Consider the following 54551-nt stretch of genomic DNA (forward strand, 5'->3'; position numbering starts at 1 on the left):
GGTGCGTTTCAGGCCGCTTCAGCGGTGCAAGTGATACACCCTCTCCAACAAGCTGCTCACGCCGGCCTGACTGTATTTAGGGCTTTCGGCAATGATCTGCTGAGTCTCCAGCGCCTCGACCTGCCAACCTGCATAGCCTTCCTGCACTTCATGCTCAGCCACTGAAAACGGCGGACCGTCGATGCGCGCCTGATCGTATTCAAGGGTCACCAGCAGGCCTTGGGCGCCAGCTGGCAAGCCTTTGCCAAGCAACTGCAGATAGCTGCTGCGCATTTCCTGTGGCAAGGCAATCAGTGCCGCACGGTCATACAGCCCAGCGCACTCAGCTAGGTCAGCCGCCTGCAAGTCGAAGATATCGCCACACCAAAGCTCGATTTCGCCGCTGCGCCAGACCTCGAACTGGCCCTGGCGGGACACCTCTGGCTGCAGCCCGTTGCCGGCAAAAAACGCCTCGATGGCCTGAGCGGACAACTCCACCCCACGCACCTGATGGCCCTGCCCGGCGAGCCAGAGCAAATCCAGGCTCTTGCCACACAGCGGCACCAGTACCCGGCTACCAGGCGCCAGTTGCAGGGCCGACCAGTGCGCCTGCAAATAGGGATTTACCTGCCTCTGGTGAAAACCGATCTGGTTGTCTGCCCACTTCTTGTGCCAAAACGCAGCCTGCATGCTTCCTCCTGGTTTTTCGATCAGTCACTGCAACAACTTATATTGGAAGTCGATCTGAATCTGCTTGAAGATGGCCTCATCTTAGTCTTCAGGAGCGCCATCATGTTGCCCAGCCTGTTTATCTCCCACGGTTCGCCGATGCTGGCCCTGCAACCTGGCGCCAGCGGGCCGGCCCTGGCCGGGCTGGCCCGCGAGCTGCCTCGACCCAAAGCCATCGTCCTGGTCTCAGCCCATTGGGAAAGCCGCGAGCTGCTGGTCATGAGCAACCCGCAACCCGCGACCTGGCACGACTTCGGCGGCTTCCCGCCTGCGCTATATGCCGTTGAATACCCAGCACCGGGTGCGCCCGAGCTGGCCAGTCAGATCAGCCAGCAACTGAGCGCTGCCGGCCTGCCCGCGCGGCTTGATGACCAGCGGCCGTTCGACCATGGCGCCTGGGTACCACTGTCGCTGATGTACCGCGAGGCCGATATTCCCGTAGTCCAGGTGTCGCTGCCCAGCCAAGCCGGGCCTGAGCTGCAACTGCGCGTCGGCCAGGCACTTGCCGCGTTGCGCGCAGATGACATCCTGCTGATCGGCTCAGGCAGCATTACCCATAACCTCGGCGAGCTGGACTGGCACGCTGGGCCAGATGCTGTAGAGCCCTGGGCGCTGGCGTTTCGCGACTGGGTCGTGGCCAGGCTGGAGGCGGATGACCGCCCTGCCCTGCTCGACTACCGGCGCCAGGCACCGCATGCGGTGCGTAACCACCCGAGCGACGAGCATCTGCTGCCGTTGTTTTTCGCGATGGGTGCAGGGGCGCGCTTTGGCGTGGTCCATCAAGGCTTCACCCTCGGCGCGCTGGGCATGGACATCTACCGCTTCGATTGAGTCTGGGCGTTTTTCAGGCAAAAAAAATCCCCGAATCAATCGGGGATTTTTTTAGTGCGCCAGGATCAATCCTCGCGATAGCGGCGCAGCTTGAGCTGCTTACCGGCTACGCGGGTGTCCTTGAGCTTGGTCAGCAGACGCTCCAGACCATCTTCCGGCAGCTCGACCAGGCTGAAGCTGTCGCGTACCTGGATACGGCCGATAGCATCGCGGGCCAGGCCGCCTTCGTTGAGGATCGCGCCGAGCAGGTTCTTGGCGGCAATGCCGTCACGAGCGCCCAGAGCGGTACGGCAACGCACACGGCCTTCGGCCAGTGGCATTGGCGCACGGCGCTCACGGTCACCACGATCGCTGCTGCTGCGCTCGCCACGATCAGGGCGGTCGCTACGCTCGGTACGCTCGCCACGCGGGGCACCGGTTGGTACCAACGGCTGCTCGCGCTCAACCGAAGCCAGGTCCAGCGGCTGACCGTTGGTGGCTTTGCTCAGCAGGGCCGAAGCCAGAGCGCGCGGGGTGCATTCCAGCGAAGCGGTCAGGCGGTCGAACAGGTCGCCGTGGGTGGCTTCTGCTTCGGCTACCAGTGGCGCCAGGCTTGCGGTCAGCTTCTTGATGCGCGCATCGAGCACAGCTTGTGGGCCAGGCAGACGGGCTTCAGCAACCTTCTGACCGGTCACACGCTCGATAACCTGCAGCATGCGGCGCTCACGTGGAGTCACCAGCAGCAGTGCACGGCCTTCGCGACCGGCACGGCCAGTACGGCCGATACGGTGCACATAGGACTCTGGGTCGTACGGCATGTCCACGTTGAATACGTGGGTGATGCGCGGTACGTCCAGACCACGGGCAGCGACGTCGGTAGCGACAACGATGTCCAGACGGCCATCCTTGAGCGACTCGATAACGCGCTCACGCTGGTTCTGGGCGATGTCGCCGTTCAGCGCAGCAGCCTTGTAGCCTTTGGCTTCAAGGGCAGCGGCCAGATCCAGAGTGGCTTGCTTGGTGCGCACGAAGGCGATCAGGGCATCGAACTCTTCGACTTCCAGCAGACGCAGGACAGCCGCGATCTTCTGGTCAGCGTGAACCATCAGGTGAGCCTGATCGATCGCGGTTACAGTCTGGGTCTTGCTCTGGATCTTGACGTGCTTGGGGTCACGCAGGTGACGTTCGGCAATGCTGCGGATCGACGACGGCAGGGTCGCGGAGAACAGCACGGTCTGGCGGGTCGCAGGGATGGCGTCGAAGATGACTTCGAGGTCGTCCATGAAGCCCAGTTTGAGCATCTCGTCGGCTTCGTCGAGTACCAGGTACTGAACAGTCGACAGGACTTTCTCGTCGCGGCGCAGGTGGTCGCACAGGCGGCCAGGGGTGGCTACAACGATCTGAGCGCCGTTACGAATGGCACGCAGCTGTGGGCCCATCGGGGCGCCACCGTACACAGCCACTACATTGATACCCGGCGTTTGTTTGGCGTAGGTTTCGAATGCGGTAGCAACTTGCAGCGCCAACTCACGGGTTGGCGCCAGGATCAGGGCTTGCGGTTCGCGCTTGCTCACATCGATGCGATTCAGGATCGGCAGAGCGAAGGCAGCGGTTTTACCGGTGCCGGTCTGCGCCTGGCCGATCATGTCATGACCGTCGAGGATGATCGGGATCGACTGATGCTGAATAGCGGACGGCTCTTCATAGCCGGTGGCCATTACAGCAGCAACAATGTTCGGGTTAAGTCCGAGAGCGGCGAATCCGCCGGTTTCCTGGGTCATGGGTCTGCCTCTATGTGCATCCGCAAAGACCCATGCTCCAAAACTGCACATGCCTTGAAAGACCCAAAGGTCACCCAGGCAGTTTTGGCGGCGGGGATTTGCGAAAACGATTGAAAAAGAAATACTTGAGAAGGTCCGACTAGCGGACGTGCAGCCGAAGCTGGACTCGGAGGATTTGCACCACCTGATTTTGCGGCCCGCTAAAAGACCGGCGCGTACTATACCCGAAATCCTTTATTGCGGTGAGATTTTTTTCTGGGCCGTGGTGGAGTGGGTGTTCAGGGCTGAATCGGTTCGGCTTTTGCGAGTGGCAAGGATGGAAAAGTGTAGTGGGACGTCAATTTTGGGGGCGCTTTGCGCCCCTTTCGCGACACAAGGCCGCTCCTACCCAGTCCGCATCACCCCTGACACGGCGCGGTCCCTGTAGGAGCGGCCTTGTGTCGCGAAAGGGCCGCAAAGCGGCCCCCTCCCACAAAATGCCGCGTAGGCCCTGACACGGCGCGGACCGTGAGCGGCCTTGCCGGGGCGCCGGGCCGGTCGAAAAGGGCCGCAAAGCGGCCCCAGAGGGCTCAAGTAGCCGGCCGAATCGCCTTGATCAGGTGCTCAAGGCTGTACCCCAACTGCGGCGCCAGCGCCTCGGCCCGCGCGCGCAACTCATCGATCTGCAATTCCTGATCATATTCGGCCGGCACCAGCACCACGACATTGCCTTCCTTCACCGGCAACTCCCAATAATGCCGGTGGTACAACCCACGCAGCAGCGCCGCGCCCAGCGGCTTGCCGTCATCGCCGGCCCACTGGTTGATCACCAGCCAACCGCCTGGGTTAAGCTGCTGCTGACACTGCTCGAGGAAATTCCAGGCCAGATGCGCGACCCCCGGCCCATGGTCGGTGTACAGGTCGACAAAGATCAGGTCAGCCTTCTCGGCTGTCGGCAGCAACTCGACCGCATCACCGATGCGCACATACAACCGCGGGTCATCGTCCAGGCCGAGGTATTCCATGGCAAGCCGCGGTACATCCGGGCGCAGCTCGATGGCTTCGACGTCATCCAACGGCAGGAACTTCAGGCACGCCTGGGTCAGCGTACCGGCCCCCAGGCCAAGAAACAGCGCGCTCTCGGGCAGCTCGTGGCACAGCGCGCCGATCAACATCGCCCGGGTGTAGTCGTACTCAAGCCAGCTCGGGTCAGCGGTGAACACGCAGCTCTGCTCGATGGCCTCACCGAACTCGAGAAAACGATAATCCTCGACCTCGTAAACGCTGACGATGCCATAGGCATCCTCGACCCGAGCCAGCAGCCGCTCTTCCCGCTCGTTAGTCATTACCACTCCCGCCTGCACCGCGCACAAAAGCGCCATTGTCCGTCAATGCCTGCGGTGCAACAAGCACGCCGCCACCTGATACCATGAGCCATCGCCCATAACAGCCCATAACGAGCCCGCAATGAATCAACCCTGGGGCCCCGAAAGCTGGCGTGCCCTGCCCATCCAGCAGCAGCCGAGCTACCCCGATGCCGCGCACCTGGCCAAGGTCGAGCAGACCCTGGCCAGCTATCCGCCGCTGGTGTTTGCCGGTGAAGCGCGCGAGCTGCGCCGGCAATTTGCCGAGGTCACCCAGGGCCGGGCGTTTCTGCTGCAAGGCGGTGATTGCGCCGAGAGCTTTGCCGAGTTTTCCGCCGCGAAGATTCGCGACACCTTCAAGGTGCTGCTGCAGATGGCCATCGTCATGACCTTTGCGGCCGGTTGCCCGGTGGTCAAGGTCGGACGCATGGCCGGGCAGTTCGCCAAACCGCGTTCGGCCGGTGACGAGACCATCGGCCAGGTGACCTTGCCGGCTTATCGCGGCGACATCGTCAACGGCATCGGCTTCGACGCGCCCAGCCGCATCCCCGACCCCGAGCGCTTGCTGCAGGCGTATCACCAGTCCACCGCCAGCCTCAACCTGCTGCGCGCGTTTGCCCAGGGCGGCTTTGCCGACCTGCATCAGGTGCACAAGTGGAACCTCGACTTCATCGCCAACTCGGCGCTGGCCGACAAGTATCACCAGCTCGCCGACCGCATCGATGAAACCCTGGCGTTCATGCGCGCCTGTGGCCTGGACAGCGCGCCGCAGCTGCGCGAGACCAGTTTCTTCACTGCCCACGAAGCGCTGCTGCTGAACTACGAACAGGCGTTTGTGCGCAGCGACAGCCTGACCGGCGATTTTTATGACTGCTCAGCGCACATGTTGTGGATCGGCGACCGCACCCGTCAGCTCGATGGCGCGCATGTCGAGTTTCTGCGCGGTGTGCACAACCCGATCGGGGTCAAGGTCGGCCCGAGCATGGATCCTGAGGAGTTGATTCGGCTGATCGACGTGCTCAACCCGAGCAACGATCCAGGCCGCCTGAACCTGATCGTGCGCATGGGCGCGGGCAAGGTAGGCGCGCATCTGCCGGGGCTGATCCGCACGGTTGAGCGCGAAGGCCGCCAGGTGCTGTGGAGCTGCGATCCGATGCACGCCAACACGATCAAGGCCAGCAGTGGCTACAAGACCCGCGACTTTGCGCAGATCCTCGATGAGGTGAAGCATTTCTTCCAGGTTCATCAGGCCGAAGGTTCGTATGCTGGCGGCATTCACATCGAGATGACCGGGCAGAACGTCACCGAGTGCATCGGCGGCGCCCGTCCGATCACCGAAGACGGCTTGTCCGACCGCTACCACACCCACTGCGACCCACGGCTGAATGCCGACCAGTCGCTGGAGTTGGCATTCCTCATCGCCGAAACCCTCAAGCAGGTCCGTCGCTGACCTGCTGCCGTGCAGTCACTGCCAGCCAGTGACTGCGCGACCGGCTTACAGCTCGTAGGCCAGCAACACGGCGCACACCACCAAAAAGCCACAGAACATCATGCGCAGCACGCGCTCGGGCAAGGCGTGCGCGAGCTTCACGCCCCAGCTGATGCTAAGCAGCCCGCCAACAGCCAGGGCAGCGCCCATCTGCCAGTCAACACTGTGGTGCAGGCCGTAGGTGAGCAAAGTCACCGAGGTGCTCGGCGCTGCCAATGCCAGCGACAGGCCCTGGGCGACCACCTGAGTGGTGCCGAACACACTGGTCAGGACCGGTGTAGCGACCACCGCGCCGCCAACCCCGAACAGCCCGCCCATGGTCCCGGCAAAACAGCCGAGCACACCCAGCCACGGCCACGGATAACGCAACTGGCTGCTGGCCGGCGCGGTGCGCATGAACATCCGCGCGAGATTCCACACCACCAACGCCAGCAAAAAGCCGACAAAGCCCAGTCGCATCGAATGGGCATCGATGCCGACCGCCCAGATCGAGCCCAACCAGGCAAACAGCAGACTGCACAGCGACAGCGGCAAGGCATAACGCAGTTCGATGCGGTTGCGCTGGTTGTAGCGCCACAGCGCCAGCAACACGTTAGGCACCACCATCACCAGCGCAGTGCCTTGCGCGAGCTGTTGGTCCAGGCCAAACAACACGCCCAGCGCCGGGATTGCGATCAAACCGCCACCGATGCCGAACAACCCGCCCACTGTGCCCAATGCAGCGCCCAATACGATATACAGCAACCACTCGATCATCAGGGCCTCATCTGCCTGTTACACAATGTGTACATGCTAACCATTGCGGGCTGGTAGGGAAACGCACAGCAGCGCACAATGGCTTTGCGTATCTCGCACAAGCAGAGCCTGAATGAACCCTGACACCCTTACCGAACAGCTCAGCCTGTTCCTTGACGTGCTCGACACCGGCAGTTTTTCCGCCGCGTCCAGGCGCCATCCTCTGACTCCTTCGGCCGTGGCCCGACGTATCGACAGTCTTGAAGCGGCAATCGGCAGCCGGCTGTTCGTGCGCAGCACCCACGCCGTACGCGTGACGCCCGCCGGCAAGGCCTTTGCCGAACGCGCACGGCGCATCATCGAAGAGCTGCGCCTGGCTCGCGCCGAAGCGGTCTCGCTGAGTAACGCCCCTGAAGGGCTGATCCGCATCGACGCCCCGGCCGCCTTCGGTCGCCTGCACCTGGCCCCGGCGATAGCCGATTTTCTCGCGGCGTACCCCGGCCTGGACGTGCGCCTGCGCCTGATCGACAGTTTCGTCGACCTGCACGGCAGCCATCTGGGCGAGGTCGATCTGGTGTTGCGCGCCGGCCCCTTGGCCGACACCCGCCTGGTTGCTACACCACTGGCCTATATGGTCCGCGTGGCCTGCGCCAGCCCGGCGTATCTGACCAACCGTGGCCTGCCCAACTGCCCCAGCGAACTGCCAGAGCACGACGGCCTGGACTGGGACGGTCTGGCCCCACCATTTGCCTGGCGCTTCAACGTCGACGGCCAACTGCGCCTGTATCGGCCCAGCCGCATGCGCATGTCCGCCAACAACGCCGAGACACTGCTGTGCGGCGCCCTGGCCGGTCTGGGCGTGGCGCACCTGCCGACCTGGCTGATCAGCGAGCACCTGCTGCGCGGCGAGCTGGTGCCGTTATTCTGTCAAAACGGCCTGCCTGCAGCCGAGACCAGCGGTATCTATGCATTACGCCTGGAACATGAAACGAACTCTCGCAGCCGCTTGCTGCTCGAATTCCTCAAGAGCCGGTTCAGTCCGTTGCCGCCGTGGGATCTTGCCCTGCGCAGCGAATTACGCTGGTAGTGAGCGCGCCAGTTATCAGCGTGCTAGATTTTAAATCTGAAGAATTCAAGGACCTGCATGAACGCCGACACTAAAGCCCCTTGCGACGAGCTGCTGCTGAACAACCAGGTCTGTTTTGCCCTGCACTCGACCTCGTTGCTGATGACCAAGGTTTACAAACCGTTGCTGCAGGCGCTGGGCCTGACCTATCCGCAATACCTGGCGATGCTGGTGTTGTGGGAGCAGGACGGCCTGACCGTAGGTGAAATCAGCAACCGCTTGCTGACAGACCCTGGCTCGCTGACCCCACTGCTCAAGCGCCTGGAAAGCGAAGGCCTGCTCAAGCGCACCCGCAGTCGCGAGGACGAGCGGGTGGTACTGGTCCAACTGACCGACAAGGGCCATGCCCTGCACGATGATGCCAAGCGCGTGCCGCAGTGCATTCTGCAAGCCAGCGGGCGTAGCCTGGAGCGGCTCCAGCAGTTGCAGGCGGAGCTGTTGGACCTGCGCGCCAGCCTGCAAAAAGCCGTATAGCAACTACGCTGGGACAACCGCCCCGACAAACGGTCAGTGATTTATCTTGCGCGCAAGCTAATTGCGCGCTAATTTAAATCCCACACCAACCAGCGCCACGGCGCGCAGCACATTACGCGAGGCTAGTCATGCAAAAGGTCACTCCGCTGTACATTGCCCAAGCCACTTCTACCGGTGGTCGTGATGGCAAATCCCGCTCGGACGACGGCAAGCTCGAAGTCAAACTGAGCACGCCGAAAGAACTCGGCGGCGCCGGCGGCGAAGGCAGCAACCCCGAGCAGCTGTTTGCAGCCGGCTACTCGGCCTGCTTCATCGGTGCCCTGAAGTTCGTCGCGGGCCAGGCTAAGCAGCCGCTGCCAGCAGATACCTCGATCACCGCCAAGGTCGGCATCGGCCAGATCCCCGGCGGCTTTGGCCTGGACATCGACCTTGAGATCAACCTGCCCGGCCTGGATCAAGCTGCAGCGCAGGAGTTGGTCGACAAGGCACACCAGGTCTGCCCGTACTCCAATGCCACCCGCGGCAACGTCGATGTACGCTTGCATGTGAACGTCTGAATAATCTTCAGGCATAAAAAAACCCGGCCAGCGCCGGGTTTTTTTTGCGTTCGGCTGAAGTAATTACTTCTTCGAACGGCCTTTGAAGCTACCGTCACGGGTGTCGATATCGATCATTTCGTCGATTTCGATAAAGTCAGCAACCTGAACTTCAGTACCGTTGGACAGCTTGGCAGGCTTCATGACCTTGCCCGAAGTGTCGCCACGTGCCGAGTTCTCGGTGTAGACAACTTTACGGCTGATGGTGGTCGGCAGTTCAACCGATACCAGACGGTCTTCGAAGAACACTGCTTCGCAGACGTCTTCCATGCCTTCTTCGATGTACGGCAGAACGGCCTCGATGTCTTCGGCGTTCAGCTCGTACATGGTGTAGTCGCTGGTGTCCATGAAGGTGTACGAGTCACCGCTGATGAACGACAGGGTCGCTTCTTTGCGATCGAGGATCACGTCGTCCAGCTTGTCGTCTGCACCGTATACGGTTTCAGTCTTGTAGCCGGTCAGCAGGTTTTTCAGCTTGGTCTTCATGATCGCGCTGTTACGGCCCGACTTGGTGAACTCAGCTTTCTGAACCAGCCACGGATCGTTATCGATGCGCAGAACGGTACCGGGTTTGATTTCTTTACCAGTTTTCATTGCGAAATATCCGAATCTGGATGGATTTATAAAAATCGAGGCCGCGTATCATAGCGAATTTCGGCAAAAGTGTACTAGCGCTGTGGCAAGGTCCGGCTGAGCGGCCTGCGTGGCGCCCCATTGGCGGGCGTGCGTTTGCAGTTCATCCCAGTGCGGCTGCAGCGCTTGCCAGGCCTGGCCCATGTCGCCATCGATGTTCCACGCCCGCCATAAAGCGGTGAGCGCGTGACTGGCCGGGTCTGACAAGCCCTGGCGATAGAGCGCCAGGAACGCTTCGAGTTTTTCCCAGTGGGCATTCTCGTCCTGCACGTAGATATGCCACAGCATCGGCACCCCGGCCCACTGTGCACGCACGAACGAATCTTCGCCGCGCACGGCGTTGAAGTCGCACGCCCACAGCAGCTTGTCGTAATCACCCTGACTGACAAATGGCACCACCTGCACAGTCAATGCGCCGCGCTGATGCAGCGCACCCGGCGCCAGCGTGGCAACTTCGAGCCAAGCCGCCAGGTCCGCCAGAATTCGTCCCTGTGGCACCAGCAGATGAGTCGCTTGCGCCGCGCTCGCCAGCGCCTGCAGCCAACTGCCAAGCTGGCCGTTCTCATAAGCGAACAGCGACAACAGACGGCTGCCAGGGACGACCTGCACGCCCAGTTCTGCCAGAAACTCTGCCCGTTCCTGCGGCGCTGACTGCAGGCTGTCGCGGCTCGCCAGCAGACTTGCCTCGCGCAACAGGCCGCCAGTCCTGACGGTGAAGCCCGGGAAGAAAAACACCTTGCGCAGGCCGTTGGGCTGCGGCGACGTTAAACCGTGGCAGCCCTCGACCCAGTCTTCGGCGCTCAGGTACTCAAGGTTCAGCCACAATGGCGGCGTCGCTTGCGCGCTCATCGCTTCGATGTAGGCCGGCGGCAACTGGCAGGCAAAAGCACCGATCACTACCTCGGCCGGTGTAGTAGCCGGCCACGCTGCCGGCCAATGGCGTACGTCAACACCCTCGTGCCACTGCTGCTCGGCGTTGGCGTCCGCGGCTGGGCACAGCGGCACGAAAGCGTTCAGGTCGTCGACCCACAAGCGCACAGCCAGGCCGTGTTCGGCCACCAACTGGCGGGCCAGACGCCAGGTCACGCCGATATCACCGTAGTTATCCACAACGGTGCAGAAGATATCCCAGCTGGCTTTCATCGCCGTCCCCCATGCTGCGCGGTAAAACCCGCGATTTTGCGGATAAACGCCTGCCGACAAAAGCGCTGCGCTGATTATTTGTCGGCGGCCATGCGACAATGCTCGCCACCCCGCCCTGCCAGGAGGCCGCCATGTACCGCCGCCGTGAACTGAAGATTACCCTCAAGCCCGTGCAACTGGTGCTGTGTATTGCCTTCGGCCTGTGGCTTGGCGCCGTCGCCATTGCCGTGAGCCTGTGGCTGGCGACGCGGTTGTGGCCCGAACAGGTGCAGCCGGTCGCTCAGGTGCTGGCACCGGCAACCGTAGCACCGGCGCCGGCCGCACCCAGCGATGCCCAGGCGCAGATGTTCGAGCGTTACAAGGACATCCTGCACAACCAGGAAGCTGAGCAGGCCGCAGCGGCCGCCGAAGGCAACCCGCGTAATCTGAACAAGCCCAAGTGCCAGTTCTGGCTGCAGCAGAACCGCACCGCGCCGACCGACAAGAGCCAGGCCAACGTGCTCGAGTTCTGTTACTGATGCTGAACAAGAACGAAGTCCTCAGCGCCATCGTCGCCGCCCTCGAAGCCGACGTCGAGGCACTGCGGCGGGCCGCGCAGGTCGCCTATGAAGCCGCCACCGCCGAAGAAAACAAGGCCGAAAACAAGTACGACACCCTTGGCCTGGAGGCCTCCTACCTGGCCACCGGCCAGGCCCGTCGCGCTGCCGAGATCCGCCAGGCGCTGCTGACCTACCAACAGTTGGTGCTGCGTGACTACGACCCGGCACGCGGCATTCAGATCAGCAGCCTGGTCACCCTCGAAGACGAACAAGGCGATCAGCGTCGGGTGTTCATTGGCCCGGAGGGCGCCGGCCTGAAGATTGGCCACGGCCCGCAGCAGGTGACCGTGATCACCCCGCGCTCACCACTGGGGCAAGTGTTGGTCGGCAAGCGACTGGACGACGAAGTGAGTCTGGTGGTGGCAGGCGCGGCCCAGGTATCCGCCGTGATCGCCGTCGCCTAAAGCCCCTCCAGCGCATCAAAGGCACTGGCTAGGCCCTGCTCGGCAAACTGCTCGACGACAAAGTCGATGAATGCACGGGTCTTGCCCGGCAGCAGCTTGTGCCCGGCGTAGTAGACGCTGATGTTGCCATCATCCACGTACCAGTCCGGCAGCACCCGTTGCAGCAGGCCTGCGCGCAGATACGGCACGGCAAAGGGCAAGCTGACCAGGGCAATCCCCAGGCCTTGCTGGGCCACCGCGCAGGCGGCATCGGAGTCGCTCATGGTCATGGCCTGACGCAACGGCAGCGGTCGCTGCTCACGCCAGCGACTGGTCAATGGCCAGGCGCGCACGCGGCCGGTCTGCGGCGAGCGGATAAGAATGCCGGGCAACTCGAGCAGATCTTCCGGCTGATTGATCGCGGCGCGCCCTTGAATAAACCCAGGCGCCGCGACCAGCACCCGATGCGCTGGGGTCAGCCGCCGCGCCACAACGCCCGGCGGCAGCTCGAAGCCGCCGCCGATGGCCGCATCGAAGCCCTGGCCGATCAGGTCGACCTGGCGGTTATCGAAGTGCCAATCCGGCGTGATCGCCGGGTAACGCTGCAAAAACTCACCCAGCAGCGGCAGCACGTACAGGCGCCCGAACACCGTGCCCATGCTGACCCGCAACAGTCCGGCTGGCTGCCCTTGAGCGCTGGCGAGGTTGGCCATGGCCGACTGGATAGTGCCGAAGCTGTCCTTGACCTCGCTCAGGAAGCGCTGCCCGGCTTCGGTCAGGGTCAGCTTGCGGGTGCTGCGCTGAAACAGGCGCACACCCAGGCGCGCCTCCAACTGAGCAACGTTCTTGCCCACCGCGGCCGGCGTCAGGCGCAGCCGCCGGGCCGCTTCGGCGAAGCTGCCAACCTCGGCGCTGCGGATAAAGCATTCCAGCGTACTGAATGACTCGATGGCCATGATTAGCAACCCAGGGTTTACTCTGCTGATAGTGATTAGCAGCTTATCAGTAGCTAATCAGCAGCGGATACTGCGCCCATGCCAAGGCCTTTCGCCTTGCCCACCAGCAGGAGTTCGCCCATGTCCAGTTCCCTCACCCTCACCGGCAAAGTCGCCTTGGTCCAAGGCGGTTCGCGTGGCATCGGCGCTGCCATCGTGCGCTGCCTGGCGCTGCAAGGCGCACAGGTTGCCTTCACCTACGTCAGCTCCGCCGGGCCTGCCCAGGCCCTGGCGGATGAGATCAGCGCCGCCGGCGGTAAAGCCTTGGCGCTGCGCGCAGACAGCGCCGATGCCAGCGCCGTCCAGCAAGCGGTACAGAACACCGTAGAGGCATTCGGCCGGCTGGATATTCTGGTCAACAACGCCGGCGTGCTGGCCGTTGCACCCGTCGCCGAGTTCGATCTGGCCGAGTTCGACCGCATGCTCGCGGTCAACGTGCGCAGCGTGTTCGTCGCCAGTCAGGCTGCAGCGCCGCACCTGGGCCAGGGCGGTCGGATCATCAATATCGGCAGCACCAATGCCGAGCGCATGCCGTTTGCCGGCGGCGCCCCGTATGCCATGAGCAAGTCAGCGCTGGTTGGCCTGACCAAAGGCCTGGCACGCGACCTCGGCCCGCAAGGCGTGACCGTCAACAACGTGCAGCCAGGGCCAGTAGATACCGACATGAACCCGGCCGATGGCGACTTTGCCGACAGCCTGATCCCGCTGATGGCCGTCGGCCGTTATGGCCACGCCGAGGAAATCGCCAGCTTTGTCGCCTATCTCGCCGGTCCCGAAGCGGGCTACATCACCGGCGCCAGCTTAACCGTGGACGGCGGCTTCTCGGCCTGAGTTTCGGGGCCGCTTTGCGGCCCTTTCCGACCGGTCCGGCGTCCCGGCAAGGCCGCTCCTACAGGGACCGCCTCCGCTTGGATGAACGCGGTCCCCGTAGGAGCGGCCTTGTGTCGCGAAAGGGGTGCGCAGCGCCCCCAGCATTGCTGGATGGTGTCGAGCTGCAGCGCAAAGCGCGACGGGCGCCGCCGGTAATCGCTACCATGCACGAATTGAATTGGTGTCTGCCCCCACCCCACACCAATACTCAATGTACTTTTAACTGCCAGCAAAGGACCTGCCATGCCCTCCCCGACCTTGAGTCGCGCCCTGATCCTGCTGATGGCGACCGCCACCGGCCTGGCCGTTGCCAGCAACTATTACGCGCAACCTTTGCTGCACAGCATCGCCGAGCAGTTTGGCCTGAGCACGGCCAGCGCCGGCACCATCGTCATCGCTGCGCAGCTCAGCTACGGCGCCGGCCTGCTCCTGCTGGCGCCGCTGGGCGACATGTTCGAGCAACGGCGGCTGATCGTGTGCATGATCGCCATCGCCACGGTCGGCCTGGTCATCAGCGCCTGCGCCCCGAACCTGGCCTGGTTGCTGGTCGGCACCACGTTGACCGGGCTGTTTTCGGTGGTAGCGCAGATTCTGGTGCCGATGGCCGCCAGCCTGACCGCCCCCGAACAACGCGGCCGCGCGGTCGGCACCTTGATGAGCGGGCTGTTGCTGGGGATCCTGCTGGCGCGCACCGCCGCGGGTTTCATGGCTGAGCTGGGCGGCTGGCGCAGCATCTATGTGCTGGCGGCAGTGTTGATGGCGATCAGCGCCATTGCGCTGTACCGCAGCCTGCCGCAGCACAAGAGCCATGCTGGCCTGAAATACCCGGCGCTGATCGGCTCGGTGTTCCGCCTGTTCGCCGAAGAGCCGGTGCTGCGCCTGCGCTCGTTACTGGGGCTGTTGGCGTTCAGCCTGTTTGCGTTGTTCTGGACCCCACTGGCGTTTTTGCTGGTGCGCGAGCCCTACCACTATGGCGAGGCGGCCATCGGCCTGTTTGGCCTGGCCGGGGCGGCCGGTGCCCTGGCAGCGAACTGGGCCGGGCGCCTGGCCGACCGCGGCAAGGGTGCCCTGGGCACTACCGTGGGCCTGAGTGCGCTGGTGCTGTCGTGGCTGCCACTGGGTTTTGCCGAACAGTCGCTGGTGGCCCTGCTGATCGGTGTGTTGCTGCTTGATCTGGCGGGGCAGCTGGTACATGTCAGCAACCAGAACGCCGTGATCAGCCTGCGCCCCGAGGCGCGCACCCGGCTCAACGCGGGGTACATTACCTGCTACTTCATTGGCGGCGCACTGGGCTCATTGCTCGGTACGCAGTTGTTCGAATACAGCGGCTGGAAAGCCATCGTCGTCGCCGGACTCCTGATCGGCACGCTGGCCTTGCTGGTGTGGGTTCTGGCCGAGCGCAAGCTGCAGCCGCCGCGCCCCTCGGTTGCCGCGAGCTGAATTATCTGTCAGCTCAATCGTTTCTCTGAACGGGCGCCTCTGAAATAGCGGCGCCCGGCGCTGCTGCGCCTGCTACCATGGCGCCCCTTTTTCGCCTGCCTGGCGCAACACCAGCAGGCTGCCAACTGCCTTTGCCACGCCCCTGCTGCCCTCGGCGCAGCGGTGCCACGCGCGCGTTTTTCAAGGAGCCCTGCATGACCTCGCTTCGCCCTCGCCTGCCCCTGAGCCTGCTCAGCCTTGGCCTTGCTCTGCACGGTGGCCAGGCCTTGGCTGACGGTGTGATTCTGGCGCCGTTGCAGGTGACCGATGTCTCCGCCAGCGACGGTTATCAGGTGCGCCAGGCGCAGGTCGGCGGCTGGCAGCCAGCGGCACTGCTCGACACCCCGGCCTCGATCAGCGTGTTCAGCCAGCAACTGCTGGAAGACCGTCAGGTGCGCAAGCTCAGCGAAGTACTGCAAAGCGATGCCTCGGTGGGCGAGAGCTACGCGCCGATCGGCTACTACGAAAACTTCAACGTGCGCGGCTTCGAGCTCAATGCTGCCAGCAGCTACAAGATCAATGGCCAGACCATCGCCGGCGAGCAGAACGTCGCTCTGGAGAACAAGCAGCAGGTGGAGCTGCTCAAGGGCTTGTCCGGCTTGCAGAGCGGCGTCTCCGAGCCAGGCGGCCTGGTCAACTACGTGACCAAGAGGGCCGCCGATGTGCGCAGTGTCAGCGTCTCGACCAACGAACACGGCGAGCGCTATCTGGCCACTGACGTTGGCGGCTGGTTCGGCAACGAGCGCCAGTTCGGCCTGCGCGCCAACCTCGCCCATGAGGACATTCGCTCGTATGTCGACCACGCCGACGGCAAGCGTGACTTCGCCTCGTTGGCGTTTGATTGGCAGATCAGCAGCAACGCGACCTTGCAGCTGGATGCCGAGTATCAGCACCGCGAGCAGCGCTCCGTGCCGGGTTATCAGCTGCTTGGCGGTAGCGCCGTGCCGCATGGGGTGGACCCGAGTGATCGCCTGGCTTATCAGCAGTGGGCAAAGCCTGTGCAGAACGATTCACTGAACCTTGGCGGGCGCTTCGAGTACCGCTTCAATGACGACTGGAGCGGCACGCTGAGTGCTTCGCGCAGCAAGGTGGTGATCGACGATTACAGTGCGTTTGCCTGGGGCTCGAGCGAAGGCGCGTTCTTTGCCGGCAATGGCGACTACGACATTTACGACTACCGCAGCCCGGACGACACCCGACGCACTGATGAGACGCAGGCAACGCTCAATGGGCGCTTCAATGCCCTTGGCCTGGGGCATGAATTGACCGTGGGCGCCAGTGCGCAACGGCGTACTCTAGACCAACGCCCGTACTACAACGAATGGCTCGGCAGCGGCAATATCTACACCGGTGCGCCGCCGCTGGATCCGTCGAGCAAGGCCGTTGGCGACAGCGAGCGCCGGCTCGACAGCCGCCAATACGGGGTATTTTTCAGTGACCGCATCAGCTTCAACGGGCAATGGCAAACCGTGCTCGGCGCCCGCGAAGTGCGTCTGGATGAGAAAACCTGGGACGAGACCGGCATTGCTGGCCGCCACACGCAGCAGTATCAGCTGCTGCCAAATGCTGCGCTGATCTACAAGCCGCAGCCTGACACCACCGTTTACGCCAGCTACTCCAAAGGTCTGTCGGCCGGAGGTACGGCGCCGTGGTTCACCAGCAATCTCGGTGAAATCCTCGCCCCGACGCTGTCACGGCAACTGGAACTGGGCATCAAGCATGACTGGCAAGGCGTGAGCTTCAGCGCTGCGCTGTTCCAGATCCGCCAAGCGTATCAGTACGCTCGCCCCGATGACGGTGGCTTCACCTACGTCCAGCAAGGTCAGCAGAAGAACACCGGTCTGGAGCTCGGCGCCAGCGGTTGGGCCACATCGAAGTTGCAGCTTCAGGCCAGCGTCGCCGCGATTCGCGCGCGAGTCGAAGACAGCGGCACCGAGGCCTACGAGGGCCACCAGGCGATCAACGTGCCGAAGGTGCGCGCCGCGCTGCACGCCGAATACACCCTGCCGGTGCCTGGCCTGGCCCTGCTCGGCGGCGCTCGTTACAGCGCCAGCAAGTACGCCAGCCAGGCCGGTAACGTCGAAGTCGGCGGCTACACCGTGTTCGATCTCGGCAGCCGCTACCGTATGGCCATTGGCGGCTATGACACAGTGCTGCGCCTGACCGTCGACAACCTGTTCGACAAACGCTACTGGCGCGACACTGGTGATTACCTGGGCGACAACTACCTGTTCCAGGGCGCCCCGCGTACGGCTCGGTTGTCGGTTTCGGTGAGCTTTTAGGCGAGGCGGCTGAGATTTCGAGGGCGTGATATTTATCAGCGGCCACGGAATGTCAGCTTCGCCGTCGACATCGCCGGGCCCGCTGCGCGGGCCTTTCGCGACACAAGGCCGCTCCTACGGGGGACCACGCATGGCGAAGTTGCGTGGTGTCTGCACACCACATATCTGCCGCTCGTGCATGGCTTTTGGTAGGAGCGGCCTTGCGTCGCGAAAGGGCTGCGCAGCAGCCCCGGCAATCTAATGGTGAGGCATAAATCTCGAACCCGCTGTGCAAGCCCTTCTAACCGTCCGCCCCCCAGAGGAATCAGATGGTGCAGAAACAAAAAACCCCCGAACTTTTCAGTTCGAGGGCTTCTCGTAGAATGTGGCGGTGAAGAAGGGATTTGAACCCTTGATACGATTTCTCGTATACACACTTTCCAGGCGTGCTCCTTCGACCACTCGGACACTTCACCGTTTCTCTTCAAGCTATTCAGCCTGTCGAGGCGCGCTAATTTAGTCGAAGAGTCGCTTATTGGCAAGCGCTTTTTTCAGAATTTTCATGCGCTTAAGCAAACCTGAGGATCGCTGCAGGGGCCGATGGCAAAGCTGCCATTGTACCCGGTGCTTTTCCCAGGCAACCCCGACCGTGCCCGCAACCCGTGGCCGCCGTGGCTGCAGCTGACTGGCCAGTCAGCCTTGCTACTTTACCTGCGCAGCCGCGCTGGGTAACGTCATCGCCACGCCACCTAAAGGACTCTGCCATGAGCGAGCTGATCACTTACCACGCCGAAGACGGCATCGCCACCTTGACCCTGAACAACGGCAAGGTCAACGCCATCTCGCCAGACCTGATCACCGAGTTCAACGCCGCGCTTGATCGTGCTGCAGTGGAGCGCGCCGTGGTGATCATCACCGGCCAGCCCGGCATTCTCTCCGGCGGCTACGACCTGAAGGTAATGACCTCTGGCCCACAGCAGGCGGTCTCGCTGGTGACCGCAGGTTCGACCTTGGCCCGCCGCCTGCTCGCGCACCCATTCCCGGTGATCGTCGCCTGCCCCGGCCATGCCGTGGCCAAGGGTGCGTTCCTGCTGCTGTCGGCCGATTACCGTATCGGCGTCGAAGGCCCGTACAAGATCGGTCTCAATGAAGTCGCCATCGGCATGACCATGCACCACGCCGGCATCGAACTGGCCCGCGACCGCCTGCGCCGCTCCGCCTTCCACCGCTCGGTGATCAACGCCGAGATGTTCGACCCTCAGGCCGCCCGTGAAGCAGGCTTCCTCGATGCGGTAGTGCCTGCCGAGCAATTGCTTGAAGCAGCCACGAGTGCAGCCCAGGCGTTGAAAAAACTGAACATGAATGCGCACAAGAAAACCAAGCTGAAAGTGCGCAAGGCGCTGCTCGAAGCGCTCGACGAAGCGATCATCCTCGACCAGGACTTTGCCCTCTGAGCCGGCGCCGAGGTTGCCTGCGCGGCGCAGACCGACCAAGCTGTCCGACATAGTCAACCGAACAAGCGGACAGCCATGGGTCGAGTCGTCGCAGCGGCGGTATACAGCGCCGGGAGAAAGGTCACCAACATCAGCATCGACGAGGGCAGCGAGTGGGCGAAAAAGCCCGGCCACTTCGTCTGGATCGGCCTGGAAGCGCCCAGCGCCGAGGAGCTCGCCAGCCTGCAGTGCCAGTTCAACCTGCATGAACTGGCCATCGAGGACGCGCTGGAGAAACACAGCCGGCCCAAGCTGGAAACCTTCGGCGATGCGCTGTTCATCGTCACCTACTCGCCGGTGCGGCAGAACGGCAAGCTGGAGTTCATCGAAACGCACATCTTTGCCGGCAACGGCTACATCATCACCTGCCGCAACGGCCACTCCAAATCCTACGCACTGGTGCGCCAGCGCTGCGAAGCCCGGCCGTTGCTGCTGGAGCACGGTGAGGACTTCGTGCTGTATGCCCTGCTCGATTTCGTCACCGAGAACTACCAGCCGGTCAGCGAAGCGATCCACGGCGAGATCGAAGAGCTGGAACAAAGCGTGCTCAGCAGTTCGCTGATGGAAGACGACATCCGCCGCCTGCACAGCCTGCGCCGCGACATCCTGCGCCTGCGCCGCTACGTGGCGCCGATGGTGGAAATCAGCGAGGAGCTGCAGCGGCTGAGCTTCCCCTTCATCGACAAGAACATGCGCCCGTATTTTCGCGACGTGCAGATCCACGTCACCCGGCAGATGGAAGACCTGGTGAGCATTCGCGATATCGCCAGCCAGACCATCGAGATCGGCATGCTGCTGGAGTCGTCACGCCAGAGCATCACTCAGCGCAAGTTCGCCGCCTGGGCAGCGATCCTGGCATTCCCGACGGCGATTGCCGGTATCTATGGGATGAACTTTCAGAACATGCCAGAGCTTAGCTGGCACTACGGCTACTTTGCCGTACTCGGCGTGATTGGTCTGGGCTGCACCGGGCTGTTCGCCAGCTTCAAGCGGTCGGGTTGGTTGTAGCGGGAAACTCAGGAGCCGCCCTGGCGACTCCTGACAGCTGCCTCAGGCGGCGCTTTCCTTGGCGCTCGGCGCGTGTGCGACAAAGCGCAGCATCCACTCACCAACCAGATCGCCTTGATGCTCAAGCTTGAGGCTGGCAATGGCACGCTGGTAAACCTCATCACCCAAGTGCTCCTGACGGGCATCGAGCAGCGCCCGCGAGTAGTCATGGACAAACTCAGGGTGGCCCTGGAAGCACAGCACCTGATCGCCCACATGGTAGGCAGCGTTCGGGCAGAAATCGCTCGACGCGATCACCGTGGCACCTTTGGGCAGTTGCGTAACCTGATCCTGGTGGCTGATCAGCAGGGTCAACTCGGTCACCTGCGGGTCCATCCATGGCGCATGCGCAGCCAGGGTGTAGCGGTGCACGCCCACGCCCCAGCCACGGTCGGCGCGCTCGGCCTTGCCGCCGAGCACCAACGCCAGCAGTTGGTGACCGAAACACACACCGAGCAGCTTGTCGCCACGCTCATACAGCTTGAGCAGGTACGCCTTGAGGGTCTGAATCCACGGATCATCGCCGAATGAGTCGGCCTTGCTGCCGGTCACCAGATACGCATCGAAGCGCTCGCCCTCGGGGGGATAGTCGCCGTTCATCACGTTGTACACACGAAACTCGGCCTGGTTGACCGACTGACGCAAGAACAGCTGCTCGAACATCCTGCCGTAACCCTGGTACTGCGCCGTCAGCTCAGGCCGCAGGACGTCGGTTTCAAGGATGCAGATGCGTAACGACATAGCGATAGTCCTGAACGACACATGGAGGGTTTGGCTGTAGAGACTGCCGCGAAAGACACGTACAAGCAAGTAGGCTGTACTGACGAACGGTAAGGGGTGTCACCCTTGGTAACCCCCGGCGCGCAGCGGTCTAGCCCAGAGGTATCGGGCTGCTGGCAAGTGGCCTTAAATTAAACTTGAATGACAAAGCCCGCATTTAGAACAAAGGGTTCTCAAACATGCATAACCTACACCCTACTGTTGGATGTATACCCAAAAGCAAGAGGCCAGCAGAACCGGCGTGTGGCCACGCCGCTGTGATCGACCCGACCCGGCAAAGGGAAGCCAACGGCTATTCAGGAATAACAACAAGAAGGCGGTCCGCCATGTTCAGACAATCAAAAGTACGCCAAGCCGGACTCATACTGTTCGCTACCACCTTGCTGCTGATCTTGCCGAACCTTTCTCGGCTGTTTGGCTGACAGCTTGTGTGGCTATTTCAGACACTGCATAGGTAATCTGCCGATCTCACCGGTTGGAGATTACCTATGCGCATCACCTTCGCCCTGCTGGCGCTGCTGCTCAGCCTGCCCGTGGCTGCGGGGCAGCTGAACCTTGAGCTGGGTGAGCGCACGCGCCATTGGCAAACTGCCGAGCTGCTTGCCCATCCGCAGGCACGCGATATCGACATCCCGGCAGACGTCGCCTACAAGCGGCCCATGCACTACCGCGCCGTGCCCTTGGCTGTGTTGCTCGAGGGCGTGCAGCCAGGCGAACACCTGCAGGCCATTGCGCTGGATGGCTTTGCTGCCGAGATGCCGGCTGCGCCGCTGTTAGCCAATGGCCCCGCACAGGCGTGGCTGGCGGTAGAGGACAGCGCCAGGCCATGGCCGGCACTGGGCAAAGACAAACCGAGCGCCGGGCCGTTCTATCTGGTCTGGACCAACCCTGAGGCCAGTGCCATCCGCCCTGAGCAATGGCCCTTTCAGATCGCCACCATTCGCCGCCTGGCAGCGGTCGAGCAACGCTTCCCGGCACTGCTGCCCGAAGCTAGCCTTGCCGGTGACGACCCGGTACGCCAAGGTTTTGTCCTGTACCAACAGAACTGCATGGCCTGCCACCGCCTCAATGGTGCCGGTGACGCGCAGTTCGGCCCGGATCTGAATCGCCCGTACAACCCTACCGAGTACTTTCAGCCGGCGTTTTTGCGCAAGTACATCCGCGACCCACAAAGCTTGCGCCAGTGGTCGCAGGCAAAAATGCCTGGCTTTGCCGAAAGTGTATTGAGTGAACAGGAACTGGACGCGCTGCTGGCGTATCTGGCGCATATGAGCAAGCGCAAAGGGTGAGCCGCAGGTAGAGCCATTCGCGAGCGCACTCGCGAATGACGATGGCACTTAAGCGGTTTGCCGCTCGTGCTTGACGCCCCAGCCTTCGACTTCGCCACCGAGGGGCGAAACCACCCCCTCGAAGGCCTCTTCGAAGGCACCGATGCCGCGGTAGGTTGCATACATGATCTTGCTCAACTCAAGGTTCCAGCCGCCATCATCACGTTCTCGTACCTGAGCATTCAACGACTCGCCACGAAACCGCCCGGCCGCCTGGCGGGCACCGCTTTCATCTGGAAATACCGCATAGAACTCGATGGGATGGACCTGGGTGAAGTCAAAACCGCCAGCTTTCATCTGGCGCAGGACATTGCTGCTGATGTCGTCGTTCTGGCTGCTCATGAATCGTCCTCCTGAATAATGCAATGGATAGACTTTCCGTGCACTACGCACTTGCCGGCGCCTGTAAAGGCCGCAAACAAGCCGAGCTGATCGAGCTGATGCAAGACGCGAAGAAAAACCGCGTCGGCCCGCAGAAGAGGCCGATGCGTGAGACTAGCGTAGTGCTTATCGCAGCACTACGCCAGAGGGGCTGCTCGAGGCCGTTCGCGGATGTCGCTGATGATTACGCCGTTCTGCTCCTTGAGCCAGCGCGCCGTCGGCGAGTCGCTACGGTCCTGGAAGTCATTCAAATCCAGTTCATTTAAAAGCGGAAATAACTTGGTGCGTATTGCGCGTGCCGCCTCTTCATCACTGGGACGCTGATCGCCGGTAAGCAGCAGCATCGTCGGTTCACCTTTCTGGTCGGCAAAGATGACTTCCCACTCTTTCATCGAATAACCCTCGGTGGATACGGAATTGACTGACATCCGTTCTAGCTTGACCACTGGCCGCAGGAGTTGTTCAGCGCGCTCGCCAGGCGCCCATGAAAAAGGGCCCGCCGGTTACCCGACGAGCCCTTCACAGTGCCTCAGCGCGCCCTATTTGGGCGTGCCGTGGACCACGCCTGCAGTGTTGTCGAGCAGGCTCTTGGTAGCCGTCTGGATGTAGGCTTCAAGGTTTTTCAGCAGTTCGGGCTGATCCGGGCTTTCGATCAGTTCGGCCTTGAACTCGCTGCCCAGCTGGTAGCGGTACATGCGCGGGGTCATGTCCTTGGACTCGATCAAAATCCGGTCACCCTTCACCAGGCCAACGATCTGCTCGCTGCCCGACGGTTTGATCATGCCCACGCCCTGGTCGCCTTCCGGCAGGTTGAGCAGGTCACGGCCCCAGCACTGATGACGGGTCTGACCACCCAGCCGGCCCATGATGGTCGGCACGATGTCGACCTGGGTACCGACGGTGTGATCGACCGCACCGAACTTCTCCTGAATGCCCGGGCCGATCAGCAACAGCGGCACGTTGAAGCGGCCCAGATCGAGCTCGGTGACCTGCTGATGGTTACCAAAGCCGTGGTCGCCGACGATGACGAACAGGGTTTCCTTGAAGTACGGCTCTTTACGCGCCTTCTCGAAGAACTGGCCCAGCGCCCAGTCGGAATAACGCATGGCGGTCAAGTGCTCGTCGAGACGGCCCTGGCCGGTCACTGGCTCCACCGGCAGGTCTTTGGGCAGCGCATACGGGGTGTGGTTGGAAAGCGTCTGCAGCAAGGCGTAGAACGGTTTCTTGCCGTAGTTTTTCGCCAACTCCTCCGCGCCACGGTCGAACATGTCCTGGTCGGACACACCCCAGGTCGGGTCGGAGAACACTGGATTGACGAAGTCGTTACGGCCGATGAAGGTGGTCATGCCCTGGTTGCCGAAGAAACCGGACTGGTTGTCCCAGGCAAAGTCGCCGTTGTAGACGTACACATCGTCATAGTCGCGGGCACTGAGCAGCGCTGGCAGGCCGGACAGTTTGTGGCCGCCTTCAGGGGTCTGCATCAGGTATTCGAAGCCCGGCAGGTTGGGGAAGCACGCCATGGTGGCAAACATGCCCTGGTGGGTATGGGTGCCATTGGAGAAGAAGCGGTCGAACAGCAGACCCTCCTTGGCCAGCTTGTCGAAGTACGGCGTGATGTTGTTGGGGCTGCCCAGCGCGCCCACCGAGTGACCGGCGAAGCTCTCCATCAGGATCACCACCACGTTCTTGATCGGCAGGGTGCGCTCGGCTGGCGGTACGAAATCACGGCGGATCGCGGCTTCGTCGGCATCGACCAGGGTGTCGTGCGGCGTCAGCAGCAGCTCACGCACCGCTTGCTGTGCCACTTGCTGATCGAGCACTGGCTTCCAGACATTGGCGCGGTCTTCACCGAAGCGGCTCTTGGCTGCGTCGATCAGGGTCAGGGTGCCATTGAGGCCCAGCTGGTTGACGAAGTTGGAGTCGGTGGTGAAGGCGTCGCCCCAGCGCATTGGCGGGCCTTGGCGCAGGGTGCCACGGGCGGCAATCACGGCAATCAGCAGGATCACCATGAATACGGCCAGGCGGTAATACCAGGCCACAGGCGGGCGTGGGCTACCGTGCAGCGTGCCGCTGGCAGGCCGGGTCAGCCGGTCGATGCCCTTGAACAACAGGCTCAGCAGCCAGGTGCCGATCACCCAGGCGAGCAGATAGCGCACCACCGGGAAGCCGTACCAGAGCATGCTCAGGACGGTTTTCGGGTCTTCCTTGACGTACTGGAACACCAGGCCGTTGAGGCGCTGGTGGAACTCGCGATAGAAGTCCAGCTCCATCAGACCAAGGAACATGACCACGCTCGAGGCGATCGTCAGCCACACGCGGAATACACCACGCGCTGCCATCGCGGCCGGGCTGAGGATCGCCAGCAGCAGCGGTATGCTCAGGTACACCACCACCCGCAGGTCGAAGCGCAGGCCATTGAGGAAGCCCTCGGCGACCGTGGAATACGGCGTATCGCCGATCATGTCGCTGTTGTAGACCAGCAGGCCAAGGCGTACCAGACTGAGCATCAGCATGATGACCAGGCCGCAGAGCAAGGTGTAGGCCAGGTGCGATTGCAGGGTCGGCGCGGAACGAACCGGCACAGCCCGTTGTTTCAAGGCATCCGTGTTAGCCATGAATGGGGAGATCCTAGGAGTTTGCGGGAAGGCGACAGCGCCCATAAGCCCTGCCAGCGGTGGTGGCAATAGGGCAAACGCGGCATTGTGCGGCGCGGATTCTGGTTAATCCAGTGTGAAAATTGTGTCACGAAGCAGTGACTGCGCAGTCAGCCCCGCGCTGGCACGGGGCTGGTCCTGGTCGATCAGGTCAGACGCGCACGTTACCGCGCGGCCCGGCGATGGCCCAGATGATCAGGCCCACTACCGGCAGTACCAGAATCAGCAGAATCCAGAGCAGTTTACTGCCAGTGGACCCGCCGCTTTTGACCACGTTGATGATCGCCCAGATATCCAGGGCAAGAATGATCAGGCCGATCAGGCCGTTGAATGTCGATCCCATGCAGGTGCTCCCCATAAAGTCATGTCAGGTGAGCATAGTCGCCTATCACGTCGATAGAAGGGAATCCTTGGCGAGCAGGCGCGGTCACTGCTTAGACTGCTTCATCCATTGCCCAGAGGTTCGCATGCCCCCCGCTCACACCGACAGCGCCGTCGACAGTCCGTCCGTTTCCCGCCTGTTCAGTAGCCTGCGCCAGCATGCGCAGGCGTCGCCGTGGCTGAGCGCAGGCCTGGGGCTGGCCTTGCTGGCCATCCTCGGCTTGCTCGGCGCCAGCATGTGGAATGCGGTCAATGGCGATCACTCGGAGAACCTGCACCTGGCCGTGCTCGGCGGCCTCGCCGGCTTTGGCGCGACGGCGCTGGGCGCGGTGTTGGCGGTGGTGCTGCGCGATGTCAGCTCGCGTAGCCAGGATGTAATGCTCGGCTTTGCCGCCGGCATGATGCTCGCGGCCAGTTCGTTTTCGCTGATTCTGCCGGGGCTGGAAGCAGCCCGGGAGATTACCGGCAACGGCGCAGCAGCAGCGTTGACCGTGGTGGTCGGCATGGGCCTGGGCGTATTGTTGATGCTCGGTCTGGACCGCTTCACCCCGCATGAGCACGAGACGGTCGGCCGGCAAGGGCCTGAGGCCGAGCGGATCAATCGGGTGTGGCTGTTTGTGCTGGCGATCACCCTGCACAACCTGCCCGAGGGCATGGCCATCGGCGTCAGCTTTACCAATGGCGACATGGCTGTCGGCCTGCCGCTGACCAGCGCCATTGCCATTCAGGACATCCCCGAAGGCCTGGCAGTCGCCCTCGCCCTGCGCGCGACCGGGCTGTCGAACTTCAAGGCGGCGCTGGTTGCCGTGGGCTCCGGCTTGATGGAACCGCTAGGCGCGGTGATCGGCCTGGGTATCTCCACCGGCTTTGCCCTGGCCTACCCGATCAGCATGGGCCTGGCGGCGGGCGCAATGATCTTTGTGGTGTCACACGAAGTGATCCCCGAGACCCACCGCAACGGCCACCAGACTTCGGCAACGCTGGGTCTGATGGGCGGCTTTGCGGTGATGATGTTCCTCGATACTGCGCTGGGATAACCCCAGCGCGCGCTCCCCGGCTCAAACGTGGACGGCGACCTTCAAGGCTTCCAGTGCAGGCTCGACTTTGATGTTGAGCTGCTGACCCAATTCCAGCACCCGCGCCAGGTCATGCTGGCCCACCATGACCATCTGCAGCTCCTCGTCCAGCAACTGGCTGAAGTTGAGCAGTACATAGCCACCGGCTTCCTTGTTCAACGCAGCCATCTGCACCTGAATGCGGTTGAGCGCAGTCAGCGCCTCGGTCTTGGCCAGTTGCTTGGGCTTGAGGTTGAGGGCGACGCTGCTGTCGAACGACTCGCTGATCGCCTGGAACAGCTCTTGGTAGCTGTCACCGATGAATACCACCGTCTCCGGCAAGCTGCCGAGCACGATCCATTCGCCCAGCGGCATCGGGTAGCTATCGTCGTAGTTGATGTCTGGATTGGCAGCGAGGAATGCGGCGGGGTCGGCGTAGGCCTGGGCGGCCTCGTCGGCAATGCGCTCGATCTCGTCATCGGGCATGCAGCCGGCACCGATGAGGCTGATGAATTCGCGCAGTTGGTCTTTCATGTGGGGGCTCTGCAAGGTGAAAAAATGACGCCAAGGATAGCGGGAAATTGGGGGCGCGGGTTTATGGCTTTTGCAGGGTTCGGAATTTTGGGGCTGCTTTGCAGCCCTTTCGCGACACAAGGCCGCTCCTACAGGGGACCGCACCAGTCTGGCGGACGCGGTCCCCTGTAGGAGCGGCCTCGCCGGGGCGCCGGACCGGTCGGAAAAGGGCGCGCAGCGCCCCCAGCATTCGCCCAACCCCCAAAGATTAACCGGCGAGCGCCTGCAAGCGCGCTGCAGTATCAACCGCACCCATGGTCTGCGCTGCCGCCAGGGCGTTGGCACCGCGCACATCCTGGCGTACCGGGTCTGCGCCCTTGGCCAGCAGGAACTCAAGAATTTCGCTGCGGTTGAACATTGCCGCCAGCATCAACGCCGTACGCCCGTCGGCAGCGGCGGCATCCACCGGTACCCCATGCTCGATCAGCAGCTCGATCATCGGCAGGTCACCCTTGAACGCCGCGCCAGCAATCGGCAACTGGCCGTTGTCGTTGGCAAGCAGCGGATCGGCGCCGTGTTCCAGCAGCACGCGCACGGCCTGATGATGGCCGTGGTAACTGGCAAGCATCAGCAGGGTATCGCCCTTGTGATTACGCAGGTTGACCGGCAGGCCGCTGTCGAGCAGGCGCCCCAACATGTCGGCGTCGCCACGGCGGGCGCGGTCGAACACCTCTTCGGCAAATGCGGCTGCTTCATCGTCGTTCATGGTGGCGGGCTGTTGGTCGGACATCTGTAACCTCCTGGCAAAATGGATGGCCCAAGTGTTGGTCAGGCACTGCCAGTGGGTCAAAGGTTCAGATTCTATGGGGGCAAGAGGCTGCGGCTATGACCTTGCAAAATGCACTGTGCAAATTGCATGACCTTGCACACTGCACGAGGCGTAAAATCAATAATAGATTCAAGCTACTGATTTTAAAGGGGTTTTTTTCAAAGCAAAAGCTGGCACGGTCACTGCAACCATCAACTCAACGTCTGCACACACATTCAGCCAGGAGTTGATATGGACCTTATTCAGCAAAAATTCGCCTCGGTCTTTTCCGCCTACTCGGTCAACACTCAGCCACGCCCTGACGGCGGCATCCTGCTGACCCTGCGTGCTGCCGATGGCAAGGTTACCCGCCGTGTACTGACCTATGGCCAAATGCACAGCGCCGAGCAGTTGTCGTGGGCCATCAGCGCTATCCGCCGTGACCTGGCTGAACAAGCCAGTGAGCTGCCAGTGATCAACATGTTGCAAAGCCAGCAGCGCTTCGCACTGCCGACTTATCGTTAAGCAAAAAGCACTTGCGCGAAGCTGATCCTGCACAGCCTGTTCAGGCTTTACAGGAGCAGCCTTGCAGCGCTGGCGAGGGCGCAATCCTCGCCAGCACTACCCTTCAGAGTTCGTCCATCCGCAAAAATTCCCTTGCTGCCGGATCTCCGGTGAATTGCGCCTTTACGCCTTGCTCGTCGCGGAACAATCGTGCTGCCAGGCAAAACGGCGAGTCACCCAGGTCAATCCAGCGCCGCGTCTGCGCCGGAACGTGCAACACATCGCCCTTCTCGCATACCACCGCATACACGAACTCGCCCAAACGCAGGGCCACCTGAGCACGTCCGCTGATCACGGCGAACAGCTCGTCGCTGCTATGCACATGCTCGTCGCGCAGATCGATCTGCGACTCGACGGCACCTTCCTGATTGAGCAGGCTGACCGCGCTGAAACCGTTGGTGGTCAGCAACTGATCGAGCGGCTCACGCCAGGCATCGAGCACCTGATCATCAGGCGTACCCGGACGAATACGCACATCCGCAGGTTGCCGGGCAAAATGCACGCCGTGCTCGGCGAGGGTCGCGGCGATATCGTCGTGGTGGGTCAGAACCTTGTTCGGCTGGCCGGGGCTGGAGGGGTGGAAAACACTGAGGATGCTCATCAGGGGCTGTTCCTGCTATCGGTCATTCGAGTGGCAATGATACCGGCTGCGGCAAAGGCTGCGACGCTGGCCATACCAAAGGTGAAGTTGGGGCCCAGCAGGTTCCAGCTGTAGCCCGCATACAACGCGCCAAGCGCGCCGCCAGTGCCGGACAGCGCCGCATACAGCGCCTGACCCTGGCCTTGCTGGCGGGCGCCGAAGCTGGCCTGGACGAAGGCAATCGAGGCGGCATGGAAGCAGCCGAAGGTGGCCGCGTGGAGCAACTGCGAGACGATCAACACGCCAGCGTGGTCGGCCAGGCTGCCCAACAGCAGCCAGCGCAGGCCGGCCAGGACAAAGCTGACCAGCAGCACCTGGCGCACCGAGAAGCGCGCAAATAACCGGCTCATGGCCATGAACATCAACACTTCCGCGACAACCCCCAGCGCCCACAGCAAACCGATGCTGCCGCGGCTGTAACCCAGATGCTCCAGGTGCAGGGTGAGGAAGGTGTAGTACGGCCCATGGCTGAACTGCATCAACGCCACGCACAGGTAAAACGCAATCACCCCCGGCGCCAGCAACTGGCGACCAAAGCCCCCTGCCTTGCTGCGTTCGGCGTTCTCCACCGGCTGGGCGTTGGGCACCCACAGGCTGGCGCCGAAAATCCCGGCCATGATCGCCACCAGCGCCAGCGGGTAGATATCCAGGCTCAACCATTCAAACAACTGGCCCAGGCCCACCACCGCCAGGATGAAGCCGATCGAACCCCACAGCCGCACCTGGCTGTAGCGCGAGGTCTGGCCGTGCAGGTGGGCCAGCGTAATCACCTCGAACTGCGGCAGTACCGCATGCCAGAAGAACGCATGCAGGGCCATCACCAGCGCCAGCCAGGCGTAACTCTTGCCGAAGAAGATCAACGAGAAACTGGCCAGTGTTGCCAGCGCGCCAAGGCGCACAATCAACAGCCGCTGACCGCTGCGATCACCCAGCCAACCCCACAGGTTGGGCGCCACGCAGCGCATCAGCATGGGGATCGCGACCAGCTCGCCGATCCGCGCCGGGGAAAATCCCAGATGATCGAAATACAGCGCCAGAAACGGCGCAGTAGAGCCGAGCAACGCGAAGTAACAGAGGTAGAAACTGGACAGGCGCCAGTATGGGATGGGCGGCATGGGCGGGGTCGTCATGTACTGCCGTGGGCGGCCCGCAAGCAGGCCGCCCGTGGCGTGCGAAATTTACAGCTGGCGCAGGACCGGGGTAGTGACCCGCACATCGGCGTTTTGCGCGCGGTGGCGCAGCAGATGGTCCATCAGCACCAGGGCCATCATCGCCTCGGCGATCGGCGTGGCGCGGATGCCAACGCACGGGTCATGGCGACCTTTGGTGATGACCTCCACCGGATTGCCATGGATGTCGATCGACTGGCCGGGGGTGGTAATGCTCGAGGTCGGCTTCAAGGCCAGGTGGGCGACAATTGGCTGGCCCGAGGAGATCCCGCCGAGAATGCCACCGGCATTGTTGCTGAGGAAGCCTTGCGGGGTCAGCTCGTCACGGTGCTCGGTGCCGCGCTGGGCGACGCTGGCAAAGCCGGCGCCGATTTCCACGCCTTTGACCGCGTTGATGCTCATCAGCGCATGGGCAAGTTCGGCATCGAGGCGATCGAAGATCGGCTCGCCCAGGCCAGGCATGACGCCTTCGGCGACCACGGTGATCTTCGCCCCGACCGAGTCCTGGTCGCGGCGCAGTTGGTCCATGTAGGCCTCGAGCTCCGGTACTTTGTCCGGGTCGGGGCTAAAGAAGGCATTGTCTTCGACGCTGTCCCAGGTCTTGAACGGAATCTCGATCGGGCCGAGCTGGCTCATGTAGCCGCGCACGGTGATACCCAGGCCAGCCAGGTATTTCTTGGCGATGGCACCTGCCGCTACGCGCATGGCCGTTTCGCGGGCCGAGCTGCGCCCGCCGCCACGGTAGTCACGCTCACCGTATTTGTGGTGATAGGTGTAGTCGGCGTGGGCCGGGCGGAACAGGTCCTTGATCGCCGAGTAGTCTTTGGACTTCTGGTCAGTGTTGCGGATCAGCAGGCCGATCGAGCAGCCGGTGGTGCGCCCTTCGAACACGCCGGAGAGGATTTCGACTTCGTCCGGTTCCTGGCGCTGGGTGGTGTGACGGCTGGTGCCAGGCTTGCGCCGGTCGAGGTCGCGCTGCAGGTCGGCCTGGGAGATTTCCAGACCTGGCGGACACCCATCGACAATGGCGACCAACGCCGGGCCATGGCTTTCGCCAGCGGTGGTAACAGTGAACAGCTTGCCGTAGGTATTGCCGGACATGGACGCTCCGCGAAATCAGCCTGAATGGGGTGCAGCCGGCAGTATACGGAAAGCAGCCACCTTGCGACGAGTCTGCGGGCTGATTTGTTGCCTGCAGCGGCCAGAACCTTCGTCAGAGCGCTGGGTCAAACCCTCAACTCACTACGAAGCCCTGCCCATGCTGCGCCTCACCGCCCTGCTCGTGCTGCTGTGCAGCACCCTCGCCAATGCCGCCGCCCCAACTGTTCTGCAACGCCCGATCGAACTCGATACCGGCAACGGCGTGCTCTACGGCAGCCTGCTGCTACCGCAACAGGACACCCCGCCGCCGGTGGTGCTGATCATTGCCGGCTCCGGCCCGACCGACCGGGATGGCAACAATCCGGCGGGCGGGCGCATCGACAACCTCAAGCGCCTGGCCTTGCTGCTGGCCGGCGAACACATCGCCAGCGTGCGCTTCGACAAGCGCGGCGTGGCCGCCAGCCAGCCGGCGACTCCAGACGAGCGCAACCTCAGCGTCGAGGCTTACGTGGCCGATACCGTGGCCTGGGCGCACAAGCTCAAGGCCGACCCGCGCTTCGGCCCGTTGATTCTGCTCGGCCACAGCGAGGGCGCGCTGATTGCCACCCTGGCCGCTGAACAAGCCGGCGCCAGCGCCGTGATCAGCCTGTCAGGCAGCGGTCGACCGGTGGCCGAAGTCATCCGCGAACAACTGGCCCAGCGCCTGCCGCCGGCGCAACTGGCCCAGGGCACCGCTTTGCTCGACAGCCTGCAGGCGGGGCAGACCAGCCTCAACGTACCGGTACCGCTGCGTCAGGTGTTCCGCCCGACCGTGCAGCCGTACCTGATCTCGCTGCTGCGTCAGGACCCGGCTGCGGCGTTCGCCCAACTCCAGGTGCCGGCGCTGATCATCCAGGGCCGCAACGACGTGCAGGTGGATGTGGCCGATGCCGAACTGCTCAAGGCGGCCAAGCCAGATGCGCAATTGGTGTTGATCGATGGCATGAACCACACCCTGCGCATCAGCCCGCGGGACATCAGTGGCCAGCGGGAAACCTACCAGAATCCAGAGCTGCCGCTGGCGCGCGAACTGGGCCAGCGGATCGTCGCTTTTATCCGGCAATTGCCACCAGCTTGAGTAGATCGCCCTCAGGTCTTGCCTTTGCCTGCCGATAAGCAGGCATTGGCCCGCGTTTGACTGGCCGACCCCGATTCGAGGACGACCGTGATGACCGATGCCCCAGCCACCGAAGCGACCGCAGAGCCGCAAGCCCCGGAAAGCGCCCCGCTGCCCTGGGCGGATCTGGCCGCCGAGCACTTCCAGTTGCTGCGCCTGGCGCCGCTGCCCACCGACCGCCACACCGGCCCACGGCCGCTGCGCTTCGTGCAGTTTGGTTATGCCGAGCGCCACAGCAAAGAGCACAGCCTGCTGCGCATGCAGATCACCCTGCCGGGGCAAAAGGTGCGCAAGGAGCAGAACCAGCTCGACATCCGCGTCGATCACGAACTGCAACGAGTCTCCATTGGCGGCGAAAACGGCCTGCAGATGGAGCCGCTCAACCGCGGCCTGGGCCGCTATCTGTTTGCCCAGGCGGTGCAGTGGCTGCAGGCCAACTGGTCGCACTACCGCATCGAGGCGGTGGCGTTGCCGAACAAGGATGCCCTCAACGAAGACACACGCTTGCGCCGCGACAACGTGCTGCGCTGCGTCGGTGTTGAAGTCGAGTATGTAGAAGGGCAACTGCTCAAAGGGCGCACGCCCGAGCTTGCCGTCAGCCAGCTCAAGGGCGGCTGGAATACCGACAAAGTGCAGCGGGTGGACATCCTCGAATCGGCCGGCATGCTGCAACAGGCCGAGCAGACCTTGCTGGAGAAAGAAGCGCAGATCCGCGAGCGGGATGAACGCGTGGCCAAGTACCGTCGTGAAGACGGCGGGCTGCGTTTCACCATCACCTGCCTGGTGGCCTTTGCGGTGTTCCAGGCAGGCCTGCTGATCTGGATCGCTACACGCTGATCGGGTAGCCAATTGGGGCCGCGTTGCAGCCCCAAAACAATCGAATCAGACCCGCGCCTGAAACAATTCCTGATGCTGCCGGCACTGCTCGGCAGTCAGCATGAACACGCCATGCCCGCCGCGCTCGAACTCAAGCCAGGTGAAGTCGACCTCGGGGTACAACGCCTCGACGTGGACCTGGCTGTTGCCCACTTCGACAATCAGCAAACCCTTGTCGGTCAGGTGCTCGGCCGCTTCGGCGAGCATGCGCCGCACCAGGTCCAGGCCATCGTTGCCGCAGGCCAGGCCCAGTTCTGGCTCATGGTGGTACTCAGCCGGCATGTCGGCGAAATCTTCGGCATCGACATACGGCGGGTTGGACAGGATCAGATCGAAGCGCTGCCCCGGCAGACCGGCGAAACCATCGCCCTGCACGGTGAACACACGCTGATCGAGGCCATGCCGTTCGATGTTCTGGTTGGCCACTTCAAGAGCGTCGAAGGACAGGTCGGCCAGCACCACCTCGGCCTCGGGGAACACGTCAGCCGCGACGATACCGATGCAGCCGGAGCCGGTGCACAGGTCGAGGATGCGCGCCGGTTCCTGCGCCAGCCATGGCTCGAAGCGTTTTTCCAGCAGCTCACCAATCGGCGAACGCGGCACCAGCACGCGTTCATCGACAATGAACGACATGCCACAGAACCAGGCTTCGCCGAGCAGGTAAGCGGTCGGCACGCGGTCTTCGATGCGGCGTTTCAGCAGGTGCAGCAGGCGCACGCGCTCATCGTCTTCCAGGCGGCAGTCGAGGTAGCTGTCGGCGATTTCCCACGGCAGGTGCACCGAGCCCAGCACCAGCAGGCGGGCTTCGTCCCAGGCATTGTCGGCACCGTGGCCGAAGAACAGCTCGTTCTCGTGGAAGCGGCTGACCGCCCAGCGAATATGGTCGCGCAGAGTGCGCAGGCGTGAAGTGATCACGGGGGACTCCTTTTCAGACAGCCTGAAAGTCTAACAGGCCCACCCGCTGAAATGTTCCACCAACGCCCTGCCGGTGGGTAGAAGCCAGTAATTGCATCGCTTGCGATGTCAACCATTCCCATCGGCGGCCAAGCAGGGGACAATAGCCCGACAAAAGCCCTGCTCAAGGAGCCCTTGATGTCTGTTCCAACCACGATGTTCCGCCTCAGCGGCCGCGACTATCCGCCGGCCAAGCTGGGCAACGCCAGCCTGATCATCATCGATGCGCAGAAGGAGTACCTCAGTGGTCCCCTGCAACTGTCGGGCATGGACGAGGCCGTGGCCAACATCGCCAGGTTGCTCGACGCGGCGCGCAAGGCTGGCCGGCCGATCATCCATGTACGCCACCTGGGCACCGTTGGCGGCCTGTTCGACCCACAAGGCCCGCGCGGCGAGTTCATCGAAGGCCTGGAGCCACGCGGTGACGAGATCGTCATCGAAAAGCGCATGCCCAATGCCTTCAAGAACACCTCGCTGCACGAAACGCTGCAGAACAAGGGCCACCTGGACCTGATCGTGTGCGGTTTCATGAGCCATTCCAGCGTCAGCACCACGGTCCGCCGCGCCAAGGACTATGGTTATCGTTGCACGCTGGTCGAGGATGCCTCGGCCACTCGCGATCTGGCGTTCAAGGACACGGTTATCCCGGCGGCACAGATTCACCAGGGCGAAATGGCCGTGATGGCCGACAACTTTGCCTGTGTTGCACCGACTGCCAGCCTGGTCTGAGCACGGTTGAGCGCCTGCCGGGCGGGCGGAACCGGGTGACTGCAGGTGGGTCGAATGGCCGATAGCGCAGAGGAAATTCGCAATGAAGCTTTCTGACAGTTTCGACGCCAAGCGCCTGCGCTCGCGCCCGCCGCGCAACTGGACGGCGCGGTTGGGCGCTGGTCTGTCTGTACTGATCGCGACCTTGGGCATCTTGTTGATGATGGCCGGGTTTGCCGGTTTGCTGGGCAACTATGCAGCGCTGGCGGATTTGAATGCCAACCGGACGCTGGCAGCGACCGTGCTCGGTGGCGGCGTGTTGTTGCTGTGGTTGGGGGTTTGGTTTTGGCGACGCAGCCGGATCAGATTGCGCCGTGGGCGTGAATTGAACATTGCGCCGCATTTGATGAAGAAGCACGACTGACGTCCCCTGGGGCCGCTTCGCGACCCTATCGCGACACAAGGCCGCTCCTACAGAAGAGCAGATTGCGCGGTCCCTGTAGGAGCGGCCTTGCCGGGGCGCCGGACCGGTCGGAAAGGGTCGCGCAGCGGCCCCCGCTGCCTCCCCCTGACCCGCAGACTCGAGTAAACTCCCCGGCCCACGTGGAGGCCTGCATGCAAGACGATGACTTTTCCCTGTTCCATGCCGAAGTGCGCGGTGTAAAACCGATCAAGCACGATCGCGCCGAGGTCGGCAAAGCCAAGCCTGACCGCAAGCAGCTGGCCGGCCTGCGCCAGTCCGCCACGGTGCGCAGCGATCAGCCACTGGTGGTCGACGGCATGTCCGATCAGTTCGTCATTGATGTGGCCGCCGAAGACGAGCTGTCATGGCGCCGCGATGGCGTGCAGGAAAGCCAGCTGCGCAAGCTCAAGCTCGGCCAGATCGCTTTTGAAGGCAGCATCGACTTGCACGGCATGAGCGTCGAGAAAGCTCGCGAGATCCTCTGGGCGTTCCTTGCCGAGGCGACCAAGCTGGAAGTGCGCTGCGTGCGCGTGACCCACGGCAAGGCGGCGCGCCTGGACGGCAAGCGGCCGATGATCAAGAGCCACGTCAACACCTGGCTGCGCCAACACCCCCAGGTACTCGGCTTCACCTCATGCCAGGCGCGCCACGGCGGCACTGGCGCGGTCTACGTGATTCTGAAACGAACCATGCTCGACGGCCGCGACGAATAACGCCGCGCTTGCAGCGCCGTCGTTGCCGCCGTACCCTTGCGTATTTGCGTTTACTCCCACAGGTAGATCCATGTCCCTGGAACAGAACTACACCGAGATCCTCAGCCAGATTGGCGAGGACGTCTCCCGCGAAGGCCTGCTCGACACGCCAAAGCGGGCCGCAAAGGCCATGCAGTACCTTTGCCGCGGTTATCAACAGACCCTGGAAGAGGTCACCAACGGCGCGCTGTTCACCTCCGACAACAGCGAAATGGTGTTGGTGCGGGACATCGAGCTGTATTCGATGTGTGAGCACCACATGCTGCCGTTCATTGGCAAGGCGCATGTAGCCTACCTGCCCAAGGGCAAAGTGATCGGCCTGTCCAAGGTCGCGCGGATCGTCGACATGTACGCCCGCCGCCTGCAGATCCAGGAAAACCTCAGCCGCCAGATCGCCGATGCCATCGAAAAGGTCACGGGCGCTGCAGGTGTGGCGGTGGTTATCGAGGCCAAGCACATGTGCATGATGATGCGCGGCGTCGAAAAACAGAATTCGAGCATGATCACCTCGGTGATGCTCGGTGAGTTCCGCGCCAATGCCGCGACTCGCAGCGAGTTTCTCAGCCTGATCAAGTGATCGGCTGGTGATCCCGAACCGACCCTAACGGGTCGGTTTTTTATTTGTTCAGGAGTTGCCCCATGATCGTCAAAGCCCTGCGAGTCGGCCTCGGCCAACTTATCGTGTTCGGCGACTTGATCAGCCGCCCGGCCAAGCGCAAGCGCGATGCCGCGGCCCAGGCTGCGGTCGAGCAGCAGGCCAAGGGCCTGGCTTTGTACCAGTTCCATGCCTGCCCGTTCTGCGTGAAGACCCGGCGTAACCTGCATCGGTTGAACGTGCCGGTGGCGCTGCGTGATGCCAAGAACGACCCCCAGCATCGCCAGGCGCTGCTCGAAGGCGGCGGCCGGGTCAAAGTGCCGTGCCTGCGCATCGAAGAAGCCGGGGAAGTGACCTGGATGTATGAGTCCAAGGCGATCATTGCTTATCTGGATCAGCGCTTCGGTACAGTCTGAGATTGCTGGGGCCGCTTCGCGGCCCTTTCCGACCGGTCCGGCGCCCCGGCGAGGCCGCTCCTACAGGGACCGCGCAGTGTCCGAACTACGCGGTCAACTGTAGGAGCGGCCTTGTGTCGCGAAAGGCCAGCGCAGCTGGCCCGACGATGTCGGCGCTGAAACAGCGATCTGCGCCCCCCTTCACTCCCCCATCGGCACATGCCGCGGATGCTCGGCCACCCGCACCAGCCACTCGCGCACTGCAGGGTATGCCGCCAGGTCAAAGCCACCCTGATGCGCCACATGGGTGTAGGCATACAGCGCCACATCGGCAATCGAGTACTGCTCGCCGACCAGGTACGGGGTCATCTCCAGCTGCTTGTTCATTACCTTGAGCGCCTTGTAGCCGCCCTTGTGCAGGCCTTTGTATTCTTCCAGGCGGTCATCCGGCAGGCCCAGGTAATACTGAATGAACCGCGCCACGGCGATGTACGGTTCATGGCTGTACTGCTCGAAAAACTGCCACTGCAACACTTGCGTTCGCAGGCGCGGCTCGGTCGGCAGGAACTCGCTGCCATCGGCGAGGAAGTTCAGAATCGCGTTCGACTCCCACAGGCAGGTGCCGTCTTCAAGCTCTAGCACCGGCACCTTGCCGTTAGGGTTCTTGGCGAGAAACTCGGGGGTTTCGGTCTCGCCTTTGAGAATGTCCACCGGGTGCCATTCAAATTCATGCCCGAGCAGGTTCAGCATCAGCTTGACCTTGTAGCAGTTGCCCGATTTGTAATCGCCGTAAACCTTGTACATCGCCCCTTCCCCTCTGCGCAGTTGTCGACCTTGGGCCAATAGTTGGCGACTGTACGGCTAAAAGCAATGGTCGCTGTATGGCAAGGATCAAGCTTGGCCGCGTTAGCCTGCAAAAAATACTTACATGTACAAGGACAGCACCATGACCGATGCCACCTCAGCGCGCCTGCGGCCCTTGGCAGACAGCTCCCCCTCGGCGGTGGTTGCCGGCTTCATCGCCATGCTTACGGGCTACACCAGTTCGCTGGTGCTGATGTTCCAGGCCGGCCAGGCTGCCGGGCTGACCACCGCGCAGATCTCTTCGTGGATCTGGGCGCTGTCGATCGGCATGGCGGTCTGCAGCATCGGTTTGTCGCTGCGCTATCGCACTCCGATCACCGTGGCCTGGTCGACCCCGGGCGCGGCGCTGTTGATAACCAGTCTTGGCGGCGTGAGCTACGGCGAGGCTATCGGCGCCTACATCACCTGCGCGGTGCTAGTGTTGATCTGCGGCCTGACCGGCAGCTTTGAACGCCTGGTCAAACGCATCCCGGCTTCGCTGGCTTCGGCGTTGCTGGCAGGCATCCTGTTCAAGATCGGCAGCGAGATCTTCGTTGCGGCGCAGCACCGCACCCTGCTGGTGCTGGGCATGTTCTTCAGCTATCTGCTGGTCAAACGGCTGTCGCCGCGCTACTGCGTGCTGGCCGCGCTGGTGGTCGGCACGGCGTTGTCGGGGGCGTTGGGCCTGCTCGACTTCAGCCACTTCAACCTGCAGGTGGCTACACCGGTGTGGACTACCCCGAGCTTTTCGCTGGCGGCGACCATCAGTATCGGTATCCCGCTGTTTGTGGTGGCGATGACCTCGCAGAACATGCCCGGCGTGGCCGTGCTGCGCGCCGACGGATATCAGGTGCCGGCCTCGCCGCTGATCACCGCCACCGGCTTCGCCTCGTTGCTGCTGGCCCCGTTCGGCTCGCATGGGGTCAATCTGGCGGCTATCAGCGCAGCGATCTGCACCGGCCCGCATGCCCACGAAGACCCGAGCAAGCGTTATACCGCAGCGGTCTGGTGCGGGATTTTCTACGGCATTGCCGGGGTGTTTGGTGCGACGCTGGCCGCGCTGTTTGCCGCCCTGCCCAAGGAACTGGTGCTGTCGATTGCGGCACTGGCGCTGTTTGGCTCGATCATGAACGGGCTGAGCGTGGCCATGAGCGAGCCGCGCGAGCGCGAGGCGGCGTTGATTACCTTCATGGTTACTGCCTCGGGGCTGAGCCTGTTCTCGATCGGCTCGGCGTTCTGGGGGATTATTGCTGGGGTGATTACTCTGATGATCCTCAGTCCGCGCAGGGCTGGCTGAGGGGGGCGCTTGGCCTGATGGCGTAGGGGGCTGCTTTGCAGCCCTTTCGCGACACAAGGCCGCTCCTACGGGGACCGCGTAAGCCTAGGCAGATGCGGTCTCTGTAGGAGCGGCCTTGTGTCGCGAAAGGGGCGCGCAGCGCCCCCCAGCATTCCTAGCTAATGCCTACAAATCGCTAGCTAATGCCTACAAGCGAAAATGCCCAACCATCCCCTTGAGTTGATCGCCCAACTGGGCCAGCTCGACACTGGAACGGGCATTACCCTGCATCGCCAGCGCGGCTTGATCGGCGCTGCCGCGGATCTGGGTGACGCTGCGGCTGATCTCGTCACTGACCGAGCTTTGCTGCTCGGCGGCAGCGGCAATCTGCTGGTTCATCTGCTGGATTTGTGACACCGCCACCGCGATGCTGGCCAGGGCGCTTTCAGTCTGCAAGGTGTCGGCCACTGCCAGGCGTACCAGCTCGGTACTGCCACGGATCTGCGCCACCGACTGCTCGGCATTGCCGCGCAGGCTGGCGACCAGGCGCTCGATATGTTCGGTCGACTGCTGCGTACGTTTGGCCAACGCCCGCACCTCATCCGCCACCACGGCAAAACCGCGGCCCTGCTCGCCCGCCCGCGCGGCCTCGATGGCGGCATTCAGCGCCAGCAGGTTGGTCTGCCCGGCGACGCTCTTGATCACTTCAAGCACATCGCCAATGGTATGAATCTCGGCACTCAAGCTGTCGATGCCGGCGCTGGCCGCTTCTGCTGCCACGGCCAGCTGCTCGATGCGCTGCAGGCTCTGACGCACCACCTGCTGGCCCGAATCGACCTTGCCGTCGGCGACTTCGGCGGCCTGCGCCGCCTGCTCGGCATTGCGCGCGACATCGTGCACGGTAGCGCTCATCTGCTGCATGGCGGTGGCGACCTGCTCGGTCTCCTGCTGCTGGCTGCCGACTTCACGATTGGTCTGTTCGGTGACCGCCGACAACGACTGGGCGCTGCCGGCCAATTGCTCGATACCCTGCTGCAGACCGCTGACAATCCCGCTCAAGCCCGCCGCCATCTGCTGCATCGCCAGCAACAGTTGGCCGACCTCATCGCGGCGCGGCGCCTCGGCCTCGCCGGCCAGGTCACCGGCAGCAATCCGCTGGGCGCGACCGATCACCCGCTGCAACGGGCCGACGATCGCCCGGGTGATCAACCAGGCCGCCAGCATGCCGACCAGCAGCGCCAGCGCCGTAGCGATGACAATCGCCACGCCGTTGCGCTTGAGCTCGCTGTGCATGGCTTGTTCCTGGCTGGCGTAGGCCTGGTCGACGGCGCTGGTGGCCTGGTTGGCGCGCGCCTGCAACTGCGCCTTGATGCCCTGCTCCTGAGCAAGCAGATCGGTGTATTCGTTGAGCTTGTCGGCAAAACTGGCGATATGCCCGGCGACTTCACCGAGCACACCTTGATAGCCGCTGTCGGCAACGGCGCTTCTGAGTTGCTCGACCAGGCTGGCCGCTTCGACGGTCTGGGCGATGCGGCCACTGTTGACCTCTTCGCCTTTGCGGCTTTGCTCAAGGCGCACACGGGCCTCGTCCATCGCCTGCAGCATCAAACGCGAGACCGCTGCCACCTGGGTGGCCTGGTCGAGGAACTCGCTGCCCTGCTGGCCCTGGGATTGTTTCAGGGTATAGGCGCCATCATCAGCCAGGCCGGCCTGGAGTACGTCGAGGTTGTTGGCGACGCTTGAGACCGACCAACTGGCCGTGTCCAGCGCCAGCTCCTTGGCCTGCACCGCCTCGACAAAGGCGTCGAAGGCCTGACCGTAGGCACTCAGGTCTGCTTCGGTGGCGCTCAACTGGGGCACGCCGCGGGCTCGCTCAAGCAGGTCGTGCAGGCCGCTGCGCAGTTTGTCAGCCTCCTCGCTGTCGGAACGCAAGGCAAAACCCTGCTCATGCTGGCGCAGGCGCAGCAGGTCGCTGTTGAACTGAGTCGTCTGCCGCAGGCTGTCGAAGCGCTGGCTGACGCTGTACAGCGAAGCCACGCCAATCGCCGCCACCGCCAAGGTCAGCAACAGCACCAAGGCAAAGCCCAGGCCGAGTTTGCGGGCCATGCCCAGGTTGGCCAGAACACCGTGCTTGCTCGCCGTCATTGCTCATCCCCCCGTTGCGAAGGCCAAGAGTGACAACGCCGCCAGCCCCCTCACAAGGGATTGACGGCACAATAGTGTCAAATAGCTATGTGATGTCGCCCAGAGCATGATCGAGGTCGCCTTTGGCCTCGCCCGCCGCGCGCAGGAACCCCTGGGCGCGCACGTCCTGAGCATAGGCGACATTGATCCGCAGCCAGTCGCTGCTGTGCCCTTGATAGTCGAACGCAGCGCCCGGCGTGAGCAGCACCGAATGCGCCAGCGCCAGGCGCTCGAGGCTGGCAAAATCGTGCCCGGGTGCCCGCACCCAGACGAACATGCCGCCATTGGGCTCGGCGAACACCTGCCAGCCATACTCCTCGAGCTGGGCCAACAGCCTGGCCCTGTGCTGACCCAGCCGCACGCGCAGGCGCTGGTTGCTCTTGCGGTAACTGCCATTGGCCAGCATCTGCGCCAGCACCTGCTCGGCAAAGCGCGAAGTGCCTATGCCGCTGACCATCTTCAACTCAGCCAGGCGCGCGATCAGCGCTGCCTCGGCGACCACGTAGCCGACCCGCAGCGAACTGCTCAAGGTCTTGGAGAAGCTCGCGAGGTAGATCACCCGCTGCTCACTGTCTAGGGTTGCCAGCCGTGTCGCCGGGCCTTCCTGAAAGTCGGCATAGATGTCGTCTTCGATGATCCGCAGGTCATGCTCGCGAGCCAGTTCCAGCAGGCGGTAGGCAACCTTGGGCGTGAGGCTGGTGCCGGTCGGGTTGTGATACAGGCTGTTGATGAACAGGCAGCGCGGCCGGTGTTCGACCAGCAGGCGCTGCAGCGCGTCGAGATCCGGCCCTTGGGCAGTGCGCGGCACGGCGAGCATGTTGACCTGCTGCGCGCGCAGCAGGTTGAACAGGTTGTAGTAACCGGGGCTTTCCACCAGCACTGTATCGCCTGGGCGCAGCAGGGCACGAACCAGCAGGTCGAGCGCCTGACTGGCGCCATGGGTGGTAACGATGCGCTCGGCGCCTGCGGCGATATCCAGCCGCGCCAGACGCTTGTGCAGTTGCTCACGCAGGCTGGCCAGGCCGAGCGGCGGCGCGTAGTCGAACAGGTCGGCCGGGTTGCCGCGGCTGACCTGGCGAATGGCCTGGGCCAGTTCATCTGCGGCGCGCCAGGCCGACGGCAACCAGCCGCAGCCGAGCTTGAGCAGCACCTCCTGGCCTTCATCGAACTGCCGCCACTTGCCATCGACCGTCTCCCCCCACAGCGCGGCATCCTGTTCAGGCAACCCGGCCTTGCGCTCGGCCACGAAAAAGCCGATGCCGTGGCGCGCCTCCAGCCAGCCGCTGGCCACCAGCCGATCGTAGGCCTCGATCACACAGGCGGCACTGGCCCCGTGGGTTTTGGCCAAGGCCCGGATCGACGGCAGCCGCGCGCCTGGACGCAGGCGTTGCTGCTCGATCCAGGCTTGCAGCTGGGTGGTGAGTTGCTGAACCAGCGACACGGCGCTGAGGCGATCGAGGGTGAGGTGCATAGATCAACTGTTCGAGATTTTTATACGAACAGTTAAGCACAAATGACTGCCCGCTGTGCCTTGTTGCACGCCTGGGGCAAGCGCAGCCTGCAGCCAGTACTCGTTCAATCAAGGATCTGCATCAATGCGCGACCGCCATGCCCCCGCCCTGCTCGCCTTCGCCCTGTGCATCATTACCCTTGCAGTCAACCTGCAGGCACCGCTTTATACCGCCTATGCCGACCTCTCCGGGCTGGGCGCGACGGCCACCGCCGTGGCGTTTTCAGCCTATGTGCTGGGCGTGCTGCCGGTGCTGCTGGCACTGGGCGGGCTTGCCGACCGGATTGGCCGGCGGCCGATGATCATCGCTGCGTTGAGCTTGTCGGTCGTGGCCACTCTGCTCGCGCTCTGCCTGCCCAGCCTGTACAGCATTGGCGTTGCGCGGCTGCTGCTGGGTATCGGCACCGGCCTCGCTTCGGCCACCGCCACCGTGTACATGAGCGAACTGTTGCCTGCCGAGCGCAGCAGCAGCGCCGCCAGTTGGGTCACCGCCAGCACCTCGCTGGGCTTTGGCCTGGGCGCTGCGCTGACCAGCCTGTGCCTGCTGCGCGGGCCCAGCCTGAGCCCGGCCAGCTTTTATCTGCATCTGTTGCTGGCAGCACTCGCGCTGGTACTGGTCTGGCGCCTGCCGGAGCCACGCCAGGCTGCACGCGCTCCCATGCTGCGACCGCCTTGCTACCCGCCGGGCAGCCTTGTCTATGGCTGCGCCATTCTGCTCGCCTGGGCCTGCGTCGGGCTGGTCACCGGGCTGCTGCCGGCAGTGCTGCGTCAGCACGAGTTGAGCGCCTGGTCGGGGTTTTCCACGTTCTGCGTGATCAGCTGCGGCGTGCTGTTTCAGCCCTTGGCCAAGCGCCTGCCAAGTGCCACCGCGGTGCAGCTCGGGCTGGCCATCCTGCCCTGCAGCTATGCGCTGCTGGCCTGGGGCGCAGAACGCGGCGCGCTGCTGGCGGTGCTGCTCGGTGCCGTCGCGGCCAGCAGCGCCTGCTACGGCTTTATTTACTTGGGCGGCCTGGCGGCAGTGAATGAACTGGCCACCGAAGAAAAGACCCGCGCCACTGCTGGGTTCTTTCTGTTGGCCTATGTCGGCTTCAGTTTGCCGGTGATCGTGACCGGCTTGATCGGCGACTGGCTGGGGATGCGCATGGCCTTGATGCTGTTCGGCATGGCATTGCTGGCGGGCAGTGTAGCTATCGCCATTGCGCTGGCTCGGCACCAAAGTCTTGGATCCAAAAAAGTGCACAGCGCCTATAGGACAAATCTGAAAGAAATGTGAAAATAGTGTGAATATTTGTAAAACTGACCTATTCAGCAAGGATGCAGCGTGTCACCGGACCCAAGTACCTGGCCAAAAGAGTACCCCTACACCCTCAAGCATCGCCGGACCACGCTGCACTTTCAGACGCCACTGGCAGAGCACACCCGCACGGCCCTTGAACGCTTGGTCGAGCGCGCCCGCGTGCCCGGCGCCAAGCGCATCAGTGCACCGCTGGACTGCGAGCGTAGCCAGCTGTTCGCCAAGCGCGAGCAGCTCGACAGCTTCAAGAAAAAGTGGCGCGTGCAGCGCGGCGCGGCACGCAGTGATGGCAGCTATGACTGGGCCGTCGAAGAAATCATCAATACTCACAACGCCTATCAGCGCGGCGCTCCGGTGCCCGAGCTGGTGGGCTTTGGCTACACCCGCTCCCGGCTTGGGCTGGTGCAGGACCTGTTCGTCATCACCCGCCTGCTCGAGGGCTACAGTGATGGCCTCAGCGTGCTGCAGCAAGACCCCAGCAGCGTCTACCGCGTGCTCGATGCCTCGACCGAACTGATGTTCCACCTGCACAAACAAGGCATCACCCACATGGACCTGTGGGCTGGCAACGTCATGCTCTGCGACGCCCAGAAAGGCGCGCCGGTAGCAATTGACCTGGAAAACAGCTTTTTTGTGCCCAGTGCATTCGCCAGTGAAACCCTCGGCTTCCAGTTTGGCTTTCTCTACCTGCGGGAAATCTACCGTTACATCACCGAGGCCAGGTACGACGCGTGGGTGGACATTGCGCTGAGCGACTTTGCTCCGCAGATTGATAAAGCCGCCTTCCGCAGGGTTTATGAATACGCCAAGCATGAGCACATCGGGCGCCTGGATCGTCGCGAGATTTTCCTCAAGGGGAAGGTAGCCGGCTGCTAAAAGGCTGACAGCCCGCACGCTTGTGCCAACCTTATATCCTTGACCAGGGCGACTGACGGCCATCACCCTGATGGATCACCGCCCATTCGCCCCGCGCACAAGCCTTGCCAGCGGCTGCCCGTACCTCTATCAAAGGCAGTGTCCTTATTCAGTGAGAGCCCCCATGACCCAGACCAACCGCCGCTTCCTGCTCGCCAAACGCCCTGTCGGCGCCGTAACCCGCGAAGACTTCAGCTTTGAGCAAGGGCCTGCCGCTGAGCCTGCCGAGGGTCAGATCCAGGTCCACAACCTGTACCTCTCGCTCGACCCAGCCATGCGCGGCTGGATGAACGAAGGCAAGTCCTACATCCCGCCGGTAGGCCTTGGCCAGGTCATGCGCGCCCTCGGCGTCGGCGAAGTAACCGCCTCCAACCACCCTGATTTCAAGCCCGGCGACCACGTCAGCGGCGCCCTCGGCATCCAGGACTACTTCACCGGCGAGCCGCAGGGCTTGCACAAGATCGACCCCAACCTCGCGCCACTGCCCCGCTACCTGTCGGCACTGGGCATGACCGGCATGACCGCGTACTTCGCCCTACTCGACGTCGGCCAACCGAAAGCAGGCGAAACCGTAGTCATCTCCGGCGCTGCCGGCGCGGTTGGCAGCATCGCCGGGCAGATCGCCAAGCTCAAAGGCTGCCGTGTAGTCGGCATCGCTGGCGGTAAGGACAAGTGCCAATACCTGCAGGATGAGCTCGGATTTGACGGAGTCATCGACTACAAGGCCGAAGACGTGCTGGCCGGCCTCAAGCGTGAATGTCCTAAAGGCGTGGACGTGTACTTCGACAACGTCGGCGGTGACATCCTCGATGCGGTGCTCAGCCGCCTCAACTTCAAGGCCCGTGTGGTCATCTGCGGCGCTATCAGCCAGTACAACAACAAGGAAGCGGTCAAAGGCCCGGCCAACTACCTGTCGTTGTTGGTCAATCGTGCGCGGATGGAAGGCTTTGTGGTCATGGACCATGCCAAGGAGTATGGCAAGGCCGCCCAGGAGATCGCCGGCTGGATGGCCAGCGGCAAGCTCAAGAGCAAGGAGCATGTGGTGGAGGGGCTGGAGACGTTCCCGGAAACCCTGCTCAAGCTGTTCAACGGTGAGAACTTTGGCAAGTTGATGTTGAAGGTGTGATCTAGGGGATAGGGGATGGCGAGCGAAGCCGTTTTTTGCGTTAGCGCCATCCCTTTCAGGGTTTTCTGGATTTGCACTTGTCGTTGGGTCCTCGGGGGCGCTACGCACCCCTTTCGCGACACAAGGCCGCTCCTACAGGGACCACGTAAGGCTGGAAGACGCGGCCGTTGTAGGAGCGGCCTTGCCGGGGCGCCGGACCGGTCGGAAAGGGGTGCGCAGCGCCCCCAACATTGCTGGCCAGGATCAGGGTCAGCAAGCCCCCAGCCAAGAAAAGGATAAGCCCTACCCCGCCATCAACTGCTGGCGCACATGCTCAGCGCCGAACGAGTGCGGCTTTAACCCACCCTTGCGAAAAACCATCGAATGCGCTTGCTCGACAGTGATCTTTGGGATCACCGAAGCCGGGATGCGTGACGCGGCAGACAGGTTGAACACGGCAAAACGCTCGTCTACCACACGCTCGGCCATCAGCTTGAGCGACGGCAATACCCGCCCTTCATAGTGCTGATCAAGCCCACAGGGCGACTTGGCAGAATCGGCTGTTTCATAGAAGCGTCCAGCGGCCTGGTTCAAGTCCACCCCGACCAGGAATACCCTGCTGAAGCCCAGATGATAAGCGAGCTGCAATGCCGCATAAGCCACTGTGCGCGCATCGAAAAAGCCTTCACTGAGGTCTTTGCTGAAACCGATCGAGCGTGCACGCGCATTCCAGGCAAAACGAGGACGCACGCACGCGGACTGGCCTTGCGACATCGACTGCTTCAGGGAAAAGCCCGCAGCCTTGTGCAGCGGATACACTTTGGCAGCGCAGGTCCCGGCCACCTCGGCGATCTGCTCCGACCACAAGGCTACATGCTCGCTGCTGCTCAACGCCCGGGCGAAAAGCTCAGGCTGCTGCTTGGGGAAGCTGGTGTCGGTGCAGATATAGAAGAACGGCTTGATCGCCCTGTCGGCGAACATCGAGATGGCGCCGTTCATGGTGATTACCGGCACACCGGCGAAGCGCTCCAGCGGGAAGTCCTTGGCGGAGCTGCCAGAGGCCATGATGATGACCGAGCCCTTGGCACTGTTGTGTACATCGGCAAAATCACCAATGACTGGATGCAAAGGTTCGGAAATGCCTGAACTGACCACCAACGTTTATGCCTCAATACAATTGTTCAGACAATTCTGACAAAAAAATCGGCGTTTGGTTCAGGTTTCGTTCAGAGTTCCCCCGAGATCATGAAATTATTCTCACGTCCCGGGGTGCGGATTGGGCGGGTATTCAGCTACGGATCTCGGCAACAACGGCAGCCAGCGCCTGGGCTGGATCGGCAGCCTGACTGATCGGACGCCCGACAACCAGATAATCCGAACCTGCATCCAGGGCCTGACGTGGAGTAAGAATGCGCCGTTGATCATCCAGCGCGCTGCCGGCTGGACGAATGCCGGGCGTGACCAACTGCAGCGACGGATGTGCAGCTTTGAGCGCAGTGGCCTCCAGCGCCGAGCAGACCAAACCATCCATGCCGGCTTTTTCGGCCAACCCTGCCAGTCGCAGGACCTGCTCCTGCGGCTCGATATCCAGGCCAACGCCTGCAAGGTCTTCGCGCTCCATGCTGGTCAGCACGGTTACACCAATCAACAGCGGTTGCGCACCGCTGCGCTTGTCCAGCACTTCACGACAGGCTGCCATCATGCGCAGGCCACCCGAGCAGTGCACATTTACCATCCACACACCCATTTCGGCTGCGGCTTTGACTGCCATGGCCGTAGTATTGGGAATGTCATGAAACTTGAGATCAAGAAAGACCTCGAAACCCTTCGCGCGCAACGTCTCGACAATGCCCGAGGCGCTACTGGTGAACAGCTCCTTGCCTACTTTGACCCGGCACAGTGCAGGGTCCAGTTGGTCGGCCAACTGCAAAGCAGCTTCACGGGTAGGAAAATCCAGGGCGACGATCAGGGGCGTCTGGCAAGCGGGCATTGGCAGGGTCTCATGGCAGGTCTTGAACGGCGCGCATTGTAAACCAAGTCAGGCGCGCTTTGCAGGCCGCAGATCAGCAGGATCAGGACAGCCCAGGGAGAGCTACAATGGAACCAATGGGCATGGCGTCAGCTCGTAATGGGTACCAGCGAAGCTATTAACTGCCCGTAGGAGAACAAGATGCCTTGGTATGCCTGGTTGATATTGGTCGTAGCCATTGGCTCGATCGTTGGCGGGTTGATGATGCTGCGCGATACCGCGAAAAAGCTGCCATTGACTGAAGAGCAACTGCGCAAAGTGCATGCGCGTAACGCCGAGATGGATGCCAAGGAGTCAAAGGATTTATGAGCGATTGATGGCCGGCTTCACGCCGGCCATCGATAACGCTTTATTCCAGCGTGAGTTTTTCGCGGTTGCGCTCCAGCAATGCGCTGCCAATACCCTTGACTTCCAGAATCTCATCTAGTGAATGAAACGGCCCGTGGGCATCGCGATAAGCGATGATCGCTTGCGCCTTTGCCTGGCCTATACCGTTTAGTTCGCGCTGCAGCGTCACAGCGTCGGCGGTATTGATATTGGTTTGAACAGGCTGCCCGGCAGCAGGGGCAACAATTGGGACAGGTTCAGCCTGATTGCTTGGAGCAGCGGTTACTGAAAATGAGAGACCTGCGAACAGCGGGAGCAGCAGATAGGAAATCAGGGTATTGCGCATAGTGGACACTCCTGTCGAGTTGGTCGTTTTCAAGCAGCGTTCCTTGGCTGCCCACAAACGATAATCAACAGATAGGAAGCGCAAAACCCAGATTTTCTTTCCAGACGTTACACCAACAAATCGAAACTCATATGGATCAGCGCTGCGATAGGGATTAATACTGCTCGTCTGTAGGAGTCTTCGACATGACGACTCCTTGCCTGCTCCCTCAGCAAGGGTGTATCGGCTGTGCGCTGAGATTCGGCCGCCCTACCTGTTGAGGCGCTGCTGCAGGTAGACCCAATCGACGATGTCACCCTCTGGCATGTAGCCGTTGACCAATTCCCTCAGCAGCTGCCGAACACGCGCGTAATCGTCATCTGCCACAGCCTTGAACAACCATCCCAACCGTTCACGCAACACGTCCCAAGGCAGATAATCCTCATTGGCAGCCATGATCATCGGGTGAGCGGTAGGCGATACGTCGTGCCCGATCAACAACTCTTCAAAGAGTTTTTCACCTGGCCGCAGGCCACTGAACTCGATGGCGATATCACCGTGGGGGTTAGCCGAGTTACGCACGCTGAAGCCTGACAGATGAATCATTTTTTCTGCCAACTCGAAGATTTTTACCGGCTCGCCCATATCCAGTACAAAGACGTCGCCACCCTGCCCCATCGCCCCGGCCTGTACAACCAACTGCGCCGCTTCGGGAATGGTCATGAAATAGCGAGTGATCTTCGGATGAGTAACAGTCAATGGGCCGCCGGATTTGATCTGCTGATGAAACAGGGGGATAACCGAGCCCGATGACCCAAGCACATTACCGAACCGCACCATGGTGAAGCGGGTCTTGTTGACACGTGAAATCTTGTCACTGTCGCCGTACATGACGGGCGCGGCCTCTTGGCTCAGCCCCTGCAGAATAAGCTCGGACAGCCTTTTGGTGCTGCCCATGACATTGGTCGGCCTTACCGCTTTGTCAGTGGATATCAGCACAAAGTTGGGCACGCCAGATTGCAGTGCGGCTTGCGCAGTGCACAGCGTGCCATAGACGTTGTTGAGAATACCCTCAGCAATGTTGTGTTCGACCATCGGCACATGCTTGTAGGCGGCGGCATGGTATACGGTATCCACTCGCCAAGTGCTCATCACATCAGCCAGATGCTGTTGATTACGCACCGAACCCAGGATCGGCAGCAGCTGCACCGCAAGGGACTCACGCCTGACGCACTGCTCAAGCTCTGTGAGAATGCTGTACAGGTTAAATTCACTGTGGTCGAACAGCAGCAGGGTCTTGGGGCCCAGCCTGATAATTTGCCGACACAGTTCAGAGCCGATGGAACCGCCCGCCCCGGTTACCAGCACGGTCTGTTTCTTGTTGCAGCGCCAGAGCAACTCTTCTTGAGCTGGCACCGCATCGCGCCCCAGCAGATCGGCGATGTCTACATCCTGAATGTCGTCGACCTTGACCCTGCCGCTTGCCAGGTCAGCGAACGCCGGAACACTGCGCACGTGCATGGGATAGGGTTCAAGCAGGGCAAGAATTTCCTTACGCCTGGCGCGAGAAGCCGATGGCAGTGCAAGCAGGATTTCCTGAGCCCCGGTTTCCTTGACCATCTGTTGCAGATGCTTGGGCTTGTAAACCTGCAACCCAGCAATTATCCGGTTGGCCAGGTCGCTGTCATCGTCGATGAAGGCCACTGGGCGCATGGTACGGCCCATGCGTAGTGCAGCAAGCAGCTGATTGCCAGCGGTACCGGCACCGTAAATAGCAACCTTGACCTGGCCGTCGTCGCGATTGGTGAACGGGATCTGCTGGGCACCTGAGAACCAGTCGCCGAGGAAGTACTGACGCATGATCAAGCGCAGGCCACCGATGATGACCATGCTCAACCACCAGTAGTTGAAGATGATCGAGCGCGGCACAACGACCTTGTGGCTGCTGTACCAGTACACCACGACCGCCAGAATCAAGGCTGACAGGGTAACCGCCTTGATGATGGTAATCAGCGCATCATTGCCGAAGTAGCGCATTACTGCTCGGTACATGCCGAAGCGGATAAACAGAGGTATGGCCACAACCGGCGCAGCCAGGAAAAGCCAGCTGTGCTCAAGGATAGGGTTGTACATCTCATCGATGCCGAGCCGCACTATGAACGAAAGCCACAAAGCCAGCCAGATCAGCACGACGTCGGTGCACACCTGGATCAGACGTTTTTTGCGCCGGGACAGATTCACCAGGTAGCGGCGCACGCCGCCCTTGCTTGTATGGTTCATCAGGCCCTCCTCAGCGCCACAGTCCCTCGGTTACCTGACCGGCTGGCGTTACCAACGCTTGCGCACCTGATCATATTATTCCCGTGCGCCAGCACGATACTTGATCGCCAGCACTATAAGAGGCACGTAAGCGACCAGCGTTCCCAACGCCCCGTCGATTTTCATGACGACTACTACGAGAGCGACCGGCAACAGCCAGCACAGATTTATCAACGCCACTGCCAGACTTACCGCTCGGTGGCTGCCATGCTGGCGGGACGCGTACTGATAAGCGTGGCTGCGATGGGCCTCGTAGACCTTATCGCCACGCAGCAGCCGCCTTCCCAACGTGAAGGTGGCATCCACCACGAACACACCCGAAAGTATTAACCAGCCCCAGAAGAATAGCGGGTTTAACCAACCTGCCTGCAGTGCCAGCAAACCGATGATCAGACCGAGAAAGCCACTGCCAGCGTCGCCCATGAAAATCCGCGCGGGAGGGAAGTTCCAGAACAGGAAGCCAGCCACCGTGACGGCCAGCAGAAGCGGCAGCCAACTCGCCCAGGCCTGCCCTGTTATCAAGTAAAGCAGGCATCCGCCCAGGCAAACGCAAATGGCTTCAATGCTCGCAATAGCATCGATACCGTCCATGAAGTTATAGAGATTGAGCAACCAGACCAGATAAAGCAGCCCGATAATGGTCATCAACCCCGCCAGTTCAAGTGGCAGCCCGAAAATCAGCAGCGGTGGCATGCCGCCAAACCAGTACAACCCCCACCCCGCAGCCATGAAGTGCCCAAGCAGGCGCCAGCGAGCGGCGATGTGACCGTGATCGTCCATGAAGCCGATCAACGCAACCAGGCTACCAGCACCTACTACGCCGGTGACCAACTCGGTATCGACCGCGCCGGCCCAACCGAGGCACAACGCCCCTGCCAGGAAGGCAACGACAAAGGCCAGACCACCACCGCGCGGGGTAGGCAAGGTGTGAGAGCTACGGGAATTGGGAATATCCAACAGACTGCGCGACAGCGCATAACGGCGCAGCGCTGCAGTCATCAGCAACGAAGCGGCGGCAGCCGCGAACATCAACCACATCATTGGTGATCATCCAGCAAGGATCGAGCGGCCTTTCCCAGGCCTTGACTCAGTGTAACGGGGGGGGTCCAACCAAGTAGCTGGCGGTTTTTGGTGATATCCACCTGCAATGAACCCAGCAGACGCTGAGCAAGATCTCGCCGACGGAACATCACTGCGGCCAGCCTCAGCATAGTTGCCGGCACCGGAATCAGCCTGGCCGGTCGCCCTAGCGCCCGCCCCAGTGCCCTCAATAGCTGGGTCAAAGATACGTCTTCGCCATCACTGACCAGGAAGATCTGATTGGCAGCGCGCTGATGATCAATGCAGGTCACGATCAAGTCGAGCAGATTATCCAGCGCGACCAGGCTGCGCCGGTTATCGATGGCGCCCAGTGGCAACGGCAGTCCGCGCCGAACCCAGTGCATCATGCTGTGGAAGTTGGCTTTGACGCCAGGCCCATATACCAGCACCGGGCGAATCACCACCACTTGCATGCCGGTGGCAGACGCTAGCTCGAACAGGCCTTGCTCAGCCTCATACTTGGAGACCCCATAAGGATCCAGTGGTGCCGGAACGTCATCGGCAGTCAACGCCTGACCGGGCCGGCTAGACTCGCCATTTACTTTGATTGAACTGATGAAGATGAACCGCCGCACGCCCGCTGCAGCGGCTTGTCTTGCCAGGTTGAGGGTACCTTGGACATTGACCCGGCGAAATTCGTCAAGGCTGTTGTCGGCAGTTTCATTCATCACATGCACACGTGCTGCTGCGTGTATCACCGCATCAACCCCGGTCAGGGCAGCCCCCCAGGCCGTTTCGCTGCTCAGCTCCCCGACCGTAAACGGCTTCACGCCCGCAACCCGTGCGGCGCTGCTGCTACGCAACGCCGCGTGAACGTCAAATACACCGGCATCAAGCAAGCTGCGGCAAAGTGCACTACCCACGAAGCCAGTGGCACCGGTGACCAGGATCGCCCGCCTACCCATGGACGCACACCCGATGACGGCGGCACACCACCCTGGGCGAACTCAACAAAGGGATGAGTTGCTGCAGCACAGAATCAAATGGCGAAGCTATACAACCGCTCACCTAGCGTTCTACCCAGAGGCACAATGGCTTGCCATGCATCGTTGTCTAACGCCCGTGTGATTTAGTCAGCGGCCAAGTATACAGACGTTAGGTCGTTGACTCGACTCAGAAAAATCCCGTGAGCGGGCGTTAGAAGGCACGGTCAACCCGCTTCAGCGCACCTGCGATGCCCCGGCCCCCGTCACGGCACGCGCCTGACCCGTAGCCTCGCCTTCCCCCTGCGCGGCACCGCCAGGCAGGGTGGTCTCGGGCACCGGGCTCAACCAGACATTGACGCTGTCGACGCTTTGCTGATTCAACTCACCTGCCCAGCGATTGAGCAGGAACAGGTTGGTGATGAAGTCATACTGCGACTTGAGCAAGTCACGGCGGGTCTTGAACTCGTTCTGCACCGCAGTCAGCACATCCACCGCGTTGACCACGCCATAGGTGAACGCCTTTTGCGCAGCGACACTGGATTTCTGCGCAGAGGACAAGGCATTGCGATTGGCGCGGATCTTCTCGACGCTGGACTGAGCAGTGAGATACGCCGTGGTGGTTTCACGCACCACCTGGCGACGAATGCCCTCCATTTGCACTTCAGCGGCCAGCTGCTCGTCGTACAGCCCGCGCACCCTCGCGGAAGTAGACCCGCCGCTATAAAGCGGGATTTTTACACCCAGCGTCGCGACATAGCTGTCACTGCGGGGTGCCTGGGTGTTGTCATAACCCTGGTCACTTTGCTGCGCATTCAGACTGAGCGACAGCTGCGGATAGTGCTCACCCTTGCCCTCACGCACGGCTGCATTCGCAGCCTCGGCGCCACTCTGGGAGGCCTTCAGCATCGGATTGGTTTCAACCGCCTGGGTAATCCAGCTCTGCAGTGGGCGCGTCGACGCCTGCAACTGCACATCATTACGCACCCGGCTCAGCGGCTCGCTGATCGGCCGTCCGACGATTTCGGCCAAGGCCTCGCGACTGACCTGGACCTGGTTACGCGCGTCAACCTCCTGCGCTGCGAGAGAGTCGACCCGCGCTTGCATATCGAGCTTGTCGGTGATCTTGGCCATCTGCCGGTCGAACATCATGCTGACACGA

54 protein-coding genes, 1 tRNA gene and 2 pseudogenes (1 of these 57 running past the window's edge) are annotated in these 54551 nt (G+C 62.2%); 27 read left to right on the forward strand and 30 right to left on the reverse strand.

The window, feature by feature from the left end; all coding sequences use genetic code 11:
- Nucleotides 1-18: 18 nt before the first annotated feature.
- Nucleotides 19-669 (reverse strand): thiopurine S-methyltransferase, encoded by a 651-nt coding sequence (locus ACQZ2L_RS20900; protein WP_430327672.1) that lies wholly within the window; start codon nt 667-669, stop codon nt 19-21.
- Nucleotides 670-771: 102 nt separating this feature from the next.
- Between ACQZ2L_RS20900 and ACQZ2L_RS20905 the strand changes: the two genes are divergently transcribed.
- Nucleotides 772-1539 (forward strand): DODA-type extradiol aromatic ring-opening family dioxygenase, encoded by a 768-nt coding sequence (locus ACQZ2L_RS20905; RefSeq protein WP_430327673.1) that lies wholly within the window; start codon nt 772-774, stop codon nt 1537-1539.
- Nucleotides 1540-1604: 65 nt separating this feature from the next.
- Here ACQZ2L_RS20905 and ACQZ2L_RS20910 read toward each other — a convergent pair.
- Nucleotides 1605-3333: pseudogene (locus ACQZ2L_RS20910) on the reverse strand (DEAD/DEAH box helicase).
- 535 nt (nt 3334-3868) lie between these two features.
- Complete coding sequence (locus ACQZ2L_RS20915) at nt 3869-4624, reverse strand: spermidine synthase (protein WP_430327674.1); 756 nt, start codon at nt 4622-4624, stop codon at nt 3869-3871.
- 121 nt (nt 4625-4745) lie between these two features.
- Here ACQZ2L_RS20915 and ACQZ2L_RS20920 point away from each other — a divergent pair, with 121 nt between their 5' ends.
- Nucleotides 4746-6092, forward strand: coding sequence for a class II 3-deoxy-7-phosphoheptulonate synthase (locus ACQZ2L_RS20920; protein WP_430327675.1), 1347 nt, complete (start codon nt 4746-4748; stop codon nt 6090-6092).
- Nucleotides 6093-6137: 45 nt separating this feature from the next.
- On the opposite strand, the gene ACQZ2L_RS20925 is transcribed toward ACQZ2L_RS20920, so the two are convergent.
- A complete protein-coding gene (locus ACQZ2L_RS20925) occupies nt 6138-6887 on the reverse strand; it encodes a sulfite exporter TauE/SafE family protein (RefSeq protein ID WP_103438148.1) in 750 nt (249 codons plus the stop codon).
- Between the two features lie 112 nt (nt 6888-6999).
- On the opposite strand from ACQZ2L_RS20925, the gene ACQZ2L_RS20930 reads away from it, so the two are divergent.
- The 3 genes from ACQZ2L_RS20930 to ACQZ2L_RS20940 all read left to right on the forward strand — a co-directional run bounded on the left by ACQZ2L_RS20930 (nt 7000) and on the right by ACQZ2L_RS20940 (nt 9023).
- Complete coding sequence (locus ACQZ2L_RS20930; RefSeq protein ID WP_430327676.1) at nt 7000-7953, forward strand: LysR substrate-binding domain-containing protein; 954 nt, start codon at nt 7000-7002, stop codon at nt 7951-7953.
- 57 nt (nt 7954-8010) lie between these two features.
- The gene (locus ACQZ2L_RS20935; protein ID WP_430327677.1) at nt 8011-8466 is read left to right on the forward strand and encodes a MarR family winged helix-turn-helix transcriptional regulator; all 456 of its coding nucleotides are present in this window, start codon (nt 8011-8013) and stop codon (nt 8464-8466) included.
- A gap of 128 nt (nt 8467-8594) precedes the next feature.
- Entirely contained in the window at nt 8595-9023 is a 429-nt protein-coding gene (locus ACQZ2L_RS20940; RefSeq protein ID WP_430327678.1) for an organic hydroperoxide resistance protein, read from the forward strand.
- Between the two features lie 63 nt (nt 9024-9086).
- On the opposite strand, the gene efp is transcribed toward ACQZ2L_RS20940, so the two are convergent.
- Nucleotides 9087-9656 carry an elongation factor P gene (gene efp, locus ACQZ2L_RS20945; RefSeq protein ID WP_101321573.1) on the reverse strand — a complete coding sequence of 190 codons (570 nt, stop codon included), beginning with the start codon at nt 9654-9656 and terminating at the stop codon, nt 9087-9089.
- A 48-nt stretch (nt 9657-9704) separates the two neighbouring features.
- Nucleotides 9705-10838, reverse strand: a complete 1134-nt coding sequence (earP, locus tag ACQZ2L_RS20950) for an elongation factor P maturation arginine rhamnosyltransferase EarP (protein WP_430327679.1) — start codon at nt 10836-10838, stop codon at nt 9705-9707.
- Between the two features lie 131 nt (nt 10839-10969).
- Between earP and ACQZ2L_RS20955 the strand changes: the two genes are divergently transcribed.
- Nucleotides 10970-11356, forward strand: coding sequence for a hypothetical protein (locus ACQZ2L_RS20955; RefSeq protein WP_430327680.1), 387 nt, complete (start codon nt 10970-10972; stop codon nt 11354-11356).
- Complete coding sequence (locus tag ACQZ2L_RS20960; protein WP_430327681.1) at nt 11356-11841, forward strand: GreA/GreB family elongation factor; 486 nt, start codon at nt 11356-11358, stop codon at nt 11839-11841. The genes ACQZ2L_RS20955 and ACQZ2L_RS20960 overlap by 1 nt, the downstream gene beginning before the upstream one ends.
- On the opposite strand, the gene ACQZ2L_RS20965 is transcribed toward ACQZ2L_RS20960, so the two are convergent.
- Nucleotides 11838-12776, reverse strand: coding sequence for a LysR family transcriptional regulator (locus ACQZ2L_RS20965; RefSeq protein WP_430327682.1), 939 nt, complete (start codon nt 12774-12776; stop codon nt 11838-11840). The genes ACQZ2L_RS20960 and ACQZ2L_RS20965 overlap by 4 nt on opposite strands.
- A gap of 120 nt (nt 12777-12896) precedes the next feature.
- Between ACQZ2L_RS20965 and ACQZ2L_RS20970 the strand changes: the two genes are divergently transcribed.
- The 3 genes from ACQZ2L_RS20970 to ACQZ2L_RS20980 all read left to right on the forward strand — a co-directional run bounded on the left by ACQZ2L_RS20970 (nt 12897) and on the right by ACQZ2L_RS20980 (nt 17446).
- A complete protein-coding gene (locus ACQZ2L_RS20970; protein ID WP_430327683.1) occupies nt 12897-13646 on the forward strand; it encodes a 3-oxoacyl-ACP reductase family protein in 750 nt (249 codons plus the stop codon).
- A 282-nt stretch (nt 13647-13928) separates the two neighbouring features.
- Entirely contained in the window at nt 13929-15125 is a 1197-nt protein-coding gene (locus tag ACQZ2L_RS20975) for an MFS transporter (protein WP_430327684.1), read from the forward strand.
- Nucleotides 15126-15319: 194 nt separating this feature from the next.
- The gene (locus tag ACQZ2L_RS20980; RefSeq protein WP_430327685.1) at nt 15320-17446 is read left to right on the forward strand and encodes a TonB-dependent siderophore receptor; all 2127 of its coding nucleotides are present in this window, start codon (nt 15320-15322) and stop codon (nt 17444-17446) included.
- Nucleotides 17447-17811: 365 nt separating this feature from the next.
- Here the strand turns inward: ACQZ2L_RS20980 and ACQZ2L_RS20985 are convergent.
- Nucleotides 17812-17901 (reverse strand) — tRNA-Ser (locus ACQZ2L_RS20985).
- Between the two features lie 288 nt (nt 17902-18189).
- On the opposite strand from ACQZ2L_RS20985, the gene ACQZ2L_RS20990 reads away from it, so the two are divergent.
- Both ACQZ2L_RS20990 and ACQZ2L_RS20995 read left to right on the forward strand, forming a co-directional pair.
- Nucleotides 18190-18879, forward strand: a complete 690-nt coding sequence (locus ACQZ2L_RS20990) for a crotonase/enoyl-CoA hydratase family protein (protein WP_430327686.1) — start codon at nt 18190-18192, stop codon at nt 18877-18879.
- Nucleotides 18880-18954: 75 nt separating this feature from the next.
- On the forward strand, nt 18955-19926 hold the full coding sequence (locus ACQZ2L_RS20995; RefSeq protein ID WP_430327687.1) for a magnesium and cobalt transport protein CorA: 972 nt from the start codon (nt 18955-18957) through the stop codon (nt 19924-19926).
- 42 nt (nt 19927-19968) lie between these two features.
- Here ACQZ2L_RS20995 and ACQZ2L_RS21000 read toward each other — a convergent pair whose 3' ends face one another.
- The gene (locus ACQZ2L_RS21000) at nt 19969-20706 is read right to left on the reverse strand and encodes an amidotransferase (RefSeq protein ID WP_103438161.1); all 738 of its coding nucleotides are present in this window, start codon (nt 20704-20706) and stop codon (nt 19969-19971) included.
- Between the two features lie 527 nt (nt 20707-21233).
- On the opposite strand from ACQZ2L_RS21000, the gene ACQZ2L_RS21005 reads away from it, so the two are divergent.
- A complete protein-coding gene (locus tag ACQZ2L_RS21005; protein WP_430327688.1) occupies nt 21234-22034 on the forward strand; it encodes a c-type cytochrome in 801 nt (266 codons plus the stop codon).
- A 48-nt stretch (nt 22035-22082) separates the two neighbouring features.
- Here the strand turns inward: ACQZ2L_RS21005 and ACQZ2L_RS21010 are convergent, their stop codons facing one another.
- The 4 genes from ACQZ2L_RS21010 to ACQZ2L_RS21025 all read right to left on the reverse strand — a co-directional run bounded on the left by ACQZ2L_RS21010 (nt 22083) and on the right by ACQZ2L_RS21025 (nt 25451).
- A complete protein-coding gene (locus tag ACQZ2L_RS21010) occupies nt 22083-22415 on the reverse strand; it encodes a ribonuclease E inhibitor RraB (RefSeq protein WP_430327689.1) in 333 nt (110 codons plus the stop codon).
- Between the two features lie 176 nt (nt 22416-22591).
- Nucleotides 22592-22846: a hypothetical protein gene (locus tag ACQZ2L_RS21015; protein ID WP_430327690.1), complete on the reverse strand. Its 255-nt coding sequence runs from the start codon at nt 22844-22846 to the stop codon at nt 22592-22594.
- Nucleotides 22847-22993: 147 nt separating this feature from the next.
- On the reverse strand, nt 22994-25069 hold the full coding sequence (locus tag ACQZ2L_RS21020; RefSeq protein WP_430327691.1) for an LTA synthase family protein: 2076 nt from the start codon (nt 25067-25069) through the stop codon (nt 22994-22996).
- 190 nt (nt 25070-25259) lie between these two features.
- A complete protein-coding gene (locus tag ACQZ2L_RS21025; RefSeq protein WP_101321588.1) occupies nt 25260-25451 on the reverse strand; it encodes a PLDc N-terminal domain-containing protein in 192 nt (63 codons plus the stop codon).
- Between the two features lie 124 nt (nt 25452-25575).
- Between ACQZ2L_RS21025 and ACQZ2L_RS21030 the strand changes: the two genes are divergently transcribed.
- Nucleotides 25576-26526 carry a ZIP family metal transporter gene (locus ACQZ2L_RS21030; protein WP_430327692.1) on the forward strand — a complete coding sequence of 317 codons (951 nt, stop codon included), beginning with the start codon at nt 25576-25578 and terminating at the stop codon, nt 26524-26526.
- 21 nt (nt 26527-26547) lie between these two features.
- Here ACQZ2L_RS21030 and ACQZ2L_RS21035 read toward each other — a convergent pair whose 3' ends face one another.
- Together ACQZ2L_RS21035 and ACQZ2L_RS21040 are read right to left on the reverse strand one after the other, a co-directional pair.
- Nucleotides 26548-27078, reverse strand: coding sequence for a hypothetical protein (locus ACQZ2L_RS21035; RefSeq protein ID WP_101321590.1), 531 nt, complete (start codon nt 27076-27078; stop codon nt 26548-26550).
- Between the two features lie 247 nt (nt 27079-27325).
- Complete coding sequence (locus ACQZ2L_RS21040; protein WP_430327693.1) at nt 27326-27847, reverse strand: ankyrin repeat domain-containing protein; 522 nt, start codon at nt 27845-27847, stop codon at nt 27326-27328.
- Nucleotides 27848-28117: 270 nt separating this feature from the next.
- Between ACQZ2L_RS21040 and ACQZ2L_RS21045 the strand changes: the two genes are divergently transcribed.
- Complete coding sequence (locus ACQZ2L_RS21045) at nt 28118-28390, forward strand: DUF3509 domain-containing protein (RefSeq protein ID WP_103438169.1); 273 nt, start codon at nt 28118-28120, stop codon at nt 28388-28390.
- A 103-nt stretch (nt 28391-28493) separates the two neighbouring features.
- On the opposite strand, the gene ACQZ2L_RS21050 is transcribed toward ACQZ2L_RS21045, so the two are convergent.
- From ACQZ2L_RS21050 to aroC, 3 genes are all read right to left on the reverse strand, one after another.
- Complete coding sequence (locus ACQZ2L_RS21050; protein WP_430327694.1) at nt 28494-29030, reverse strand: oxidase; 537 nt, start codon at nt 29028-29030, stop codon at nt 28494-28496.
- Nucleotides 29030-30184: an MFS transporter gene (locus ACQZ2L_RS21055; RefSeq protein ID WP_430327695.1), complete on the reverse strand. Its 1155-nt coding sequence runs from the start codon at nt 30182-30184 to the stop codon at nt 29030-29032. The genes ACQZ2L_RS21050 and ACQZ2L_RS21055 overlap by 1 nt, the downstream gene beginning before the upstream one ends.
- Before the next feature lie 63 nt (nt 30185-30247).
- Nucleotides 30248-31339, reverse strand: coding sequence for a chorismate synthase (gene aroC / locus ACQZ2L_RS21060; protein ID WP_430327696.1), 1092 nt, complete (start codon nt 31337-31339; stop codon nt 30248-30250).
- A gap of 157 nt (nt 31340-31496) precedes the next feature.
- On the opposite strand from aroC, the gene ACQZ2L_RS21065 reads away from it, so the two are divergent.
- Nucleotides 31497-32456 carry an alpha/beta hydrolase gene (locus tag ACQZ2L_RS21065; RefSeq protein WP_430327697.1) on the forward strand — a complete coding sequence of 320 codons (960 nt, stop codon included), beginning with the start codon at nt 31497-31499 and terminating at the stop codon, nt 32454-32456.
- 90 nt (nt 32457-32546) lie between these two features.
- Nucleotides 32547-33332, forward strand: coding sequence for a hypothetical protein (locus ACQZ2L_RS21070; RefSeq protein WP_430327698.1), 786 nt, complete (start codon nt 32547-32549; stop codon nt 33330-33332).
- 45 nt (nt 33333-33377) lie between these two features.
- Here the strand turns inward: ACQZ2L_RS21070 and prmB are convergent, their stop codons facing one another.
- A complete protein-coding gene (gene prmB, locus ACQZ2L_RS21075) occupies nt 33378-34286 on the reverse strand; it encodes a 50S ribosomal protein L3 N(5)-glutamine methyltransferase (RefSeq protein ID WP_101321598.1) in 909 nt (302 codons plus the stop codon).
- A gap of 177 nt (nt 34287-34463) precedes the next feature.
- Between prmB and ACQZ2L_RS21080 the strand changes: the two genes are divergently transcribed.
- The 5 genes from ACQZ2L_RS21080 (at nt 34464) to ACQZ2L_RS21100 (ending at nt 37259) form a co-directional block, all read left to right on the forward strand.
- Nucleotides 34464-35054, forward strand: a complete 591-nt coding sequence (locus ACQZ2L_RS21080; RefSeq protein ID WP_101321599.1) for a cysteine hydrolase family protein — start codon at nt 34464-34466, stop codon at nt 35052-35054.
- Between the two features lie 82 nt (nt 35055-35136).
- Entirely contained in the window at nt 35137-35457 is a 321-nt protein-coding gene (locus tag ACQZ2L_RS21085) for a hypothetical protein (protein WP_430327699.1), read from the forward strand.
- Nucleotides 35458-35648: 191 nt separating this feature from the next.
- Entirely contained in the window at nt 35649-36209 is a 561-nt protein-coding gene (locus tag ACQZ2L_RS21090) for a Smr/MutS family protein (protein ID WP_101321601.1), read from the forward strand.
- A 70-nt stretch (nt 36210-36279) separates the two neighbouring features.
- The gene (gene folE, locus ACQZ2L_RS21095; protein WP_314876110.1) at nt 36280-36825 is read left to right on the forward strand and encodes a GTP cyclohydrolase I FolE; all 546 of its coding nucleotides are present in this window, start codon (nt 36280-36282) and stop codon (nt 36823-36825) included.
- A gap of 62 nt (nt 36826-36887) precedes the next feature.
- Entirely contained in the window at nt 36888-37259 is a 372-nt protein-coding gene (locus tag ACQZ2L_RS21100) for a glutaredoxin family protein (RefSeq protein WP_430327700.1), read from the forward strand.
- A 180-nt stretch (nt 37260-37439) separates the two neighbouring features.
- On the opposite strand, the gene ACQZ2L_RS21105 is transcribed toward ACQZ2L_RS21100, so the two are convergent.
- Complete coding sequence (locus tag ACQZ2L_RS21105) at nt 37440-38042, reverse strand: glutathione S-transferase family protein (RefSeq protein WP_430327701.1); 603 nt, start codon at nt 38040-38042, stop codon at nt 37440-37442.
- A gap of 142 nt (nt 38043-38184) precedes the next feature.
- Between ACQZ2L_RS21105 and ACQZ2L_RS21110 the strand changes: the two genes are divergently transcribed.
- Entirely contained in the window at nt 38185-39378 is a 1194-nt protein-coding gene (locus tag ACQZ2L_RS21110; RefSeq protein ID WP_430327702.1) for a benzoate/H(+) symporter BenE family transporter, read from the forward strand.
- Between the two features lie 186 nt (nt 39379-39564).
- Here the strand turns inward: ACQZ2L_RS21110 and ACQZ2L_RS21115 are convergent, their stop codons facing one another.
- The 3 genes and pseudogenes from ACQZ2L_RS21115 to ACQZ2L_RS21125 form a co-directional block, all read right to left on the reverse strand.
- On the reverse strand, nt 39565-40437 hold the full coding sequence (locus tag ACQZ2L_RS21115) for a methyl-accepting chemotaxis protein (RefSeq protein ID WP_430327746.1): 873 nt from the start codon (nt 40435-40437) through the stop codon (nt 39565-39567).
- Nucleotides 40426-41502 (reverse strand): annotated as a pseudogene (locus ACQZ2L_RS21120) (HAMP domain-containing protein); the annotation flags it as partial. The gene ACQZ2L_RS21115 and the pseudogene ACQZ2L_RS21120, both read right to left, overlap by 12 nt.
- A gap of 85 nt (nt 41503-41587) precedes the next feature.
- Nucleotides 41588-43012 carry a PLP-dependent aminotransferase family protein gene (locus tag ACQZ2L_RS21125; protein WP_430327703.1) on the reverse strand — a complete coding sequence of 475 codons (1425 nt, stop codon included), beginning with the start codon at nt 43010-43012 and terminating at the stop codon, nt 41588-41590.
- A 124-nt stretch (nt 43013-43136) separates the two neighbouring features.
- On the opposite strand from ACQZ2L_RS21125, the gene ACQZ2L_RS21130 reads away from it, so the two are divergent.
- The 3 genes from ACQZ2L_RS21130 to ACQZ2L_RS21140 all read left to right on the forward strand — a co-directional run bounded on the left by ACQZ2L_RS21130 (nt 43137) and on the right by ACQZ2L_RS21140 (nt 46386).
- Nucleotides 43137-44324 (forward strand): MFS transporter, encoded by a 1188-nt coding sequence (locus tag ACQZ2L_RS21130; RefSeq protein ID WP_430327704.1) that lies wholly within the window; start codon nt 43137-43139, stop codon nt 44322-44324.
- A 48-nt stretch (nt 44325-44372) separates the two neighbouring features.
- Nucleotides 44373-45221, forward strand: a complete 849-nt coding sequence (locus tag ACQZ2L_RS21135) for a lipopolysaccharide kinase InaA family protein (protein ID WP_430327705.1) — start codon at nt 44373-44375, stop codon at nt 45219-45221.
- A gap of 163 nt (nt 45222-45384) precedes the next feature.
- Nucleotides 45385-46386, forward strand: a complete 1002-nt coding sequence (locus tag ACQZ2L_RS21140) for an NADP-dependent oxidoreductase (RefSeq protein WP_430327706.1) — start codon at nt 45385-45387, stop codon at nt 46384-46386.
- Nucleotides 46387-46668: 282 nt separating this feature from the next.
- Here the strand turns inward: ACQZ2L_RS21140 and ACQZ2L_RS21145 are convergent, their stop codons facing one another.
- Together ACQZ2L_RS21145 and pyrF are read right to left on the reverse strand one after the other, a co-directional pair.
- Nucleotides 46669-47493, reverse strand: coding sequence for a lipopolysaccharide biosynthesis protein (locus ACQZ2L_RS21145; protein WP_430327707.1), 825 nt, complete (start codon nt 47491-47493; stop codon nt 46669-46671).
- Between the two features lie 160 nt (nt 47494-47653).
- Nucleotides 47654-48355 carry an orotidine-5'-phosphate decarboxylase gene (pyrF, locus tag ACQZ2L_RS21150; RefSeq protein WP_430327708.1) on the reverse strand — a complete coding sequence of 234 codons (702 nt, stop codon included), beginning with the start codon at nt 48353-48355 and terminating at the stop codon, nt 47654-47656.
- A gap of 180 nt (nt 48356-48535) precedes the next feature.
- Between pyrF and ACQZ2L_RS21155 the strand changes: the two genes are divergently transcribed.
- Nucleotides 48536-48703 carry a DUF2897 family protein gene (locus ACQZ2L_RS21155; RefSeq protein ID WP_430327709.1) on the forward strand — a complete coding sequence of 56 codons (168 nt, stop codon included), beginning with the start codon at nt 48536-48538 and terminating at the stop codon, nt 48701-48703.
- Nucleotides 48704-48743: 40 nt separating this feature from the next.
- Here the strand turns inward: ACQZ2L_RS21155 and ACQZ2L_RS21160 are convergent, their stop codons facing one another.
- The 5 genes from ACQZ2L_RS21160 to ACQZ2L_RS21180 all read right to left on the reverse strand — a co-directional run.
- Nucleotides 48744-49067, reverse strand: a complete 324-nt coding sequence (locus ACQZ2L_RS21160; RefSeq protein WP_430327710.1) for a ComEA family DNA-binding protein — start codon at nt 49065-49067, stop codon at nt 48744-48746.
- Between the two features lie 249 nt (nt 49068-49316).
- Nucleotides 49317-51326 carry a polysaccharide biosynthesis protein gene (locus ACQZ2L_RS21165; protein ID WP_430327711.1) on the reverse strand — a complete coding sequence of 670 codons (2010 nt, stop codon included), beginning with the start codon at nt 51324-51326 and terminating at the stop codon, nt 49317-49319.
- A gap of 75 nt (nt 51327-51401) precedes the next feature.
- Nucleotides 51402-52364, reverse strand: a complete 963-nt coding sequence (locus tag ACQZ2L_RS21170; protein ID WP_430327712.1) for an MraY family glycosyltransferase — start codon at nt 52362-52364, stop codon at nt 51402-51404.
- A gap of 38 nt (nt 52365-52402) precedes the next feature.
- Entirely contained in the window at nt 52403-53371 is a 969-nt protein-coding gene (locus ACQZ2L_RS21175; protein WP_430327713.1) for a UDP-glucose 4-epimerase family protein, read from the reverse strand.
- Between the two features lie 255 nt (nt 53372-53626).
- Nucleotides 53627-54551, reverse strand: the 3' portion of a protein-coding gene (locus ACQZ2L_RS21180) for a TolC family outer membrane protein (protein WP_430327714.1). Its footprint extends 524 nt past the window's final position; 925 of the gene's 1449 nt are visible here — the last part of the coding sequence; its start codon lies off the right edge, out of view; it ends in the stop codon at nt 53627-53629.

It is taken from the genome of Pseudomonas shirazensis (assembly GCF_050496565.1).
GTDB classification, from domain to species: Bacteria; Pseudomonadota; Gammaproteobacteria; order Pseudomonadales; family Pseudomonadaceae; genus Aquipseudomonas; species Aquipseudomonas shirazensis_A.

Bases quoted from the DNA above. Each gene is read 5' to 3' on its own strand.
- ACQZ2L_RS21125 (WP_430327703.1), bottom strand. From the start codon at position 43,012: ATGCACCTCACCCTCGATCGCCTCAGCGCCGTGTCGCTGGTTCAGCAA.
- ACQZ2L_RS21100 (WP_430327700.1), top strand. From the start codon at position 36,888: ATGATCGTCAAAGCCCTGCGAGTCGGCCTCGGCCAACTTATCGTGTTC.
- ACQZ2L_RS21065 (WP_430327697.1), top strand. From the start codon at position 31,497: ATGCTGCGCCTCACCGCCCTGCTCGTGCTGCTGTGCAGCACCCTCGCC.
- ACQZ2L_RS21025 (WP_101321588.1), bottom strand. From the start codon at position 25,451: ATGGGATCGACATTCAACGGCCTGATCGGCCTGATCATTCTTGCCCTG.
- ACQZ2L_RS21005 (WP_430327688.1), top strand. From the start codon at position 21,234: ATGCGCATCACCTTCGCCCTGCTGGCGCTGCTGCTCAGCCTGCCCGTG.
- ACQZ2L_RS21040 (WP_430327693.1), bottom strand. From the start codon at position 27,847: ATGTCCGACCAACAGCCCGCCACCATGAACGACGATGAAGCAGCCGCA.
- ACQZ2L_RS21050 (WP_430327694.1), bottom strand. From the start codon at position 29,030: ATGAGCATCCTCAGTGTTTTCCACCCCTCCAGCCCCGGCCAGCCGAAC.
- ACQZ2L_RS21055 (WP_430327695.1), bottom strand. From the start codon at position 30,184: ATGCCGCCCATCCCATACTGGCGCCTGTCCAGTTTCTACCTCTGTTAC.
- ACQZ2L_RS20905 (WP_430327673.1), top strand. From the start codon at position 772: ATGTTGCCCAGCCTGTTTATCTCCCACGGTTCGCCGATGCTGGCCCTG.
- ACQZ2L_RS21160 (WP_430327710.1), bottom strand. From the start codon at position 49,067: ATGCGCAATACCCTGATTTCCTATCTGCTGCTCCCGCTGTTCGCAGGT.
- earP (WP_430327679.1), bottom strand. From the start codon at position 10,838: ATGAAAGCCAGCTGGGATATCTTCTGCACCGTTGTGGATAACTACGGT.
- pyrF (WP_430327708.1), bottom strand. From the start codon at position 48,355: ATGCCCGCTTGCCAGACGCCCCTGATCGTCGCCCTGGATTTTCCTACC.
- ACQZ2L_RS20980 (WP_430327685.1), top strand. From the start codon at position 15,320: ATGACCTCGCTTCGCCCTCGCCTGCCCCTGAGCCTGCTCAGCCTTGGC.
- ACQZ2L_RS20940 (WP_430327678.1), top strand. From the start codon at position 8,595: ATGCAAAAGGTCACTCCGCTGTACATTGCCCAAGCCACTTCTACCGGT.
- ACQZ2L_RS21080 (WP_101321599.1), top strand. From the start codon at position 34,464: ATGTCTGTTCCAACCACGATGTTCCGCCTCAGCGGCCGCGACTATCCG.
- ACQZ2L_RS20900 (WP_430327672.1), bottom strand. From the start codon at position 669: ATGCAGGCTGCGTTTTGGCACAAGAAGTGGGCAGACAACCAGATCGGT.
- ACQZ2L_RS21115 (WP_430327746.1), bottom strand. From the start codon at position 40,437: ATGCAGCAGATGGCGGCGGGCTTGAGCGGGATTGTCAGCGGTCTGCAG.
- ACQZ2L_RS21140 (WP_430327706.1), top strand. From the start codon at position 45,385: ATGACCCAGACCAACCGCCGCTTCCTGCTCGCCAAACGCCCTGTCGGC.
- ACQZ2L_RS20920 (WP_430327675.1), top strand. From the start codon at position 4,746: ATGAATCAACCCTGGGGCCCCGAAAGCTGGCGTGCCCTGCCCATCCAG.
- ACQZ2L_RS21035 (WP_101321590.1), bottom strand. From the start codon at position 27,078: ATGAAAGACCAACTGCGCGAATTCATCAGCCTCATCGGTGCCGGCTGC.
- aroC (WP_430327696.1), bottom strand. From the start codon at position 31,339: ATGTCCGGCAATACCTACGGCAAGCTGTTCACTGTTACCACCGCTGGC.
- ACQZ2L_RS21015 (WP_430327690.1), bottom strand. From the start codon at position 22,846: ATGAAAGAGTGGGAAGTCATCTTTGCCGACCAGAAAGGTGAACCGACG.
- ACQZ2L_RS21085 (WP_430327699.1), top strand. From the start codon at position 35,137: ATGAAGCTTTCTGACAGTTTCGACGCCAAGCGCCTGCGCTCGCGCCCG.
- ACQZ2L_RS20965 (WP_430327682.1), bottom strand. From the start codon at position 12,776: ATGGCCATCGAGTCATTCAGTACGCTGGAATGCTTTATCCGCAGCGCC.
- ACQZ2L_RS20925 (WP_103438148.1), bottom strand. From the start codon at position 6,887: ATGATCGAGTGGTTGCTGTATATCGTATTGGGCGCTGCATTGGGCACA.
- ACQZ2L_RS21165 (WP_430327711.1), bottom strand. From the start codon at position 51,326: ATGAACCATACAAGCAAGGGCGGCGTGCGCCGCTACCTGGTGAATCTG.
- ACQZ2L_RS21155 (WP_430327709.1), top strand. From the start codon at position 48,536: ATGCCTTGGTATGCCTGGTTGATATTGGTCGTAGCCATTGGCTCGATC.
- ACQZ2L_RS21045 (WP_103438169.1), top strand. From the start codon at position 28,118: ATGGACCTTATTCAGCAAAAATTCGCCTCGGTCTTTTCCGCCTACTCG.
- ACQZ2L_RS20960 (WP_430327681.1), top strand. From the start codon at position 11,356: ATGCTGAACAAGAACGAAGTCCTCAGCGCCATCGTCGCCGCCCTCGAA.
- ACQZ2L_RS21175 (WP_430327713.1), bottom strand. From the start codon at position 53,371: ATGGGTAGGCGGGCGATCCTGGTCACCGGTGCCACTGGCTTCGTGGGT.
- ACQZ2L_RS20935 (WP_430327677.1), top strand. From the start codon at position 8,011: ATGAACGCCGACACTAAAGCCCCTTGCGACGAGCTGCTGCTGAACAAC.
- ACQZ2L_RS20995 (WP_430327687.1), top strand. From the start codon at position 18,955: ATGGGTCGAGTCGTCGCAGCGGCGGTATACAGCGCCGGGAGAAAGGTC.
- efp (WP_101321573.1), bottom strand. From the start codon at position 9,656: ATGAAAACTGGTAAAGAAATCAAACCCGGTACCGTTCTGCGCATCGAT.
- ACQZ2L_RS20990 (WP_430327686.1), top strand. From the start codon at position 18,190: ATGAGCGAGCTGATCACTTACCACGCCGAAGACGGCATCGCCACCTTG.
- ACQZ2L_RS21010 (WP_430327689.1), bottom strand. From the start codon at position 22,415: ATGAGCAGCCAGAACGACGACATCAGCAGCAATGTCCTGCGCCAGATG.
- ACQZ2L_RS21110 (WP_430327702.1), top strand. From the start codon at position 38,185: ATGACCGATGCCACCTCAGCGCGCCTGCGGCCCTTGGCAGACAGCTCC.
- ACQZ2L_RS20955 (WP_430327680.1), top strand. From the start codon at position 10,970: ATGTACCGCCGCCGTGAACTGAAGATTACCCTCAAGCCCGTGCAACTG.
- ACQZ2L_RS20915 (WP_430327674.1), bottom strand. From the start codon at position 4,624: ATGACTAACGAGCGGGAAGAGCGGCTGCTGGCTCGGGTCGAGGATGCC.
- ACQZ2L_RS21105 (WP_430327701.1), bottom strand. From the start codon at position 38,042: ATGTACAAGGTTTACGGCGATTACAAATCGGGCAACTGCTACAAGGTC.
- ACQZ2L_RS20930 (WP_430327676.1), top strand. From the start codon at position 7,000: ATGAACCCTGACACCCTTACCGAACAGCTCAGCCTGTTCCTTGACGTG.
- ACQZ2L_RS21000 (WP_103438161.1), bottom strand. From the start codon at position 20,706: ATGTCGTTACGCATCTGCATCCTTGAAACCGACGTCCTGCGGCCTGAG.
- ACQZ2L_RS21020 (WP_430327691.1), bottom strand. From the start codon at position 25,069: ATGGCTAACACGGATGCCTTGAAACAACGGGCTGTGCCGGTTCGTTCC.
- ACQZ2L_RS20970 (WP_430327683.1), top strand. From the start codon at position 12,897: ATGTCCAGTTCCCTCACCCTCACCGGCAAAGTCGCCTTGGTCCAAGGC.
- ACQZ2L_RS21030 (WP_430327692.1), top strand. From the start codon at position 25,576: ATGCCCCCCGCTCACACCGACAGCGCCGTCGACAGTCCGTCCGTTTCC.
- ACQZ2L_RS21090 (WP_101321601.1), top strand. From the start codon at position 35,649: ATGCAAGACGATGACTTTTCCCTGTTCCATGCCGAAGTGCGCGGTGTA.
- ACQZ2L_RS21130 (WP_430327704.1), top strand. From the start codon at position 43,137: ATGCGCGACCGCCATGCCCCCGCCCTGCTCGCCTTCGCCCTGTGCATC.
- folE (WP_314876110.1), top strand. From the start codon at position 36,280: ATGTCCCTGGAACAGAACTACACCGAGATCCTCAGCCAGATTGGCGAG.
- ACQZ2L_RS21170 (WP_430327712.1), bottom strand. From the start codon at position 52,364: ATGACTGCAGCGCTGCGCCGTTATGCGCTGTCGCGCAGTCTGTTGGAT.
- ACQZ2L_RS21070 (WP_430327698.1), top strand. From the start codon at position 32,547: ATGACCGATGCCCCAGCCACCGAAGCGACCGCAGAGCCGCAAGCCCCG.
- ACQZ2L_RS20975 (WP_430327684.1), top strand. From the start codon at position 13,929: ATGCCCTCCCCGACCTTGAGTCGCGCCCTGATCCTGCTGATGGCGACC.